We start from the raw sequence: 54,027 nt of genomic DNA, 5'->3' as shown, positions 1-54,027 counted from the left end.
GGGCGATTCCACGCCGGGCGATTCCACCGCACCGGCGGACCGGCCGGGCGCGTCTGAGTGTGGGGTATTGTGGTCAGTCATGGGTAAAAATTGGTTGAGGTTACAGTAAGAAGTTTAAGCCAAGCAAATCCATCATCCAGGGTAAATCGGCTCCCTGCCAGGCCTGGGCGTTCGTGCGTTTGTAGAGGTTCTGATAATACAGCGTCGGGATAGTAATACGGTCGGGGTGCTGGTCGAGGCCGAACTCGGGGAACCAATCGGGGCACCAGCCGGAACCGAACTGATCAAAGCGGTTTTTATACAGCTCGGACATCACTTTGTTATTCATCAACAGGGCGGCCATCTGGCCCAGGTCGAGGGGCTGGTCGTGTTCTTTGAGCCGCAGCCCGCAAATATTGACCTCCGGCCGCCGGTCGCTGACCAGCGTAGACAGCATCGACACCCGGCAGCGGTACCCGGCCAGTTCGAGCCGGTCGATTAAATCGACCGACAGCCCAAACCAGCGCATTACGGCATAATCAGTCGTGTTATGGGGCCTGCCGTCCATAATAATTACGTCGATGAGCCGCACCGGCCGCTCCGCGTTAAAGTGCACCATGCACTCGGGCTCCCCCGTCACGTAGCGGCCCACGTCCACGAACGAACCGGCCACGTCGTAGCCCGGACTATCGTACTGGGCCGGGGGCCGTAGATCGGGCAGCGACGCCCGCAGGGCCAGGTAGCGGTCGAGCGTTACGGGGTCGCCGTAGCGGGCCAGGTCGGCCAGGTGGGGGGCCATTTTGGCAAATTCAATGAAGGCCTCGACGTTCCGGAACAGCCCCCGCTCGATGATTTTTTTCTCGCGCAGGGGCTGCAAAAACATGGCCGCCCTTCGTTCTTTTGGGGTTTGTCGTTTCATGCAGATTTGGGTTTAGCCGGTAGCACCGGCACGTAGAAATACTCCTGCCGCTGATGGTCGTAATGAGCCACGAACAAAGACCCGTGCCGGGTCGGTCGCCAGACGGGAACCAATCGGCCGATGAGTTCGCTCAGCGCGGCCGTTAAGCCCGTGGCGTAGAGCCACACGTCCTCCCCGTGGATAAGGAGGTTTAAGGCCTGGTAGTAGGTTACCAGGTTAACCCGGCCAGTTTTGCGTTCCCAGTCGTAAGACAGGAAAATAGGCCCCGAGTTGGGGGGGAGGTCGTGCCGTTCGGCAAACAGGCAGAACGCCTGACGAACGGGGGGGGTCTGGGTTGCCATGGTAAAACGTGCCCGTCAGCGGTTCGGATAGAAAACCGCTGACGGGGAGGTGGGTAATGGATAAATGAGCGATTGGTCATAAAGGCCGCTGCAAGTCGATCGCCCGCCCGGATGAGTACACATATAGCCGGGCGGGCGTTGAGGGCTGAGCGGTCACGTTTGGGGCCTAAAACGGGGGCTATAGAAGTAGGTGCCCGAGGTTAATGGCCCGTAGGTAATCGGTCGTATTTCGGAAATACTCCCGTTCGTAGGATTTATAAAACCAAATCGACGGAAAATAAAGCCGGTCGGTCTGGGCAATATCGGCACTCCCGGCCGCCCGATCGACGGGGGCGCAACGACACATCGACGGAAAGGCGTACAAAAGGATATTCGTAAAAAAGTGGGCGTTTAGCATGACGGCGGCAAATTGCGCCATGTTTAGCGGCTGGTCCGCCCGCTTGAATGGGATCTGGAGCCGTTGCCGGTAGTGTTCTGCCGGACTGAAAAAGTCGATGGTCAAATTCACCTCGCAACGCGTTCCGGATAGTTCGAGCCGGTCGATAGCATCGAGCATTAAGCCGAAATAGTGAAATACGGTCTGTTCAGAACTGCCCTCCGGATAGCCCAGGGTCGCGTTGATGGTCACGATTTGGGCCGGTTGGTAGTTGATAAAATCAGCCATGCACTCGGGTTCTCCGGTCACGTAGCGGCCCACGTCCACGAACGAACCGGCCACGCTATAACCCAGATCAGGCAGCGGGGGGGCGGTTAGTTGCAGGTGGTTACGGTAGGCCAAAAACCGGGCTAGTGTGTCCGGGTCGCCCTGCCGGGCCAGTTGGGCAAATTTTACCCGTTTAACATCATGGTCAGCCCCGGACCGTAGTATTACGGCCTCCAGATCGTGGGTGCCTAAATCGTTACAGGTCAGCAAATAGGGGTTAGAAACTAGTTTTTTCTTTCGTTTAGCCATGGTAGGAAGGCCCGCTCCGGATCGAGCGGGCCGGTTTAGGGTGGGGGTAATTACCAGGTATAGCGGGCGAACGTTTGCCGTATCCGGGCTGTTATGGCCGCGTCATTTCCTTTGATCAGGAGGCCTTCGCACACCTCGGCGGGGTCCATCCCGGCCGCGATACATTTAGCCCCGTAGATCGACGCTCGGGGGCTGATAATAACCCGTTCCCCGGTTAGTTCGGCCCGTACTTGTTGGACAAATTCAGTCCATTTTGACGCCCCGGTTATGGCCGTCTCCAGGGCTTCATCATACGGCATATTGACGTAGAAAAACCGATCCAGAAACGCCCCGTCTAAGGGGTTCCGGCCGACGTATTGCACATTAGCCCCGGTTCCGTAGGTATTGGCAGCGGCCACACAAATAAAGTCCGGGTGTTGGTCTACCATCCCGTCAGCAAATGAGCAGAACCCGTTCGAGAGGGCCGCGTTGAGCACGGCCAATACGTTGGGGTTCCCAGCGTCCACTTCATCCAGTAGAAACACCCCGCCGTTCTGGTAGGCCTCCCGGAAAATGGTTGTAACGTACCCCCCGGTGGCCGACATATAGCCCAGGAGTTTACTTTCGGGCGTTTGGGCGCAAACCGACTGCGCGTAAAACGGTAGGCCCAGGGCCTTACTCACTTGCTTGCATAAGGTCGATTTGCCCGAACCGGCCGGGCCGACCAAAAAGGCCGGGATACGTTGCGCAGCCAGGCCTAACACTTTCTTAAAAGCCGGGTGCACGGCTCCCTCCAGTTGCACGGCCGGTAGTTCATTGATCTTAATTTCTACCCGGTTTACCGGCCCGCCGGTAGGGGTGCCCTGGGCGGCTGTTAGCCGTTTTTCCACCTCGGCCATTTGGGTTGCTACGGCCTCGGCTATCATGGCCGCGACTTGAACGGGGTCAACGGTGCCAGTTAACCGGCTCAATACCCTGGCCAAATCAGCGGCCACGTCGGCCGTATTGGCCGAAACCCCAACGGGGGCCGGTTGCGGGGTCGGTTGCGCTGGCTCAGCCGGGGCCGGTTGCGGGGTCGGTTGAGCGGGGGCCGGTTTGGGTTGCGGAGCCGGTTGAGCGGGGGCACCGGCCGCGCCCTGTTTTACGGTTGGTTTGAGTTGTACGGCCGGTTTAGGGGCCGGATCAGTGAAGCGGTTCAAATGCCGGATCAGTACCCGGCGGGCGTTCTCGTTAGCTAGTTTAGCCTCGGCAATGCCGATGGCCAGACAGATTTGTTTAAACGTCTTACAATCCCCGATTGGGGCCGCTGGATCGGCCTTTTTTACGGCCGCGACATAATCAAACGCGCTATTGTAGGCCTGTGGATCGGGCCACACGGTCAAGTTCACCTCCCCCGGTTCGGTTTCCACTTGGGTAGGTGGTAGAAGTACTTTAATAGACGGTTTAGGTTGCGGGGCCGGGGTCGGCTCAGCGGGGGCCGGAGTTGGCTCAACGGGGGCCGGGTCGGCGGCTTGATCAGCGGCTTGATCAGCGGCCTTTTTGGCCAGCAACCAAGCCCCGAAGGCCTCCGAAAATTCATCCTCGCCCTCCTCCGTATCCGGAAAATCGACCCGTTTGGGGGCCTTACCAGGACCGGCCGGTTTAACCGGGGCCGGGGCCGATTTGGGGGCCGTCAGCGGCTCGAACGTTTCGCTGGTAACATCCGCGAAATTATGCAACCCGTCCGGGTTTTTGGCGGCCTGTGGCGTGTTGGCCACGAACAAAATGTATTTTGATCCGGCCCGCTGGAAATCGGCCAAATAGACCGTTTTTCCGTTCATTTTGAACGCATCACCGATAGACAGAGAAGAAAGGAAGTCGATTTTGTTTTGCATGGTAGTAAGTATCTAATAGGTTGGTTGATTGAAATAGTAGGCTACCATTTGGATAGCCACGTAGAGGTAATACAGGCCGATCGCGGCCCATACAACCCGCCCGGCCACTTTGGAAGCGGCCAGGCGTTCTGCGATTGTTTCGAGCATTTGGGTAAATGGTTTTTTGGTTATTTGCCCAAATGGTTAAAACGATTCATGGCTGCAATTCCGGCCGGATCAGTGGCCGAAATTTGGCCCCGTTGTACGGCCGTAATGGCTTCGACCCGAACGGCGCAAGCGGCCGTTTGCAACTCATCGAGTAAACCCTCGTCAACAATCAGCGATTTTAACCGGGCCAGACCCGGATTAGTAGGGGGTAAGGTTTCCCCCCGGAGGGTTAGGGCGATGGCTTCGGCCCGTAAATCGGCCATTATCGAGCGTATCTCGGCCTTATCGGCCGCGCTCAATACGTAGCGGTTTAGCCGCCCGGTGATCATGTGTAACTGATTCATGTTTTTACAATTTGGTTTGCCGTTTCGGCCTTTTGGCTTCATCGGGTAGGGCGCACACCCTACTACGGCGCAACAGGTCAACCTAAACCAGTACGGTAGCGGCCCGGACCTGTTGCGGAACGAACCGGGGCGATTAAATCGACTTGACCAAACCAGTACGGTAGCGGTCCCGATTCGCCGGGTTCGTTAGTTTGTTTGTTTTGAGTGCCCCCCGGTTAGTAGTCTACCGTCCAGCACTGGTAAGGCGTCTATTTGAGCCTCGTCAATCAGCGGTCACGAGCCGCCCCTTTTAGGGTTTCGTTGATCAGCGTCCTACGGTTTCCCGCACGTGTACCTCCCCAGTAAACCGGGGCCAGCACACAAGGAGAAGGTTAGTTTTGTCTTCGGTCCGGAACCATTCTACCGTCTGTCCGATGTCGGGCCACCTACAACCCGGTTTGGCATATGTCACCCGCTGAAGGCCTCGCCTTGTTCGCGTTCATTATATGCCGGTATTCGTGTAATTCGTTTGTTCGTGTTATACATTCTATATAGCAACATTAAGACCAACATTAACGGAAATGTTAATAACATACACGAACATTTAAAATTCTTTGTTAAGTACTATTACGAACAATGTTGCTATCAAATAAGTACAAATGTTATTAACATTGTTGTTAATGTTGCTAACATGTTATTATTATACTGTGTATGTAATTCTACACTCGTTCCACACTATTGTGGAAAAGTTGTAGAATATATTCCCCACTTTATACTGCCGTATCTAGTTTGGCACGGTCCTAATTATGGCCTAATGTACCCCGGTTGCATCCGATCTACCTACTTGTCCTGATTGCTGACTGTATCCACTTACCTAGCATGTGCTGTCTATAGGTAGCTGAATAGGTAGATAGGGTAGTGTTGCAGTATGGCGCTATACATAGGCATAGCCGCTTACCAATAGAGTAGGAGCGTACAAGGCTCATATCTGCCCCACAATCGTTTATTTGGATAGTATCAATGCTTACTATCTACCTACCTACATTGTCTACCATACGCTACCCTATACGCTTATAGCTGTATTGCCCTACCTAGTGCTATGTCATACCCCTACCGTACCTACTATTACTACTTATCCCACTCCGCAGACAATCTATAAAAGGCTATTGCTGTCTCCCCAGACCACCCTACCACCCCCACCCCAGACCACCCTACCCCCACATACTACATGCTACTACTGTCTCCCCACTACATACTATACCCCACTACACTAGTACTCTATACATATACTATACTATATATGTGCATACTGTCATACTATACCCTCCCATATACCTTCGGTATATATATACCTCACTCTATACCCCACTACATACACATACTATGCCCTCTGTGCTCATCCCGTCTGCCGACCTCCGCCCGCTCCGCTCATGCCCAGATCAGTTTGCTACGCGTACCAAGACCCCCCTATACACCCCTTTCGCAGACTGTCTGTGCCCGCTCCCTTTACCCTGTGCGTAAAATCCACAAAAAGGGTTTTCTGGGGTATCATTTCCCATTTGGGATAAATCCATAAAAAGGCTGTTTTAGTACTCCCCTCAACGGGTAGAGTATTCCCCCGTATCTCCCTCGATACTACCCTCGTGTCTCCTCATCGCTTCGTTGCTATTCCCTCTAACGCGTTGCTCCCCTGCGGTTTGGTCCTATAGGTTATCGTGTCATGTTTGGCTATTTGTTGCTATCATTGCGTAAATGTTATTAACATTTGACGTATGCAGCACAAACCCAAATTCCGGCCCTTTACGCTGTTCATTCCCGAAGAACTGAATATGCTCCCCCGGATCAACTCGAACGATCTCCAGGACTTACAGGGCGACCTCAAAGATTTGAGTCTGCCCAACTACAAACGCCTGCGCAAGTCGATCAAGCAATTTGGGTTCATGGTCCCCCTCTTCGTGTGGTTTGATCCAGCGGACGGCCAGGCTTATACGTTGGATGGCAACCAGCGCCTGCGCTTTGTCAGGCACGAATACCCCGAAGGGGTTGATCTGCCTTACGTGCCGATCGCGGCCCTCGACGCCTTCGATGCCAAGGCGCGAATCCTGGCCATCAGCTCCCAGTACGGGGAGGTCACCAAGGACGGTTTCGACGAGTTCGTAGCGCAGATGCCACCGGAGTTTCACGATTTCGTCACGGACCTAACCACCTTCGGCAGCTTCCTCGACCAGATTCCCGAAGCCCTGCCGGCCGAAGAGCCAGCCGAGGAGGTCGAACAAGTAAAGGTTGTCGTCACCTGCCGCCACGAGCTCCACCGCGAACAGCTCATAAACTGGCTGCTGAGCGAGGAGGGCTACGTTTTCGCAATCGAGTAACCGTGCTTTCCGCTTTTATCCATGGCTAAGAAAATCAAGAACAAAGTGCTCGAAGCGGACCTGGAGCAGGTTCCCGAGCCGGAAGTCATTCAACCCCCGCCCGAACCCGCCCGGCGGATGGGCCGCCCCCAGGTCGCGTTCGACGAAAAGCTGATCGAGAACATGCTCCGGGGCGGATCGAGCGGGGTAGACATTGCCGAGGCCTACGGCTGCGACCGGGGCACTCTCTACCGCTGGGTCGAACGAACCAAGGGCATCAGCTTCGACACCTGGAGCCGCCAGTGTAAGGCCGCCAGCCGCCACCTCCTGCGGGTCACTCAGCTAAAAGTAGCCATGGGCTACTCCGACGAGAAAACGGAGGTTGAGTTCCAGGTTGACGCCAAAACCGGCAAAAAGACGGAGGTAAAGCGCAAAACGACGGTCCTCCACCACCCGCCCAATGCGGCCATGCTCATTTTCCTGGGCAAGAACAACCTGGGCCAGTCCGATATGCCAGAGCCCGCCGATGGGGCAGGCAAGTTTGGCCAGATACCCGACTACCGGATGGTAGGCGACGAGGAGGAAGGCGAGGAAAAACCGGCCCTGGGTGCGGGCCACGACGACGATTTCGCAAACGACCCGAGCGGCAACTACGCCGATCGCTTTAACGACGATGACGACGAGGAGTACCCAGAAGATGAGTAAGTACCTGCCCACCGATCAACGCCCCGGTATCATTTACCATGGCGATTGCAACCACCTATTAGCCGAGCTGCCTGACGGCTGTATCGACCTGTGCCTGACCGATCCGCCCTACGGCATCAATTTTAAATCCAAAGTAAAACGGGTAGCCAAGTTTAAACGGCCAGGTTTCCGCAAAATCGCCAACGACAAAACCCCGTACACGGTCTGGCTGGCCGATCTGTACCGGGTTATGGCCCCCGGCGGCCGGTTAATCTGTTTCTACCGTTGGGACGTGCAGGAGCAATTTGCCGAGGCCATCCGGGCCGCTGGCTTCAAACTAAAGGATCAACTGATCTGGGACAAAATGGCCCACGGTACGGGTGATCTGAAGGGCGGCTTTGGCTCCCAGCATGAACTCATGTTTTACGCCGTCAAGGGCCGCTACACCTGGAAAGGCAAGCGGCCCAAGACGGTATTCCGGCACATGAAGGTCAACAGCCAGAACCTCACCCACCCCAACGAAAAGCCCCTGGCCCTGCTCGACGATCTGATTGGTTGCTGCTCGACGCCCGGCGAGACGGTAGGCGACCTGTTCGGCGGCTCCTACAAAACCCTGCAGGCGGCCCTGCTCATGGGGCGTAAGTGCGTGACCAGCGAGCTCGGGGATGTCGAGCACCAGAACGGCCTGGCCCGGCTCCAAAAAACCAATCTGCAGACCCGTATCCAACTGATCAGCGCCTAACCCATGGCCACCGCCCCCCGCATCCCGATCATTACCGAACCCGGCCCCAGTGGGGTGCCCCTGGTCGGCCCCACCGTGGACGTGTCCAAGCGGGGGAAGCGGTTTCTGCCGGTCTATCACCAGATCAAGCGGGCCACGACGCCGTATATCGTCAACATGGGGGGCGGGGGTTCGGGCAAATCCTACGGTACCTCCCAGTGGCTCGTTAAGCGCCTGTTCAGCCGCAAAGAGAAGCTGCTCATTATCCGGAAATTCGCCACCTCCCTCAACGACTCGGTAATTGCCCAGTTCCGGGAGGAAGCGCTGCCCTTCTGGGGCATGAAGGAGGGCGTCGATTACAAATACAACAAGACCAATCGAACGCTGCTGACGGCCAACGGCTCGCAGGTCCTGTTCCGGGGGTTGGACAACCCCGAAAAATTCAAGTCGATCTCGGGGGTTACAATGGTCTGGATCGAGGAGGCCACCGAAATCAGCGAGAAGGAATTTATGATCCTTGACGACCGCATACGCGGTACGCCAACGGTCATTCTGACCTATAACCCGATCTCGGAACGCCACTGGCTCAAGGCCCGCTTCCACCATCCCGACGACCCCTACAAGCGGGGGGTTAACGAGGACGTGACGGTAATTTTCTCGACCTACCTGGATAACCCCCTGGTCGGGGAAAAATACGTCAAGTCGATGAACTGGTACCGGGAACACAACCCGGATCACTACCGGGTCTACGGCCTGGGGCAGTTCGGGTTGATCCGGCCGGAAAACCCCTATTTCACGGCCTACAAGCCTACCCTGATGCTGGGGGAGCCGGTGTTCGATACGGCCTACCCGCTGGTTTACATCTCGGCCGACTTCAACATCAAAAACTCGTTTCTGGTCAGCCAGCACTACGAAGGCGAACGGGTCAACTACTACGAAATGCTACACGGCACCTCCGACCTGGAGGGCATGTGTTCGGCCCTGGCCGATCGGTTCAAAAACTACCGGATTTACTTCACCGGCGACGGATCGGGTAACAACGGCTCCGCCCTGACGACGGGCAACGCCAGCGCCTGGTCCCTGATCGAACAGCATTTCCGGGCCGCCGGGGCTTACCACCTGGATTTTGCCTCCGTACCCACCGGCAACCCATCGACGGCCTCCAGCCGCCACACCTGCAACGCCCTGATGGCCCACTTTGGGGGGAATCTGCAGATCAGCCGATCGGGCTGCCCGCTGCTCTGTGACGACCTGGAGCGCATGATGGCCCTCAACGACGGATCACTCGACAAAAAGGACTGCAACAAACACAATTACGGCCACGCGGGCGATACGATGCGCTACGACCTGATGCACTTCGAGCTGAACACGTTTGAACGCCTGGGGCTGATGCGCAAATTCAGCCGCGCCAGCCACCAGGCCGCTTAAACGATACCGATAGTTATAGTTAACCTCTTTTCCCAACTACCCATGACGAGTAACCCCTTCCTTACCGCAGTCGGCCTGTCGGCCACCACCCACCCCAATGCCGCCCTGCAGTGCGACAGCCTGCCGGGCATGTCCGTGGAATTGGTCGAAAACCTGCGATCTGAGAGCGCAACGTCTTTGTTTGACCGATTACAGCCCGCTACGCTGAATAAGCTCGCTACGGGCCTGGAATCGGCCCTAAAATGCAATGCCAGCTTTCAGCACGTCCTGGCCCGCACCACGCGCAGCCTGCCCCGGCCCTTATTCACCCAGCCGCTCGTCACGGCGGTACCGGCCAGTCAAACGGCCGTCCGGCTGATTGCCCAGTTTCCCCAGGCCGAGAGCTGCGTTCTCATCGAGCGGGTAACGGCCAACGTCGGCCTGCAGCCCGATACCGTCCACGCGGCCGAGCTGGTCGTCGTCGATACGGCCTACCAGGTCGAGCACCTGCGCAAGCTGGTCAGTCTGCGCAACGGGGCCAATTCGTTCCGGCTGGGCCTGCGGGTGCCGCTGACGGACGAACATACCGAGCTGGCCGTTTACCTGGAGTCCGCGGAGGGCGAGCTGATCAGCCTGCGGCCGGTCGAGCCGATGGTCAGCGGCCAGCCCGATTACCTGCGGTTTGGGTCGGCCCATTCGGCCGGTACCCTCCTGCACATCGACGCGGCCGTAGAGTGTGATTTTACGGCCGTACTGGCCCGCTACGTCGATCGGCTGGTCTGGCCCTACCTCTACACGCTGGCCGCCCAGGTGCTCGACGAAAAGCTCAGCAGTAACCTCCTCAACGTGTTCACCAACACCAATCGGACCGATACCCTCGATCGCAAAAAAGACTTTGAGATTGAAGCCGCCAAACAGCTCGATCTGGCCGTCAGTTTGATATTTCGGGATTTGCAGGAATCGGGTTCCGCCTTTCTAACCGTCACGCAGGAGGATCAACACGGCCTCCACCTGGGCAGCTATGTATAAACTCCTGACCAACGCCGAACGGGTCCTGATGGAGGAGCTGATGCGCATCCGGAAGATCGAGATCGCCCGGCCGCTGATCCTGGCGGCCGGTGCCCTCGAAACCCGCAACGCCGTGGCCGATCGCATCCAGGACAAAGGCCTCAACTCGGCCGGTCAGCCCATGCGCACCCAGGCCGCCCGGCAGCAGGGGGCGTATTCGGCCCGCCACGGCCACGACCGGCTCCGGCGTAACCTGCAGATCGGCCGGGTCGATTACACCTTTACCGGCCGGATGATGGAGAACTGGTCGGTCATGGTCCGCACCAACGGCAACGTAGCCCTGGGGTTCCGGGATGCCCAGGAGGCCGAGAAAGCCGCCGAGCTGGCCGATTACCACGGCCCGGCCTTTGATCCCACCCCCGCCGAGATTGAATTGAGTACTGATCTGATCGCCAAAAAAACCGCTGAATTAGTCCGATGAACGACGTACTACCCCGCCTGCAGGCCTTCGAAGAAGCCATCCGGCAGAAACTCCTGTTGGCCCTGCCCCACGACGCTCCGCCCCCGCGCTGGCAGCAAATGGGCCTGGTCCGCGCCTATTTCGACCAGGCCACCGGCCGGTTTGCCTTTCAAAGCGTCAACGCCAGCGGCTCCGATCGGGTGAGCCGGGCCGTACCCGATCTGAGCCATGACCTGGTGACCGCCCACCAGCTCGAAGCCGCCCGGCCGGTGCACGGCCGCACCTACGGGAGCCTGGCCAGCAACGGCCGCGAACTGCGCCTGTCGATGCTGGGCCTGGGCCGAATTCCCGACGTTCGGGACGTGATCTGGGAGGTCATTCAGACCCAGCCCCACCTACGCCTGGAGTCGATGGAGCTGAACACCCTGCGGGTTTTATCGGCGGACTGGAACCTCCAGCTCACGGCCGAAAAAAATATCGACCCCTCCGTAGATGCGTGGAAGCTGGTTTATTCCATTTTCGGCTGTGGCTAGGGTTTACACGTTTTACTTTTTTTAGGCCGATTTAGTAAGTTTGTAGATACTACAATCGTTTCTTTTCATGGTTTTACATCAATCCGCTCGTTAATGAACAAATACTTTAAGGAGGCTCTCGAAGCGGGGCACCTTTGCCCGGTCGTGTTGCCGAACGGGCAAAATTTAGAACTTCCTGATACCGAAGGGCGTACTGTGAAGTATTATTTTGCGGGTGAAGATCACGTGTACCTCTACGGCCAGCGGTTTATGGCCATTACCGATCTGGCCCGATTGCACAATGAACTGCGTATAAATCCCGAGTACACCCAGGCCCATAACGCGGCCGTTGAGGATCTGCTGACGGCCGCCCTGATGCTGGTACAGACCGACCCCAAAAAGGCCACCCAGGCCATTGCCGACGTGCGTACCCTGCACGCCCGCTTTACCGAGCGGAGCCGGTTGAGTCTCGATCTCGAACAGTTTTACGATCTGGTAGCGGCTACCCTGTTTACCGAGGACGAAGACCCCCGCACCTGGGAGCTGAGCCAGAACGTGCGCAAAAAACAACACGTCATGCGCTTTCCCGAACTCTACGATTTTTTTTTGCAGCAGCCATTGAGCCGTTTCATACCCTGGCCCGTGCTATTCGATCCAGCTACCAGGAACTTAGCGAAGGATCGCTCGATCCTGGAGGCCTACGACTGGGCACTACTGCAGCACAAGTACTCTGGGAGTGGGCTAGAAGCCGCTACGCTCTCCACTATAGCATCGCGGGGGGCGACCCTCAACGCCTGGACTGGCTTGTTAATCAATCAATCGAACCCTATTGCGAGTACCTGACCAACTGGCTCCGCAACCGCCCCAAGGTCACCCCCGAGATTGCCACACCAACCCCGGCATAATCTCCCCACTTAGTCAACCTATTACGAGTACATGGTAACCACTTTTACCTCTCAATCCCTCCAGGATTATCCCCTGTCACCCTACCAGCACCGGGTAGTTGGTGAGCTGCGCGTCCTTAAACAGTACCTGCGCGAAGTACACCATACCGATCTGCTGGAACTGGCCCAGACTGATTCGATTGAACTGGTCAAGGATTGTTTTCACCAGTTCGTCGTGTTTCTCAGCGGTACGGCCCCCCTGGCCGTATGGTACGACGATTTTAAGACCTATGCCAACGAATTGCTGGCCTGGCTGGCCCGCCCCGCCTGGCACACCGACTGGGCGGTGATGTCGCCGGAATTTCTCGATTACGCCCGCGCCATCAACGCCGACTGACCCCTCTCATTGACCGTCTCCGCGCCCGGATTGCTTAGCAGTTCCGGGCGTTTTTTTTGCGTTATTTGTTGCTATCATTTGCAGAATGATACTAACAAACGGCCCCGCCGTCCAACCTTCCTCCCATGCGTACCGAACAGATTTTCTTAGAATGGCAGGCCTCTTCCAACCTGGGCACGGTCGAGCAGCAGATGGAGCGGCTGATCGAGTTGGCCCGAACCCAGAGCACCGTTGTAGCTCAGGAGGTGGCCAACATCAACCTCCAGTACGACAAGCAGCGGGCGGCCCTGCGCGAAAATGAACGGCTGGCCATCGAGATTGCCAAGCAGACCACGGCCGCCCAGAAAACCGAATTAGCCGAACGGCTGGCTCAGACCAAAGCCGCCGAGGAGCGCATGACGGAGGCCACCAAACAGGCCGAACGGCAGCGCACGGCCGAAAGCGCGGCCCTGGCCCGGCAGGCTACCATTGAGTTCATCGAGCAGCAGCGGCAGACCACGGCCGCCCTGGAAACGGCCAACAAACAGCGGCTCCTCAACGAGAAGGCCACCCTCGACGCGGCCAACCAGGCCGCCCGGCAGGCGGGCAACGAACAGCAGGCCATCCTGCGGGCCGATCTGCGGGAACAGCAGGCCGCCCGCGACGCGGCCAGCCGCGAAGCCCTGATTTCGCTCAAAGCCGACGAGGACCGGGCCACGGCCGCCCGGAAGGCCGAACTGACGGAGCAAACCCTGGCCATCAAAGCCGCCCTCCAGCAGCAGACCGACGCCTACAAAGCCGAGCAGCGGGAGCAGCTCCTGGCCATGCGCCAAACCAAAACCGGCGTCGATGAAATCGTGTCGGGCCTGCGCGATATGCGTACCATCGTCGGGGCGTCCTTCTCGCTCTACGAGGTAATCCAGTTCAGCAAACAGATCATCGACGCCAAAACGGAGGTCGATAGATTCAAAATGGGGCTAACCCAGATGATCGGCTCGAAACGGGAGATGAACGACCTCTACGTGCAGACCATTCAACTGGCCAACGAAACCCCCTTCGAGGTCGAGAAACTATTCGATACGGTGTTTACCCTCAAAGGGATGGGCGTAGCGACCCAGGAGCTGATTCCGACCCTGGAAGCGCTGGGGAACATGGCCGCCGTGGCCGGGCAGGAAAAGCTACCCCTGATTGCCAAAGCGTTCACCGATACGATGAACAAGGGCAAACTGATGAAACAGGAAATCAATCAGTTTGCCGAGAACGGGATTCCGCTCTACGACCTGCTGGCGGCTTCGATGGATAAACCCCGCGAGGCCATTATCAAACTGGCCGAAAACCACGAGATCTCCTTTGCCCAGGTCAAAAAGGCCATTATGGATGCCTCCCAGGAGGGCGGTCGCTATTATCAGATGATGGCCATTCAGGCCGAAACCCTGGGCGGCCAGGTGTCCAACCTGAAAGACCGCTTTTTCGTGGCCAAGGCCATTGTCGGGGATTATTTCGAGGAAGGCCTGGGCAAGTCCGTTACCGGCCTGAAAAGCCTGGTCGTCAACCTGGCCGGGTCCGATTCGGCCATCAAACGCACCGTCACCTACACCGAGGCCCTGCTGATCCTGTGGGGGTCGTGGACGCTGGCCAACTCGCGCCTAATAGCGTCGCTGACGGCCCAGCGCACGGCCATGGTAGCGGCATCGGTGGCGACGACGGCCTACAACGCCATTGTGGGCACCTTCTACCTGGTTATGATTACGGCGACGGGCTTTACCGATCTGTTCACGGCCGCCCAGGTCCGCTCCGCCGTGGCGGCCCGCGCCATGTGGGCCAGCCTGGCGGCTAACCCGATCGGGTTGGTTATCGGTCTGGTCGGCACCGCCGTAGCGGCCTATACCGCCTGGTCGGCCGCTACCGAGAAGGTGACTACCGTAGTAACCGATCAGCACGTAGCCCTGGAGCGCGAACGCAAAGCCATGGAGACGGCCATCGAGAACACCATGCAGCTTGAAATAGGCACCAAAGGCCGCATTGCGGCCGTGCAGATGCTCATCAACAAGTACCCCGATTACTTCGCCGGGATGCAGGCCGAGGCCGTCACCAACGAGCAGCTGCGCACCACCCTGGAACGGGTGAACGGGTCCTACCGTACCCGCATCGAACTGGCCGCCGAGGCCTACCGGGCCGAGCTCAACGAAGAAAAGTTCAAGGGGCTGGTCAAGCGCACCCAGGAGATTATGGACCTGGCCAAAGAACGGCTGCCCAAGGAGCTAATGATTCTCATTGACGGCGATCCCAAAAAACTTCTCGACGCCATCGACGGCATCCCCAAGTACGCCGACATGCTCAACGGCAAAAACGCCGGGTACTGGAAAACGATCGGCAACCAGTGGAGTGATATGTGGCAGGGCCACAGTCATAGCGTTCTGAAATCCCTCCAGGAAGCCCAGAAGGGCATGAACGCCTACGAGGAGGAGCTGAAAGCCGGGGAGAATCGTAAGGCCAAAATCCGGGCCGACGCCCTGGCGGAAGATCTGGCCACCGAGCGGGACCGGCACACCAAAGTACTGGCTCAGCTCAAAGCCGCCAACGATCATTCCGTCAAGGACGAGGCCGAATACCGCGCCAAGCGGGCCAGTGAGGAAAAACTCTTTGCCGACAACATGCTCCGTATCCAGGGGAAAACCCACCAGGATAAACAAACCAACGAGGAAGGGCACGGGGGCAAGATGAAAGCCATTACCCTCAACTCCCAGGCCGCCATTCGACTGGCGCAGCTGCAGTTCGACGCCGACAGTTTGTTTAACCAGATCGAGCGGATCAAAGCCCAGGAGAAAGTCGAAACCGAAGCCGTCAATAAGCAATACGTCAACAGCAAAGCCAGCCAGGCCGAGCTGGCGGGCATCCGGGCGGAAGCCCTGGGGCAGATTCAGCAAATCCACGCCAAGGCCGTAGCCGACGAAAACGCCCTGCGTCGGCAGGCCGCCCTCGACCTGCTCAAATCGGCTCAGCAAAACGTGGACATCGAACGCGACGCGGCCGAGGCCATCGTGGCCGCCAACCAGAAAAGCAAAGCCGAGATCAACCGGGAGAACAAAGCCGCCAAGGCCGAGCAGATTAAGGACGCCCGCGAAATCGCCAAGGAAATCAGCGATTCGCAGGCCGAGATCCAGCGACTCCATACCGAAACGGCCCAACTGCAACGCCGAGCCCACCGGGACCAGATCGGGCTGATCTTCGACATGGTGGGTCAGCTCGACGGCATGAACGGGAGCATGTTGCAGGGGATCAAAGCCTTCTACAGTCAGTGGGACGTGCTCAGCGGAGCCAGCCGATCGGCGGCTCAGCAACGCTACGACGAGGCCGATAAGGAGCAGGCCCGCTACCTGAATATGTTCCTGGCCGGGGATAAGGAAGCCGAAGCCATGGCCGCCAAAATGGGGGTCGCCAAAGCCAAGGCCCAACAGGATATTGCGCAGATTGACGCGGCCACCCAGACGGCCGCCCTGGGGCTGGTGTCGATGATCCTGCAACTGGCTAAGCAGTTGTTCGAGACAATGAACCAGATGCACACCGACACCTACCAGGCGATTTCTACCGCCATGGAGCAGTCGATCGAGCTGAACCAGCAGTACTTCGGGACGCTGATGGACATCGAGAAAAGCAACCTCGACGCCCTGCTGCTGGTCTACCAGGACAACTACGCGCAGCGCAGCCAGCTCATCAGCGAGTTTTACGATCGGCAGCGCGAACTCGTCAACGCCCGCGACGTGATGGACGATCTGCTGGCCACCAACAAGGCTTACGCGGACGCCCTGCTGGCGGCCGGTCGGGATACGGTGTGGAATCACCGCAAGTACAAGGCCGAGATGGCCGAGGCCGAAATCACCATCGAGCGGGATAAATACATGCGTCAGCAGCAGATGCTGATCAATCAGGCCGAAATCGACAAGGCGCAGGCCGAGCAGGAATTGCAGGAAAAAATCGCCCGCATTGATGCGTTCGTAGCCTACCAGAAAAAAGCCATCGAGGAGGAGATTCAACTCCTCAAAGATGGCCACGCCATCAAGTCGGCCGATCTGAAAGCCGCCCTCGACGCCGATCTGCTGGCCCTAAAAAACCGCTACGACAGCGAAACGGCGCTTAATAAGGCCGCCGTCGAGGAAGTCAATACGGCTTATAAAACCAACACGACCAACCTTAAATCCGCCCTCGATGCCGACCTGGCCGAGCTTAAAGTCAACTACGACGCCCGCAAACGGCAGTACGAGGACGACGTGGCCAATGTCAAGTCGGCCTCCGAGGAGCGTATGGCCGCCGTGCGGGCCGAACAGGAAGCCGAGAAGGCCGCCCTGCAGGAAACCTACGCCCTCAAGCAGCAACTCAACGAGCAGGAGAAAGCCGATGAGGTGGAAACCGTTGGTATTCTCGATCGCGTCCGGAGTGAAGCCCTGGAGCGGTACCGGGCCGACGAGGTAGCCCGGATCACGGCCACCCGCGACCGGATTCTTTCGACGCTCACCGACGAGGGCGAACGCGCCCAGGTCACGGCCGAATACGACCGCCAACTGGCCGCCCTCCACGAAACCGTCGAGCAGGGCAAGCTCGACAAAACCAAAGGGGTATCGCTGGCCTCGACCCAAATCCGCAACGAGGAGAAAGCCGAAGCCGAACGGCTCAAAACCGAGGAGAAGGCCGCCCTGGAAGCCCTGGAGGATAAATTTCAGGCCAAATTCAAAGCCCTTACCGAGGAACGCGACCGGACCCTGCAAACCCTCAAAGATGCCCAGGATGCCCGCGACCTGGCCTACCAGGCCGCCCGCGATAAACGGGAGGATGAATACCAGGCCCGGTTCGACAAACTCACGGCCGATCGGGACACGACCCTGCAGAAGTTTAAGGATGATCAGGAAGCCCGCGACCTGCAGTACAAGCAGGATAAAGAACGGCTCGAAACCGATCTGAAGAACAAGCTGGCCACCCTGGAAACGGAACTGGCCGGGAAGATCAAGGTGCTCCAGGATCAGATCAAAGCCAACGAGATCAAAGCCGCCTGGGACAAGTCCAAGGCCAATGAAACGTATGCCTCCGACGTGCTGGCCGCCAACCAAGCCATTTTTGCCGCTACCAAGGCCATGAAGATTGCCGAGCTGCAGGCCGAAATCGCCATCCTCAAAGCCAAACGCAACTGGTTCAACGCCGGGAAAATCAATGCCGCCATCGACGACATTAACGCGGCCATCGGGGAAATAGCGGGCATCAATTTCAACGGGGGCGGCCCGCCGGTGGTGAGCACCCCGGCCCAGGGCGGTTCCGGATCGGTGCAGACCCGTTCGGAGGGCGAGCTGCGCTACATGGTCGATATGAACGCGGCCGGTGCCCGCGACAAAGTAACCGGCGGGCCGGGTCGGCCCATCCGGGAGGATAATTTGCAACTGCTCGACGAGGGCGCACCGACCAACCTCTACAAGGATGGGAAGGCCGTCGTGCTCTACTACAACGTGGACGGCAAACGCCACAAACTCAACGATTCGGCGGGTAACATCGTCTGGGTCGCCTTCGCCAACGGCTACATTCCGGAAACCGGCGAGTACTTCGCCAAAGGAACCGAGTTCGTCGATCGCGCCGGTCGCCATCCGGCCGGGATCGACACGGTACCGGCCATGCTGACCAGGGGCGAGCGCGTCCTGACCCAGGCCCAGAACGCGGCCCTGGCCGGGATCTCCAACAACGAACTCGTTCGCCGGGCACTGCTCATGGATCAGATTCAGCAGGCGGCCCCCATGCTGCTCAATAACCCGGTCGCTATGGGCCAGCTCACGGCCGAGGTTATGCCCTGGGATATGGGGTCCGTGCTCGATAAGCTGTCCTCCCTCCACGACGCCCTGGCCGATCAGCCCCGCCTGCATATCAACATGGACGAAACGGGCTTTACCCGATCGCTCTACACCGGCCAGGCCATTACGGACTACCACCAAAACCTGCTTATTCGATGATTCGTTGTTTTCTGGATAACCAGGAGGTAGCCTCGCCCCAGGGCCTGGACTACCTCCAGTTTAAAAAGGTGCGCCACCGGACATTCTGGGGCTTTACCTACCGCCAACTGGGGTTCGTCGATGGCCTCAACAGCCTCGACTTTGCCGAACCCCGAACGGTCGATTACCTGCGGGCCGTCTACGCCCGCCACGGCGTTCTGGGGCAAACCCGGTTCCGGATCGAGTCGGACAGTGAGGGCACCCTCTACGACGGCTGGATCAACTACAGCCAGTCCCAGCGCAACCCTGGCCGCTTCGCCGTGGCCCTGCGCGACGACCAGGCCACGGCCCAGCTTGAAAGCCAGTCGGTGCTGCAGTACGCGCTGGCCGTCCGGGAAACGATCGCCCTGGCGGGGCGACCCCTCGACGGCCCGGCCAACCTGACCCTCGACGCGCTGCGGGCCGTCGTGAGCACGTCGCTGGCTCAACCCAGGGCGTTGGCCCATTCGTTGCCCGTTATGCCCGTCAGCGACAAAGAGCAGCCCGTAGCGGGCCGGTTGGTGACGGGCAGCGATCCGTTGGCCCGGACGCCCTGCTATATCAACGAAACCCCCGGCCCCCTGACGGTGAGCCTGCGGGGCAGTTTCTCGGTCAACCCCCAGGCCAGTGCGGGGGGGCTGGTCACCTACCGGCTGCGGGTCGGGGGGGTGACCCAGCCCCTCGCCCAGCTCAGCCTGGCCGACCTGGCCGGGAGCGGATCGGTGAAAACCGTCGCCATCGACCGCACCCTGACCGTACCCCCCGGTGAAAGCCTGTACCTGGAGGCCGTCACGGACGCGGAGCTGAGCCGCTACGTCTTTACCTATTCGGCGGTTCGGCTGGCCCTCGAACGCGTCGAGGCCAGCCCGCCCAGTGTCGCCCTGGGCCTGTCGGTCCGGGCCGCCCTGATCGACTTGATCGGCCAACTGACCGACCACCGGCTGCGGGTGCAGGTGGAGGGGCTGGACGATTTGTTTCTCACCAACGGGGCCTGTCTGCGGGGCGTACCCCGGCCGCTGCTGGTCAGCCTGCGGAGTTTATTCGAAGGCCTGAACGGGTTGTTTAATCTGCAGCTCGATTGCCAGGGTGGAACCGTATTCATTCGGCCCAAAGCGCACCTGTGGACGAAAGGCCAGCGGAGCGCGGTAAACCGGGTAACCGGCTTCATCGAGCGGCCCAACCTCGAACTGATCCCGTCCGAAATTCGGCTTGGTTTCCAGCAGGGGGCTGCGGCCAACCTGATTTCGGGCCTGGAAGTGCATACCGCCCGCGTCTACGGGGGGGAGGTGACCACCGAGCGGAATCCGCTGGACATCACCTCGGCGCTCATCGGTTCCTCGTCCCGGATCGAGCAGCAACGGCGGAAGCAGTTCGAGGCCAGCGGGGGCGGCTCGACCCGCAACGATGCCGACGACGAAGCCCTGTTTGTGATCTGCACGGCAGGCCTCGATCCGGCCGGTCACTACCGGCCCGCCGGATTAACCGGCATTGATCACCTGGCGGGGCTGATCGACGCCCCAACGACCTATAACCTGCGCATTACCCCCCGCCGGTGTCTGGAGCGCTGGCGGTGGCTGCTGACCGGATCGGGCCGCCTGCGGCTGGTCAGCAGTGAGCTGCGGGCCGAGGTCAGCAGCCGCTACGCGACGGAGGCCGCCCTCCTCTCGGAAAACCAAGCCGTTATCGACCAGGCCCGCACGATCCCGGACGCCTGGCTGGTGAAAGCCGCCCAGACCATGGCCGAATTTCACAGTCTGCGGGACTGGGTAGGGCTGGCCGATGGCCGCGTTGGCCTGCTGATGGAGGCTACCTGGCGCTACAGCGACAGCGGCCCCACCACCGATCTGCTGCTCTGGGACGTGCCGCCCCCGCCCGGTGTGGCCCCGCTGACTCATTCTCTGCTTTAACCATTCCCCGTAAACCATCCCTGTATGACCCCATTTACCCATTTTGTGCGGCTCGTACCCTACGCGCCCACGCCCAACGTGTACCAGGCCTGGCAGGAGCCGGATCTGCTCCGGGCGGCCGAAGCCCAGCCCGACATGCCCGTGATCGCCGGGGATACCCTGCGGTTTTTAGTGCCGTATTCCGCCCTGGGCAAACGCCCCGAACAGGACGTAAACCGGCTGGCGTTCTACTGGGTCAGGCACCGGACCGATCCGCTGGCCCCCGAACAGTTCGACCCCGCGCCCTGCGGGCGGCTGCGGTTGCAGGACGGGGCCAATTACGCCGAAATCCGCCTGCAGGTATCGGCGGCCCCCGCCCCCGGCGAATACCGTCAGTTTGCCCTCTGCTACGAACAGGGCGGCCAGCAGCGGCCCATACTGGGCACGTTCCGCTACCAGACCCCGCCCGAAGGCGTGAGCCTGACGGCCTACATTGACGCCATCCGGGCGCATTACGTCGGCTATCCCTATACGCCCGTTACGGTGGACGTGCGGGGCAATGAGCTATTAATCCGGGCGTTCCATTCGAGCCGCTTCCGGCTGGGACACGTGCCGCTGCAGATCGGCCTGGGCCAGGTGCTCACGGCCAACCCCAACCAGCCTAGTTTGCACTGGCAGCCGGTGGGCCAGGTCGATCTGCCGGCCGAAGATCGCTACCAGGTCACCGTCTCGGAGGACATCGAGGCCGGGAACACCTTTCAGTTGGCGGGGCGTAGTTACCAGGCCGCCGGTACCGAAGCCCCGGCCGACGTGCTGGCCGCCCTGGGCGTTCCGGACGGGCTGCTCACGCTGCCCGCCGGTACCGACCCCCGCGCCGGGATGCTACCGGGCACCTACAGCCAGCCCAACACCAACCGGCCCAGTCTGCAGCTGTTCTACGAGAACACGGTCGGCGGTACCGACTACTACCGCGTCGAGGTCGGCCCCAGCGTGGCACCGGGCAACCTCTACCAAGTGAGCATCGACGGCCAGCCCACCCAGGCCCGCCTGGCCGGGACGGCCGACACGGCGGCCAGCGTCGCGGCCGTATTTGCCCATTCCGGCGGCAAACTACCCTGCCCGGCGGGTAAGGTACCCCAGGCCGTCGTTGTGGCCGGAAATCGCTTGTTTGCCAACACCAACGCGGCCGCGTTAAGCTGTCGGCTCCTGGAAAGCCTGCCCGCCCGGACCCGAAGCCGCTACGTGTCGGTTATTTCCAGCTCGATCCGGCGGGGAAACCGCTTCGTACTGGGCGATCGGCAGGTAACGGTTCCCACCGATCAGACCAGCCCGGCCGACGTGGCCCGGCTGCTGGACCAGGCCGACTATCCGTTTACGGTCGATCTGGCCGCTGGCCAGACGCCCCCGACTGCCTACGCCGAACCCGGCCCCCGCTACCAGGCCCCCGAGCACCTGGCCGCCGTCGAGCTGATCGCCGGGTCGATCTGGCGGCCCCACGGCCCCCTGGTGGCCGAGGTCCGCGTACCGCGCAGTACCCAGCCCGGCCGCTACCATCTGCACCTGGCTGCGGGCGTCGATGGGCAACGGCTGAACAGCCGGTACGTGAGCACCTTTTTTCAAGTGCTCGACAGCCCCCTCGAAACCGTCCTGCTGCAGTACGGGCCGGGCGAGGGGCCGGGCCTGTGCATGGGCTACGAATACAACGAGCCGGGCCTTATGCAGCAGGTCCGGGTACCCGTCGCGCTGAGCACCGGCAAACAGCGGCAAAAAGAAGCCTGGTCGTCTACCCTCGACCGGATTCCGTTTCGGACCATGGCCAGTGCTGAGCGCGTCCGGACGCTGACGACCGACGCCCAGCCGGAAACCTTTCACCGCGCCCTGCTGGCGGCTCTCAAACACCGCCAGGTGTGGCTCCTGCCACCGGGCGAGGTGCGGCCTATCGAGTACCGTCAGGAGGGCGAATACAAACAAACCGACCTGGGCGGTCGGAGAAACCTGCAACAGGGCCAGGCCGAGCTGGTGGAGGTCCATTCGCTCGTCGATGATCAGCCCTTGGGTCAGGCCGGGGGCCTGCGCGTGGGCGCCGACGCCGACGCCCTGGCCATGGGCCTGGTCCGCGTCGAGCGGGTGGAGGTGCCGGGCGGCATTGCCGTGTACCTCGAAAGTACCACCTCGGGCATGATCCGGCAGATTCGGCCGGGTTCCCTGGTACCGCCCGGCGGCTACCGGCTCCGCGTCCGCTGCGGCCGGGATGCCTTATTGTTGACCGCATTTGTTAATAATATAGCTAATTTGCGAACAACATTAACGGCCGCCAAACTCAACCGGACCGATGAACTGCTGACCCTCAACAGCGAAGCGGTTCTGTCCATTACGAGTGTGTCGCTGGCCAACCTCTACGCCACCCAGCCGCCGACCGAATACCCGCGTGTGCCCATCAACACAACGGTTACCGGCTCGACCAAACCCGCTTCCTCGCCCTTCTCGACCGAGTGGGGGGCGCAGTTCACCTAGTTTATCCAACTCTTTTTTAACTATGACACTTGCCGAACAGTACGCCAACATTGACCGAAACTTCCCGGATGGCCCGGCGGGGAGTATCGGTTCCGCCCAACTCCGGACCCAGCTCAAACTCATGGCCCAGCAGCTGCGCCAGGATGCGACCACCATTACCGGGTGGTCGCCGGTGCTGCGCTTCGCCCAGAACGGAACGCGGGTCGTGGCCCAGGTCGTAGACTGGACCAACGGCCAGGGCGCAAAACCAGCCACCGGCGCGTATTTGGGCCAGGATGGGTTCACCAATGACCTGAACGCGGCCACCGATCTGCGCGGCCCGCAGGGTATCCAGGGCCTGCCCGGCAGCGGGTTTCTGAGCTATGTCAGTGCTCCCAACGACGGCGGGGCCGCCGTTCGGTATCTGCCCGTAGCGATCCTGCCCGCCAGTACCGGAGCCAGCTACGACGTAGCCCGGTTCACGTTCATCATCGGAGCCTTTGCCAGTACCCGGCAGACCATCGAGCTGCAGTGCGGTAACCGGGACGGCTTTGTTTACCGCTGGGCCTCGACGGGACCGGACACGGCCCTGGAAGGAACGAGCGTCGAGGCCTACCGCGACGGGGGCGGAGCGGTCACAGTGTACGTGAAGCTGACCAACCAGTTTAAAACGATCCTAACGCACGTCACCCAGCACCTGGGGCTAACGACCGTATTTAGTGCACTGACCCCCATTGCGGGCAGCCCCGCAGGCACTAAGGTTTTTGACTCGGCCCTGCATAACACCTACCCGCCCATGTTCTTTCTGGATTCGGGCCGTTTCGGGATCAACGGCTTTCCACAGGAAATGGCCCTGGACGTAGCCGACCGCCAGAACAAAGGCGTCGTTGCCGAATTTCGCAACAACACCAACGCCGGGAACGGAGCCCGAGTCCGTTTCCACCAGGGCGGGGTAGCCATCTGGCGGATCGGCGTACCGGGCGGGCAGCGCAACGAGTTCGTGATCGACGGCTGGGGCGGAGGCTCCCATCCCGAACACGTCCGCATCAGCGACAACGGCCAGGTCAACCTGGCGGGCCGCCTGGCGGTTCGGGGTCTTATCGCCATGGGCAACACGCCCACCCTGACGGCCGGGCCGGGCCTGGGGCCGGGGCCGACTATCAGCCTGTGGACCGAATCGAAGGATACAAGCGGGGTGATTACCCTGCGCTGCAACGGCTCCCCCCAGGCCAATGCCGTGCTGGCCACGTTGACGTTTGCCTATTCCAACGAACGCGCCCCCGTCGTCACCCTCACCCCGGCCAGCCCCTACGCGGCTGCGAACCTAAACCGTGTCTGGGTGGAAAGCTCTACGGTCAATTTCAATATCCGTTCCGGAATTACCGGCGTCGATACGGGCGTCGATCTTGTCTTTCATTACCACGCAACCCTCTAAAACCAATGACCACGCAACTCCTTTCTTCCCTGGGCCTGGTAGCCGATCCAAACACCGGCCAGATTACCGGCATTGACCTGGCTATTTCCCCCGGCCCGCTGCTATCGGCCGGGTACGGTCGCCGGGTGCGGCTCCTGCAGCTCACCCTGAGCAGTACCCTCGAAATGACGGCCATTTTCGAGCGGTACATCGTCGATGCCGACGGCAACGACGCCCACCGGCAGGTACAGAACGATGCCAGCCTGCACCCCACCGCCCAGCGCGAACGGCTGACGGTGCTCCAGCCCCTGCAGATTCCGAAAACAACGGCCGGGGCGTACCGATCCAAAACGACCGGGCAGGTGTGCGCCCCCGTCGATGCCGATGGCGAACCCAACCCGGACGCGGTGCCGGAGCTGGCGTTTTTTCAGACCCTGGCCCTGGCTCAGCTCCAGGAGCAGGGCTTACCGCTGACGGGTGCCGAGGGCTACCTGGTGGTGCTGTACCTGATGCTGGCCAACATCATCCGGGAAAAAGACGAACTAGGGGAATTCTGATGGCGGGCGAACTGACCGTGACCAGGGCCTGCCGACACTGGCGGGCCTTGGTCTGGCTCGATTCGGAGACGCCTAAACCCGATCAGATGATTATTGCCCAGGCCCTGCGCGTGGAGCTGTTCGACGGCCGCTGGAGTACCATCCCGGCCCAGATGCTCACCGATTGTCATAGTGGGTACTGGGTGACCGACTGGCTCTGCCCCCGCTACCACAGTCGAACCAACCTGGCGGCCATTACCCACGATTACCTCTACATGCACTGGGAGGCTTTCGTGCGGGAAAATCCCGAGCTGGATACGCTGAGCTGGTCGGCCGCGCAGGCCTACGCCGACCGGGCCTATCTGGACCTAATGACCCGTTTCCCGGCCCGCCAACTGCCCCTCCGGCGGTATCTGTATTACGGCTTTGTCCGCGCCCTGGGCCGCATCAATTTCCGCCATTACCGGCGCATGAACGCACTAACCAACTAAATAACCATGGATAAGAAAGTAAGTCTGTTGGTACCGGATCGAGTGGATCAACTACCAACCCCGAGCGTGAATATTCACGACGGCATCATTATGTACTCGGCCGATCTGCCCGATGGCAGCAGCCTGCGGCTGCTGGTTAACGGCCGCATCCGGACGGCTCAGTTCAGCTACGGCCAGGCCTGGTTCCGGCTGGGTGCGCCCCTGGGCAGTCACTACGTTATTCGGCCCCTGCGGCTGATCGTCGCGGAGGTGGCCAATGCCTAACCTGGCCTACATTCTACCGGGGGGAGCCAAAGCCGGATCGGCCCTGGTGCGGGCCGCCCTCGATGGGGGGGCCGATGGGACGCCCATTCTGATCCACTGGGGCAACGTCCGGCTGGGGCTGGGCTACCTGGCGGGCGGGCGGGTCGAGGTGGTGCTGTCGCGGCCCCTGGCGGCCGACGACATCATTCAGGCCAGCGTCAGCGAACAGGGCACCCAGGCCGGGCCGCCGGTCCGGGTGCTGGGCACCGGCGCGGTGCTGGGGCCGTGGGTGACGCCCACCGAGATTCAGGTTACCGAGGACAACGGGCAGGTGCTCAATTACCCGGCCGTGGCCTTCCAGTCGCAGTACGGATACCTACCGGCCAGCGTCGAGAACACCGAGGGCCTGAGCACGCTCACCTATCCCGAGTTCGTTCCCCTGCCGGTAAACCCGGTCATGTTCGATCTGAACGCTGAGCGGCAGGGTGGCCAGACCACCGTAACGGTGGCCAACGTGCGCAACCAGCGGGGGGGCATCCTGACCCGGTGGAGCGGAGAAACCAACTGGGGCAACGTGCTCAGCAAAGCCTTTACGGTGGCGGGTACCTACACCGTCGAGGTCAAAGGGAGCCAGAACACCGACGCCGAAGCCGTCAACCGGCAACTGGCGGTCACCATCCAGACGCCCCCACCGGCCGCCCCCGCCCCGGACGCCCGGATCGCGTTTTATAGCTGGCGCAATTTCGGGAGCCAGGTCTACCTCTTCGTCAATACGACGGTGGAGATTCAGGCCCAGTGCCCCCAGTCGAGCGATCCGTCCTGGCGCGAGGGCGTCGTCTACGACAATGCCTATCAGCGCGAGGTCCTGTTTGAAAACGTGCCCAACGGAGCCGTGAGCGTCACGATCCGGGTCCGGGGCGAAACCAACCCGGCTAAGTACGTGACGATGAACTTTACCAAGTTCTTTTAACCGGCCTCCGATCGGGGCCTTGTTATGGCTAAAATGTTCGTAATATTGTTGCCAGTATTACGAACATTTTTTTACCTTCCTCTTTATCCAACTTATTTTTTATGGGACTTAAAGACGTTTTGAGCGACATCTCGACCAACGCAGGCGTGTCGTTTCATCAGCCGCAGTCGGGGGTACGGACCCCCGGCTCAAACTACGTGGCCCTGGGCCTGGTGCAGCGCAACGCCATCCCGGATTTTGGCCAGCAGTACACCCCGCCCGGCGGGGGCGCTCCGGTGGCCGTAACGGGGGCCAACATTGTGGGCTTTATCAAGCAACTGGCGTTTCTGGACCGGGCGGTATTCTTCGGGAACGGGATGCTCAGCGGCAAGAAAGGCCTGCCCGAGGGCTACAAGGAATCGGCCAAATACGGCACCCGGACGATGGAGCGGGAAACGGGCGACGTGAAGGAAAACGCGGAGTTTGACTTCAAACACTTCTACCTCAACATCGGCTTTTTCAACGGCCTGCGGTCGCGGCTGCGGCAGTGGGACGTGTACGTATTTACCCAGAGCACGGTATTCTGCCTGCGGTGGGATTCGGACGAGGTGGTATTCCACTCGATCGGTCACCTCATCGACGCCGACATCACCAAGGAGATTGCCGGTAAATTCTCGATTAGCTGGACCTCCGAAGGCGAAAAACAGCCCGTTACGGGCGTGGCCGAGGCCAGCCTGGCCGAGGACACCATGCGCTACAGCTTCGGTGCCGAAGTCGTAACCGGCCTGGTGGCGGTGCCGGGCCAGCCCGACCGCTACACCCTGACGGGAGCCGTGGCGGGCAGCCTGACCCGTACCGTGACCGAAGGGGGTACGGTAACCTACGTAATCTTCCGGGATGCCAAAACGCCCATCACCACCGAGCAGGTGACCATCAACAGCCTGACGGGTAAAGTCGATTTCGCGGCTACCCTGGCTGCGGGCCGCTACACCTTTACGGTCGTAGGCTACAACACCTCGGGCGTATTCGGGAGCTACACCATTACGGTCGATAAGCTCTAGCCGTCGGTCGATCACGAACCCGCAGGGGATGGGAGCAACCCCATCCCCTGTTTTGTTTTAACCCCCTTCTGATCCCATGCTCGATTTACAACGCGACGTATTGCCCTACCTGCGCCGGGATGGTGCCCCGGCCGGTAAAACGCCCAGCCCGCCGGGAACGGCCCTGATTCACGAATACTACGCCCGGTCGGTGGCCCACAAAAAAGAACTCCGATCGGTCTTTGGCGACGCCTACCCGGAGTACCTCGACATCAACCGGCCCAAGGAGCGGCCCACCCACAAAAAGTACCGGAAGGAGGTTTACCGGAACCCGTTCCGGAGCTACCCCGGCCGGGTCAAAAACGCGCTCGATTACATTAAACAGGCCGACGATTTCGAGATTCAGTTTCCAACCGTAGCCGATGGCACCCTCGACCGCTTCGAGCAGTACGTCGGTCGGACCTTCAGCCCCTCCGGATCGGCCGTCAACTGGTTTTTTACCGAGGCCGTGCAGGCCTACCTCGACGACCCCAACGCGGTCATGCTCACGCTGCCCGAACAGGGGCCGCTCTCCGATCGGGAGTACCCCGAGCCGCGCTTTCACCTGATCCCGTCGGAAAACGTCTGGATGCACCGCAAAGGGCGGTTTGCGGTCCTCTGCTCGCCCCGGCGTAACCGGGTGATTATGCCCGATGGCCAGGCCAAAAATGACGGGCTGGTGGTGTTCTTCGTCGATCACGACTCGTACACCGTGGCCCGCCAGGTGGCCCGCATCGAGAGCACCACCGGCCGGGGGCACCTGCAGTACGAATGGCAGATTCTGGGCCTCAGTAAGTGGGCCTTTGATCCCCTGCACCCCGAGCTGGGCGTTTTCCCCTGGGAGGGACCAGCCCCGGCGGGCTGGCAAACCTGGGAGGAGTTCGATCCACCCCGGCACTACTGCCAGGCCATGCCCGCCCACAAACTCGGTAAAAAGCGCCTGGACCACAACGCCGATGGTGAGGAGCTGTACGAGTCCCTGCTGGCCGATGCCATCCCCCACGTGAAGGATGGCCAGCAGGCCAAATCGGACATGCAGATCGAGTTTAACTTCCACGTCAGTTCCCAGGAGTGGCGCAGAACGGTCAAGAGGTGCACCAACGCCAAATGTTCGGGCGGCCAGGTCATGGTCATTAAGGAGCCGGGCCAGCCCGCCACCAGCGAAACCTGCCCGGTCTGTAAGGGTACCAGCGTGGACATTTCCGGCTCGGGGCTGGATATTCTGTGGGTGTCGGACGGTGATAGTTCGTCGATGAGCGTGGGCAACGCGGGCCTGCGGATGCCCCCCGGTGCGCCGGGCGGCTTTATTCCCCGGCCGATCGAAGCCCTCCAGGAGCTGATCAAGGAACTCAACCGCTGTATGCACGAGGCCTTTACGACCATCAACATGCAGTTTATCCGGGAAACCCCCCAGGAGGTTTCCGGCGCGTCGAAGGCCAAGGATCGGGAGGAAATGTACCGGGAACTCAACAACCAGGGCGACCACCTGCTGACGCTGTTTCAGCTCGGCCTGGAGTACCTCGATGCGATCCGCTACGGCCGCGCCGGTCGGGCCGGGCTGCAGGTGCCCGTCGTGATGGTGCCGGTACGCTACAACCTGGAAAACGCCGAACTGATCCGCCAGGAGCTGAACGAGGCCAAGCTCAACAAGTACGACAGCACGATCATCGAAGCCCTCGAGAAGAAAATGCTCGAGTACACCACCGGCAAACGAAGCGAACAGTTCCGACGCTACGAGCTGCGGACCCGGCTCGATCCGTTCCGGGATATGATCGACGAGATCAAATTCTACACGCTGGGGATTCAGTACATGCTCTACCAGGAAGGCCCCGAACAAATCGAAGCCATCGAACGCATGTGGCTCAGCATCAACTTTGACGGCCTGGTGAGCGATTGCGTCCTGGACGTGCCCGACTTCTGGGAGCGGAACCTGGTCGAGCAGCGGGAGCTGCTGCGGGAACGCAACCGGAACCTGATCGGTAAGCTCACCGAGAAGGGCGTCAACGGCGATATGTTCCCCAAGCTGGAACCCATGACGTTCAACCCGCCGGTCGATCTGCAGCAGACCGCCCAGACACCAGATTCTTTTGTCAATCCGAAGTAAATGTTGTTAACTTTAGACCGATTTGTTCGTAATAGTTATTAACAAATAACCTCTTTTTTCCCCATGGACCCAGCTACTACCCCCGCCGATCAAGCGGGAAACCAACCGGCCGCCCCGGCGGCCCCTGCGCCAGCCCCTGCCCCTGCGCCAGCCCCACGCGCCAACCCGGCCCCCAAACCAGCCCCGGCCCCCAAACCAGCTCCGGAGACGACCAAACCGGCCACGGCTCCGGAGCAATCCGAGCTGACCCCGGCGGCCGCGCCTGTTGCCCCCGTTGCCGCCGTCCGGACCGTGCGCCGTTCGGCCCGCAAAACCGAAGTGGTGGCGTTTCAGACGCCCACCCTCGACCCCAGCGAGGAGCTGCTGGCGCTCGATGAGCTGAGCGAGGTCGTCCTGACGATTGGCCCCAAGCTAAAGCTGGATGGCAACGAGGTAAAAACGCTCGAGGAAGCCCATACCGGCATCTACACGATCGACTTCTACCAAAGCCTGTTCCGCGACAACAAGGACAAAGTAGTTCAGTTCCCCACCAAACTCGTGGGCTACCCGATCTACGACGACAAAAACCAATGGGTCGCTACCGGCCCCGTGCAGGCCTAGGCCCCACCCCCCGGCTCCTGGTGGAGTCGGGGGCCTGTTTAACCTTCAACCGGGCCAATGGCCCAGCAGTACCATGAAACGGAGAGTCTTTCTGGAATCCATACTGACAAAGGGCGGTTTGACAGCCGCCGAAATTACCGACACCCTGGGCGATCTGGAGGGTGATCTGGCCGACGATCGGGCCGAAGCCGCCCAGGCCGCCCTGCTGACGGAGGACGAAGCTGCGGCCTCTGAAAAAATCTCGTCCAAGATCAAGACCTCGGCCCGCGCCGAAGTCCTGACGAGCATCGACGCGATCGTCAAAACCTACGAGAACAAGCTGACGGCCGCCCAAAAAACCGAGCTGGCCAAGCTGGGTACCGACGCCCACAAGCGCAGTCAGTTCGTGCTCAAATGCCTCGACGAAAAAGGAACCCAATCTGGCGACGAGGCCCGCAACGCCCTGCAGAGCGAACTCGACGAGCTGAAAGAAGATCTGGCCAACAAGTACGTGCCCAAATCGGACTACGAGCAGATCACCGGCCAGGTATCGACCGCGCACCGGCGGGCCACCGAGGCCGAGATCGTGGCGGCCGCCCGGACCAACCCCCACCTGCGCGACGTGTCGAAGGATCGGCATTTCCGCACCAACCTGATTCAAGATGCCAATACCCTGTTGACGGAAACGGGCCTGCGCATTTCGGAGCGGGCCACGGTAAAGGGGCGCATCGACTACGCGACGGGCAAAATTCTCAAAGCCGACGATACCAACACGCCGGTACAGATCAACGGCCGGGACGCGACCATTCACGATCTGGTCGAGCAGACCATTAAAACGGAGTCCTTCGACTGGGCCAAAAAATCGGACGGTTCGCCCAACGGCTCGACGATTATACCGGCCGACCAGAAAAATACGCAGCTCAGCAAAGCCCAGGCGGCTAACCTGGCTGACGACTAGTACCCCGCCCGAAGATCGGCGCGGGTTTTTACCTTCCTCTTTATCCAACTTGAACCGCCACCATGGCAAACGACGTAAACCTTTCCCCGGCCCGAATCCTGCGCGTGGCCATTGCCCACACCCTGGGCAACGGGATTAAATTTGAGCAGGTCGGTACGCTGCAGGCCCTGCGCTCGCCCCAGCTCAAGGGCATCACCGATGAGCTGCAACCCACCAAAGCCAAGGAGGAGGGTCGCCTGTCCTTCCGGCAGGGCAGCAACGGTCCGGACGACATCATTCCTACCGTCAAGTTCAACTACAAGCAGCAGTACATGCCGACCAGCAAAGGCACGGCGCGGCAGGTTGACGCGGACGGGGATGCGGTACGCCCGGCTCAGGAACTCGACGTAGACTTTAACCTCTACCGGCAGTACAACCACAAGTTCAACACCATCGACTTTCACAAGCTGGAGCCCCTGGCCGCCCAGTACCTGAAAGAAACGAAGGCGGGCGTCACGGTCACCCTCTCGAAGGATGATCTGAACGAACTAGTGTTGGTGGGTACCGAAATCCTGGATACCGTCGAGGGCGGTCTGCTCACGGACATGAACGGCGACATGCTGAACATGCTCATTGCCAACCGGGGCGGGAACCTGGTCGTTGGCCAGGCCTCGCCCGCCAACAAGGTTGAACCCGTCGTGCCCCTCTACAACGCCGAGGGGATGCCGAGCCGTGATCTGTTGGAAGCCATCAACGAGCTAAAGCGCAAGCACCAGATCACGGGCACGGTGATCATTATCGGGGGCGCTAAACTGGCTAAATGGTGGGATTTAAAGGGCTTCGTTGGCATGAGTGACATTGGCCTCGATCTGAAGGAGGTCTACAACAAACTGCCGGCCGAATTTTACTATGATCCAACGATCGACATTCGGTACGGAGCCGACAAAATTCTGATCCTCGATCCCGGCTCGGCCTGCGGTCAGACCATCCTGGAGCATAAGTACATCGTCAAACAGAAGGAAGTCGCCCAGACCTCCTTCGGGCAGATGAGCCTGGCCATCAACCAGTACGACTCGCCTACGTTCCTGATGGATTTCGATTTGCGGGTGCGGGCCTACGATACGGGCAAGTATCCCCACTGGATTGTCACGCCATCGGCCAAATACGGCGGTTTCGTGCGTCCGGCGGGCTTCTTCAAGACCTACGGCGGTTTCACCACCGTAACCGGCGTGTACGGCTACCAGCTCGTCGATCGGGCACCGGCCGAGTAAGTGTTTACCCCTGCTTTTATCCAACTATAGACGAGGACGGCCGCCGGAAGAATCCGGCGGCCTACTCATAACCCCCCTTTCTGTATGCGTTTTGGCTTCACCGAAACCGACCGACCGACGCCCCGGAGGGTGCACTGGCTGGTCAATGCGCTGTTTTTTGCCCTGCTGCCGACGCTGGTTTTCGTCGAGCAAATCCAGACAGCCCTGAGCCAGGCCGGTGCCCCCGAGGTCGTCACCCGGCACATTGTTTTGCTACACGCCTGCCTGGCCGCCGTCGCCAAGGTAGCGGCCATTTTCACCGGCGGCATCACCAACTATAAACCCCAGGATCGCTAATGATTACCTATTTTATCGGGGGCTTGCTGCTCCTCGTCTGTGCCCTGCTTTGGATGCGATTGGATAAAGTAAGCGCGGATTTGCGCCGGGCGAAAGAATGGCCCCAGGGCCACCCCGAGGACCGCCACCGGCAGGACCGGACCGGCCAGGCCCCGCCGGTGCCCTACCCAACGGCCGAGGACCGGACCGGCCAGGACCGGCCCCAGGTTCACGACTTCGTACCCAGTTACGGCCGCCCGGCCCCGGCTCATCCGCTCGACTGGCTGCCCGGCGCTGGTGTCGAGGCCGGTTCGGTGAAGCCGTTGGCTGAGCCTACCCCCGAGCCAGTGGCCCAGCCACCGGCGGCCGAAACCCCCCCGGCCCCCCTGCCCCTGTTCCGGCGGCTACCCCACCTGCTGCCGGTGTTGTTCGCCCTGTCGATGATCGCGGCCTGGTACGGCTGCGCGGCCTGGTACAATAACCTCTCGCGCTATATCGTGCCCGCTGCCGACACGCTGGGGGATTTCCGGATACTATACCTAAAAAAAGCCGTGGGGGCCTTGTTGCCCTGTTTATCGAGCCTGGTGGCCAGTATGGGCCTGCTGGTGGTGCTCAACTTCAAATTCTATTTCTATATCAACGGATGGACTGCCAAAGATTTCGATTTCTCGACCGATTTACGCCAGCTCGACCGCACAGACGCTTTGCGCCGGGTACTGGTCTTTGTCGGCTTGTTTGCGCTGTTTTTCTTGGCGTTCCTCTACTTCTTCACGCTCAGCCCCCAGGAGCTGACCCTGTAGACCCGGTAGCGGTGCTCAAGGCCGAAAACCGGGTCCACCACGTCCGGGAAAAAACCAACCGCAACGATCACCCCCGGATCACGCTCTACAACGCCCGCAAGTGGCTGCGGCCTAACAGCCCCTACTGCGGTACCAGCGTCGCCTGGGCCATCAAGCAGGCCGGTTGGCTGCTCGACGTGGATTACCCGCCGATCGCCCGCAACTGGGTTCTGAAGAAAAAGCACATCGTCTGGAGCCGGGAGGCCGGGCCGATCGGCGGCCAGCCCCGGCGCAACGACGTGGTGGTGTTTCGCTCCTACGTCAACGGTACGACCTACTGGCACGTGGGCCTGCTGGAGGACTGGCAGGAAGGTTCTATTTACTGTAAAACCGTCGAGGGCAATACGAGCGATCGGGGCGTCCTGGGCATTAAAAAGCCGACCGGGAAGGAAGGCGTCTACGATGAGAAAATTAGAAACAAGAAAGATGTTTATTGCGTGGTCCGGCCGTATGCTGGCTAGGACCGATCAAGGGGTATCCAACGCCTTCGAACTGCTGTTTTGGGCGTTCTGTCTGGGGCTGCTGGCCCTGGTTCGGGTACTCGGCCCGCTGCTGCTGCTGGGCCTGCTGGTGTGGGCCTTGTGCTCCTGCGTGGAGGTCGTCGAGAACGAGCGGGACGTGACCTGGGCCGATTCGGGCCAGGTCGCCCGGCTCTCGATCGACAGTTTGGCGATTTACCGCTGCGACAACTGCCCCTTCGCCAAACGCTACCAGCGGGCCACCCGCTCCCTGGTGAAGTCCTGTAAAAGTTGCCCCTGGCAGGCCGTGCCCCCCAAAACCCACGACCGGGGCCGGGTGCCCCACCTGGAAAACCCGGCCGTCGAGGCCATTGCGGAAAAGCACCCCCTGCCGGTCGAACGCTTCGAGCAACAGGCCCGCCGTCAGTACGTCCAGGATTCGACGCACCTGGCCCACCGTCAACCCCAAACCACCGCCTTTCCATGATCAACGCCCTACTCACCTGGATCAGCGGCCGGGGCCTGGCGCTGCTGAGCCAGGGCCTGACCGGGCTGGGCCAGGCCCTGGGCCGGGCACTGGCCGCCGGGGGCCGGGCGTTCGTCTACCCGGTTCGCTGCTGGCTGGGGCTGATCCTGATCAGCCTGGGCCTGCTGGCCTGGGGCCTCTACGATCGCCACCAGCGGCTGCTGGCCGTCCAGGCCTACGTGCTCGACCAACACGCCCGCACCGAGCGGGAACTCTTGCTGCTGCGGGGCGATACGATCCTGCTGCATGAACAAATTCGCCAACTGTTTAAAAACCTGAACCGCCGTGAACAAGCCGAGGTATTGTATTCTGCTAATCTGCTTACGCTTAGCACTGATGAGTTGCAGCGCGAACTCGACCGGCTCTACGGCCCGGATTCCAGTTTGCGCACCAGCGGGGCCGGATTCGTTGCCCACGATCTCAGCCCTGCCCGTGAGTCGGCCCCGGTCGCTGACCATCACCGAGGAGGGGGCCAGAAAAGCCCTGCTCAACCAGGCCCGCGTCGAGCGGCTGACGGCCGACCTGACCGACCTGCAGGCGGTGATCAACCGGCAGGCGGCCATTATCGACCGGCTCAACCAAACGGTCACCAGCCAGGCCCGGCCCCCGGCCCCACCCCCGGCCCCGCTGCCCGCCCCGAAGGGGGCCGCGCCCGCCGGTCCCGATCCAACCCGGTACCGGACGGCCCGCCTTGAGAACTGGGTCTGGCGGGGCCTGGCGGCCGGGTTGGTGTACCTGGCCCTGCGCCCGCTGATTTCCCCCTAAAATGCAAAACGGCCCCCGCCGACCCAATGGGCAGGCGGGGGCCGTCGCGTTGGACGATACCGAGGGGCGTTGTATATGTGTTTTTATGTTAAGGGAAAAAACCAAGCCGGGTTAGTAAATTGCTAAAGCACCCCCTGGGGAGCGCGTCGAGCAAATGTGCAAAAAATAAGGCCTGGGTCAATAACCCAGGCCTTGATTCTATCCACACCATAATTGCATGAAAAACCGGAGTCGGCTCATACAGTCTTTCGGGACTTACTCGCCCGGCAAGCGGTCGATGCCCAAACTGGCGGCTAGGAAGGGACTCGAACCCCTGTCCTCTGGCATCCCACCTCTCACAGCCAGCACCAGAGTGTTCTGCCCGTTGAACTACCCGACCATGGCCCCCATGATTAAGGCCGTTCATCTCCCGACGACGGGGGGCCTGCCTGGGTACCAGTCTTTCGACGGTAACGTTTCGCAGGGGCAAATGTATAGGTATATTATGAACATTCAGCCCCCGCCCCGGTTTAATTTCCGGAATTTTTGGCGGCCCGCTCCTGGGCCAGAATGGCGGCCACGTTGGCGTTGTGTACCCGCAGGTCCTCCCGCTGGGGACTGATGGCGTCCAGCACTACCCGGCTATCGCCCCGGATCAGGCCTTTGGTCCAGTACTGGAACCCGGCCGCCGGGCGGTCCGCGTCGAGGTGCACGTAACTGTTGACGCCTGGCTCAATGAGCACCGTTCGCAGGTCGGTACCGTCGAGCAGGGGCATGATATAGCCCCGCTCGTCGATCAACTGAATCCGGAGCAGCGTCTTGTGGGGTGCCCCGACCTGCCAGGAGAAAAAATGCCGGTGGTGCTCCTCGTAGAGGTGCTTAGTAATGGTGGAGGTCAGCAGCACGGTCGGGACCGGCCGGTTCGGTTCTTTCTTCATCCCTGTTTGTATTTAGCCAGTAAATCGGTCACGGCTTCGGTGAGCAGATCCTGCACCGACAAACCCGTTTCTACTTTCAGCAACCGGAGTTTTTTGCCGGTGGTTTTGTCGGTGTAGAGGTTGAAGTGGTCGAGTTCCTTCAAGGGCGTTTTGGCGGGCTTGGCCGGTTCGACCGGCACAACCTGCGTCAGGATGGGCTTGGCCGGTTCGCTGAATTTTTTGAGAAACGCATCTTTGCCCGCGTCCAGGGGCGTTTGGTCTTTCTTGCTCATAAGTGAAAATGAATTTCCATGCCCAGTTGGGCGATTTCTTCCTGCGCTTTGGTGTCCTCGGTACCGAATACCCCCGCCCCCGTCAGGATCGAGCGGGTATAGGCGACCCGCTGGCCGATCCGGGTAATGAGCAGCGGAATCGAAAAGCTCGTCAGCACGTCCAGAATGTCCCTGGTAACGGCGTTCCGGTGCTGAACCATGTTGAGCACGATCCCGGCCGACCGAACCCCGGAGCTGGCCACAATGGCCGCCGTGTCCCGGATGGCCAGCGCGTCGAGGTAGCCCGGCCGGATCGGTAAGAGGGCGTAATCCGCCCTGGCCAGCAAACTCGACAGGGCCGCGTCGTTGCGGGGGCTGGTGTCGATGATCAGCACGTCGGCCCCTACCCAACCGGCCAGCACGTCGGCCACGCTGATCAGCCCAACGCTGCCGAGCTGGTCGGCCGCTGCCGTCAGGCTGCCCTGGCTGTCGGCGTCGCACAGGGCGACGCTGGCCCCCTTCTGGCGGTAAAACATGGCTAAGTTCAGGGCAATCGTGGTTTTGCCGACTCCCCCCTTCTGTTGCACTACGGTAATAATCTTCATACAATCTGGTTAGATAGTCTAACGGGTAAACAGGTATTTGGTTAGTAAACTACTCGGGTAAATCACCAAAAAACCATTTAACCAAATGCCTAACTCGGTAATTGGGTAACTGGTTCCCTGGTTCTTTGGTGATTTAGTTATTGGTGGGTGAACCCGATCCAGCGGTCCGCTTTGACCTGAATATAGATCGTGGCCAGGCTGGGTGCGCCGAAACGGTAGTCGATCCAGAGCGGGCCAAAGGCGGTGTTCACCTCGACGCCTTTAGGCTGCCGGTACACCCGCAGCCGGGAATCGTCGGCCTTCGCGTGGTGCATCAGGCCGACGAGCAGGCTAACGAAGGCCTCGCCCCGGATGGCCGTCAGCAGCCGAAACAGCCGGGCATTGGACCGCTCCCGCTCGGCCGTGCGCCGGGCCACGAATTGCGCCCATCCGGCCGTAACGGCCTTCTCCATGGCTTCCTCAAGGGGGTATTTTTTCATAGCTGGTTGATTGACCAAACGGGCATTTGTCCGGTTGGGCATCTGCCCGTTTGGTTGTTTGGTTTTATGGTTAATTACCTACTTGGTTAACTGGTCGCGTTGCCGCCCCGGACAGTCAGCAGGTAGTGCAGGGCGATTTCGCGCAAACCTGGGGCAATGCAGCGGGGGGCGTCGGTGGCGTTTTTGACGGCCATATCCGGCCCGACCAAATTAACCAGGGCGAGGAACCGCTGGGCAAATTCCGGATGATCCTCGACCATGTGGGCGTAGGCGGCCTCGGCCCGCTTCTCGGCCCCCACCTTTACCTCCGTGACGACGACCTCGGCGCCCATCTCCCGGACTTTCTGAACGAGTTCCTGGATCGGCTTGGGGAGCCGCTCGATCTGCTCGGCGGTCATATCCGCCGGGGTAGGGGAGGGGGTTCCTTTGCCCCACATGCGGTCAATGTGCATAATCGCACCCAGCAGCAGGCCCTTGGCGTGGGTGGGAATGGTCAGGCTGCCGATCAGGTCGATAGTGCCCTGTACCCCTTTCCGCTGGACCGACTCGCGCAGCATCTGGATCAGCTCCGGATCGTCGCTCAGCAGCCGCTCGAAGTGCTCCAGGTGGACCGCCTGGCGGTGCTGGGCGGCCAGCTCGTCGGTGGGTAGTTCGGGCTTCGACGTGGCCAGGTAGTCCATGGCTGACTCAAGGATGCGGGTAAATTGTAACCCGCTCTCGGGCTTAGCGAACTGTTGCGCCAGGCGGGAAAATTTGGCTTTGGCCTCGGTCAAACCGAGCCGTTCTATATCAGCCTGCAGTTCGGGCAACAGCATGGGGTAGGTGTCGGCTACGACGGTGTAGCATTGGAGCGGGTCGAGGGTAAGGTAAGCCTCGCGGAGTTCGTCGTTGAGTTGCTGGGGAGTTTTCATGGAATTTGGTTGGTTAGTCACTTTGCGTAAAAAAATTTGGAACAGGATCTGCGATATCTAGTCTGGGGCCGAATAAACGTTGGTCCAGGGGGGCAGAGCGAGGTAATCGTCGAGTACCAGCAGGGCCAGGTCGGCCGTGTAGGCCACGCTACAGTAGTAGCCCTGGCTGCCAAACCGGGTGATCATGTCGAGCTGCTCGGCCGAGGGCCGGTTGGGTTTTACTTTCAGCTCCAGAAATAGCCCATGGTAGCCCTGGCGCGGTACGGCCAGCATCAGATCAAGCACCCCGGCCGTTAGCCCCTCCGCGACCAGTCGGATGCGTTCGGGGCTGTAGGGCTCGCCCTCGGCCGTGTAGCGCATGGTCAGCTTGGCCCCGTTGGGGATGGCGAACAGGAGCCGTTCGTAGGCCGGGTATTTTTTCCGGAACTCGCGCACGACCTCGACCTGCATCAGGTGTTCGAGCTGGCGGGCCGGGGTGCTCTGCTTGACGAGGGCCAGGTAGTCCGACGCCGGTACCGCCCCACCGGCCGGGGCCAGCGGGGCCGGGCGGCTTTTTCGCGCCCCCCCCGGCTTGCCCGGTTGCAGGGTCCGCAGGTAAGCCTGGTACTCCTCGGCGCTCATGCTATCGCTCATAGAGAGGGGGGCGAACGACCGAGGCCCCCGGCCAGGACACCTGGGCGACATTGATCTCGGGGATATAGGTAAACTTGCCCGGTGAGTCGGGGCGCTGCAGGACCACGTAGGCCTTATCGGTCGTCAGGTGGTCGATCCGCAGCTTACCGACCGATACCAGGCGGCCCCGGTGGACGGCACTGGGCAGGCCGGGTTTGCGGGTGGTCACTACGAGGTCTACCCCCGCCTTGGGGTAGGTGATCTGGCGGAGTACTTCGGGGTTGGCGGTCATAAAAACTTGGGTTTGTCGGGGTGAAGAAAACAGGGTTTGTAGCGGCCTACGGGAATGTCCCAGGCCCCCAGGCCGGTTTCGGCGTTGTGGGCGGCAAAGGTTTTACCCGACTTACTGATTCGGGTTACGGTTACTACGACATAATCCTCGCCGGTATAGTACCAGGCGGTCTGTCCTAGTTCGGGCTTCGGCCGTTCGTTACCGAAGAGGACGTTTTCGTAGGCTTGCCGGGCCTGGTCGGGTGTTAACCGGGGAGCTGGCAGGGGAAACAATGCGTTCACGGGCTTTCTGGTGTAAGTGGGCAAAATCAACGTATAGGGCTTGCCGGTGGGCTTCGCGCTGGGCTTCCCGCTGGCGCAGGTGCTGGTCGAGCTGGTCGAGCGGGCCAAACCAGCCCGGCTCGGCTTCCGGGTAGTAACTACCCCGCCGGTCGGGCTGGGGGATCGTGCTGCGCTGGGTCAGGATTCCCTCCTCGGCGCAGCCCCGTTCGTAGCTCAGCAGAAACCGATCCCGTACCTCCGTCGTCGTGAAGGTGAAATACAGCCGGTTCTTGATCCTGACTTCGAAGGCCTCGTAGTGGCGTCGGTAATAGGCTTCCATCGTCTGGAGTTCCGGCTCCGGGGTCGTTTCCGGCAGTTCGTAAAAGCAGCTCCGGGTTGGGTCGAGCTGGCGGGGTTTGCGGTGGCTCATGGGTCAGTTGGAGCCGGGCCGCCATCAGCATCAGATGGGCGGCCCGCTCAAATTGGGTGTCGTACATTACTCAAATGCCCGCTCGGGGTGCTCGGGGTCGATTACGTCGGGCGTATCCGTGTCGGGTGTATCCACGTCGGCCGTATCCACGTCGGCCGTATCGGCCGCGTCCTGGGCCGCCCGCGCCTGCAGGGTGCGGTGGTAATTTTCGACGGCCAGCAGTTCGGGTTCGGTCAGGGATTCCCCGGCGGCCTGCCGTTCCAGCAGCTTGATAAAATCAGCCTCCGCCATAAAGGGGAAATCGGCCATTACGGCCACCGGCGGCTGGGTCTGGCCCGATACGACCATGAGCCAGATTCTGCCGGTCTGGTTGATGGTGGCCAGCTCCTCGGGGCTGGGTTCCCAGCAGGAAATACACACGTCGCCATCGGTAAAAACGGGTAGGGGTTGCACCTCCGGGCTGGAGGGCGGGGCGCTCAACACGCGGTTGGCTTCGTTAAATTGAACAATTCTCATACGATTGGTTAGCTACTATTATGAACAAATTAAACAAACTCATCAGGCTAATTTCTCGAACTGGTCGAGCTGGTTGAGCATCGACAGGTAGGCCTCGCGGGCGGTGAACTGTTCGCGGGCGTCGAGGGGTTCGTCGATCTCGACAAACATGCGCTCGGCCACGTGGCTGCGCATCATCCGGAGGGCGGTTTTGAAGCCTTTCTCCTCGGCTTTGTAGAGCAGGTTACGGAGCCGGGTAAACTTGGAAATTACCTTTTTTACGCGGGTTTTCATGGGGATTCTCGGGTTAGGTAAACAGGTTAAATTGGGTGCCGGGCGGTATGACCACCGGGCGGGTCCGGATCTGCTCGGCCCAGCTCACGCAGTCGGCGCAGATACCGACCCAGTTATCCAGCTCGTAGCCGGGTACGTCGTAGTGCAGTCGATCGGGTCGCTTGGTGCACTTCTGGCACATATCGCCGGGGGCCTTGACGGGCACCGGCGGCTGCGCGAGAAAGGCGGCCAGGGCGGTATCGGACAGTACCCAGTTGGCGAAGCACAGGTAAAAATGCCGTCCGTGCAGGTTCTGGTGCGTCCAGGGGCAATAAAACACGGGTTCGATCACCGGGGCCGTTCGCGTGGTTTTGGTCGCGTCGAGGCCATAATCGCCGTACTTCATGGCCGCGTCAGTACGGTTACAAGCCGGTCCGGATCGCCCTCGCTGTCGCGGTGCCAGACCTCGACCCGATCGGGGTACCGAACCAGCCGGTACCAGGCGTCGAAGTGGCCGCTGTTGCCTACGGAGGTGGTGCGCATCCACTCGTTGAGGTTGCGCTCGAAAACCTCCAGGCCCGTCGTTTCGCGGAGCTGCTCGACCTGGGCCATTAACCGGCTCTCGGCTGCGCGGGTGTACCGGCGGTTCCGATCGGTGCGGACCAGGTACACCATGCCGCCCGTCAGCAGGTCCAGTAGGGTGCTGTGCCTGGGCCGGTTCGGCGCGTCGTCGAAGAGGTGTAGCTGGCGGCTCATGGTTTCCACTCGTTCAGCATGGCCAACACCTGCAAACTGATCGCACCGGCCTCTTCCAGGCTAAAGGCCTGCCCCCAGGCCTCGGCCGCTGCCAGCCCAGGGGGCGATACCGCGCTGCGCATTTCGCCCTGATCATCGAGCCAGGTCAGGCGAATACGGCCCTCGGCGGTTCGCTCAAACAGGCGGTACCGATCGGCCAGGGCGGCCGAATCCCAGCCCAGGCAGGCCAGCGCCCAGTGGGTTTCCTCGCTCACGCCCAGGCTGCGGTATTCGACCGGCCGACCGGCGGCCTGGGCGGCCTGAATCCCCAGCTTCATGCCGGGGCTGATGCCGAAATCGGTGTAGACGACGCTGGCCTCGGCCATTGCGCCCCAGAGCAGCCCGGCCTCGATGCCCTGCGCCCGCTGGCCGGGTTGGGCGTCGTCGAGTACCCCCGGCTGCGTGTACAGCAGGTGGGACGCAAAGGGGGCCTCCCCTCGGGCGAAACAATCGGCCAGGCAGGCGCGGCCGTAGGTCATGTTTAGGGCCGTGTTACCGGCGTAGGGGGATTCAACAAGCACTCGTTTCATGCGTTGGTTGTGGTTGTTTGGGTTGCGGGTTCTCCCGGCGGGGGGGAACCGAAATCGGGGGGTCGGGGTCGAGGTCTGCCGGCCAGGGTTCGGGATGCTGCCAGATGGTATAGACTAACCACTGGTGATCCTCCAGGCGGCCCTCGATCCGCTCAAATGCCAGCCGCTCGACGATCGGGCGGCCGTCGTAGCGGCTGAGCTGGTGAATCTCGATCGGCTGCCGCTCGATGGTCACCTGGTCGCCGTCGATGGCGATCCGGTGCAGCACCCCCGTTACGGGGTGCCGCCCGGTGACGATGCCCCAGCGGGGCGGCCGAGGTACCCGGTCCTCGGTGGCTCCGCTGGGGCGCTTTCGCTTAGCAGCCTTTCGCTTAGCCATTAGCGGGGGTAGGTTGCCGATCCGGTCGCGGGGGCCGCGAAGGGCATCATCTCGGACGGATCAAAGTTGATCACGACCGGACCAACCTGCACCCGGTAGGCGTCGCCCTGGTGACGGACGATCTGCTCGGCCGCCGGGTCGGCCTGGATCAGCAGCGTAGCGACGGGCACCGTATTGACCAGCAGCCGAAACCCGTCCTCGGTGGCTTTGACGTGGCAACGCTCCAAATCGAGGGCGATACCGGGCTGCTCGATGTGCACCGCGCAAAAGGTTCCGGTCTGGGCTGCAGCGGCCAGAATGGCCTGAATTACCTTGTCCATGGGTGTATGGGTTAACCGTTGAAAATGAATAAGCAGGTAGAAACACTGGTACCGGATTCGGCAAACGACCCGGCCGGAATGTCCACGATCTGAACCGAGCGGCCCAGGCCATCGACCAGGGAACGGAACGAGCGGGACGGCGAATCCCCCGCAAACCGCCAGTGCGTCGAAAGAATGGAAATGAGCTGGCCGCCGGGGGCCACAAAGCGGAGCATGTGGCGCAGGTGCCGCACGTCCTGGTTTTTGGCGAAGGGCGGGTTGGCCAGGATCAGCGCGTACTGGCCGAACTCGTCGGGGGTAGCCGCCAGGAAGTCCTCGCCCAGTACGTTGACGATGGCCCCCTCGTCCGATCGCAACTGCCGCAGCTTCTCCCGGTTGAGATCCCAGGCCTCGAAGGTGTCCACGTTATGCTCGGGAAAGTCTTTCCAGAACGCCCGGATCAGAGCACCATCCCCGCCGTGGGGTTCCAGAATGGGTGCCCGCAAACTCGTCAGGTCGTTTACGTAGGTCATTACCCACTCGGCCAAGCCGGGCGGGGTGGCGAAAAACTGGTATTTCTTTTTGGGACTCAGCTCGCCCGTGTCGAGCATGGCCTGAATGGCCTCGGTGGGGTTGTGGGGAAACTGAATGGCTTCCTTTTTGGAGTTCCACTTCCCGCCGATCTGTTCGAGGGTGGTTTTGACCTTGAGGTAGAGGTCCCGGCCGAGCTGGCCGGGCAGGTACAGCAGATTGTCCTGAATGGTGGAGCGTTCGAGCACGTCGAGGACGGCTTCGTTGAATTGGTTGGCTTGCATCGTGGCGAAACGTTAGCGTGAAAAATGAAAAACAGGAATTAAGACTGGGTAATGGGTACGGCCTCGGTAATGGGCTGGTTGAGCAGAAACTCCAGGGTTTTCCGCTGGGGATCGGGCAGGGCGGCCTGCAGGGCTTCCAGGATGCCCCATTGCGCATCGGTCAATCCGACGATCAGGTAATTCAAGGCCTCCAGTCGGCGCTTGGCCGAGTAAAGCGTATTGATGTAGTGGTCGGCGTCGGCCTGGCTTAACCGGCCCTGGGTAACGAATTTGGGGTAGGCTCCGTGGCGCAGGCCTAGCTCACGGCCGACTTCGGTAATTTCTTCGGCCAGCGATACCTGGGCGGGTTTGGGCTTGGTTGGCTTCTCCATGTGAACAAAAGTAACATTGTTGATAATTTGTTAAAACTATTACGAACAAATTGGCCAAAAAAGGGGCGTTTTTTAGGAAACGCCCCCATCGGGTAAGGGTTCGGCCCCGGCCGGGGGCGGCTGATCGAGCACCTCGGCGGGCTTTACCCCGGCGTCGATCCATTCGGCCAGTAAGAGAATAAACGCCAGTTGTTTGGCGTACCGGCGGGCCTCTTCCAGGGGTTCGCCGGTCAGGGGCGGGCCATCGGCCAACTGGGTTTTTTTGAACACGTCGGCCAACCGGCGGGCTTCGGCCCGGCCGGTCGGGTTGTGGCGGGTGGTGGCCGCTGACCAGGCATGATGTTGTTGGAGGGCGGTCAGGGCCTGCTTGAAAATGGCTTGTTTGCGCTCGGGGGTAAAGGGGATTAGTCCCTTGGCGTCGAGCCATTCGTAGATAGCATTGCCGTGATCGGTTACGGTTTCTTTCGCCCGCAGCCGCTGGTAGGCATCCTCCAGGCTTTGGCGCATGATGGCCTCGATCTGGTCGGGGGTCGGCTCGGGTCGCTCGGCCGAGGGCAGCAGCTTCTGCCCCTCGATCAGCGGGTGCAGGATTTTCCCCCGGTGTTTCCAGTAGGCCCGCATGATCTGGTTGAGGCTGATGGCGTCGAAAATCCGGATCGGCTCCAGGCCCAGCTCCCCCTCGACATAGAGCTGATAGGCCCGGCGAATTTCGGCCGTGGGCGTCTGGTGGTACCGCTTGCGGAGGTAGGCCGTCATGTGCAGGAGCTGCTTGGCGGTGGCGTCCGCGTCGGCCGACCGCAGGCCCAGCAGAAACACGATTTCCTTGACCAGCCCGTCGAGTTCGTTCTGGTCAGCTTCGGCCAGCCTCGGCCCGTTCATGGCCTTAATCATCCTCCTCTGCTCGGAGGAAGCCTGGGAGGGTATCGCCAGCTTCGGCGGCCCGCTCGAGGGTTTGATTGAGATCGAAGTGGACGGGTTGTTTGGGGGTTGGGGTAGCGTTTCCATAGGGACTGCGCCGGTTCCGGCGTTCAAGTTTTGGCTGGTAGATTTCCCGATTCGAGCGATCCAGCCGGACGGCCAGATTAAACTGGCCTGCCCGGTCTACGGTCATGGTGTCGGAGCCGTCGGTCGATTCGGTCCAGTAGGTGATAAAGTCGGTGTACATCTCCTCGTCGTACAATCCGGCGTTTTGGGCCTGAAACGTTCGCACCAAGGCGATAAAGTGCGCTTTGCGGGCCTCCTTACCCAAGCCGGGTGGAAAAAGCCGTGCAGCGGATTTACGGGCCTTGATCCAGCCCCGGACCTGGTTGCGCAGCTCGGCCGAGCTGGGATAGCTGGCTTCGGGGTGCTGTTCGACGAAACCCACCACGTCGGCCCTGGCGTAGCCCCGCAGCTTGACGTGATCGTAAAGGGCATCGGCCGTCAGGCTGAGCCCCTCGGCGGGTAGGTGCACCCGGACCCGGCCCAGCAAATCGGGCAGCGGTTGGTAGGCTACCGGGGCCGCCGGGTCGGTGGGGGGTCGGGCGGGTGCGCTACGTGCGTCGCGGGCGGGCGGGTGCGCAGAGAGAGAATTTCTAACACTCTCTGGTAATATAACTATATCTAACTCTCTCTCTCGGGCGGGGGTCTGCGCGCCTGACGCGGGTACGTCCGCGCTACGCGTAGACACGTTCGTAACTGCCTGACTCTCAAAAAAAACAGGGGCACCGGGCGGCAATTTTTGCGCCGTAAAACCGTCAATTTTTGACCCTTTTAGGCGGCCCGATGTTAAGGTTTGTTTGATAAAATGGTCAAATTTTGACCCTTTTACCGGGCTAAAACCGTCAAAATTTGACCCTTTTACGGGGGGCACCGGGCTAAAACTGTCAATAATTGACCATTTTACGCGGCTCAATGTTAAGGTATTTGTTAATACATTTTTGCTAAAACCGTCAAATTTTGACCCTTTTTCACCCGTAAAATGGTCAGAATTTGACCCTTTTACGGGGGGGTCTGTTAAGGTAATTGGTAAGGTTGCCGGGTTGGGTTTCACCACGTCAAACAGGGTATAGGTCGTTTTATTGCCGCGCCCCCGGCGGGTTTCAAAGTGAAACAGGCCCGCCTCGGCCAGCCGCGCCCGTACCCCTTTGAGCGTGTTTTTGCTCATCCCGATCAGGGTTTCTATATCCTCGTCGCTCTGGGCAAACGGGTTCTCCCATTTGCCCAGTTGGCACAAATGCACCAGGCAAAAGAAAAACTGAGTTTCCGACGGGCTAAAGTGGCTGATGCTATGTTGCCGCCAGAACCGGGCACTCTGTTCGTTGAGGTTCATTGCAGCTCAAATAAGGCCCCGGCGATCGGCCGGGGCGGTACTAAATATGGAAGGGCGGCAGACCGCTTACGTGTTCAACTTCCCCCTGGGGGGTCATTGAAAAGTGAACCTCGAAGGGTTCTTCCATATGGAGCCGGGCAATGATCCACATTTTAAAGTACTGGTAGTTTTGCAGGGCTAGGGCGGTCGGCAGCAGGTCGATCAGCACGGCCAGCGCCAACTGGGCCGGGCCGGAACCGCCGTACCCCCAGGCGAAGCCGTCCGGGGAGTGGTTCTTAAACTGCTGGCTCCGTTCGGGGCTGAGCCGTGCCCCGTTGAGGGTAATAACGGCCTCGCGCCAGCTTTGGCGGGCGGGGTCGAAATCGGCTTTTAAGACGTGTTTTTTCATTTTACAATTTGGTTGGACCGTCCAGGCGCAGCCGGTCACCCTCGCCGGTGGGCAGGGTGCTCAGCTCGTCGGCCGAATAGGTGGCCAGCCGGGCGGGGTTAAACGTGGGATTATCCTGCACGTACTGACTGATGCGCAGGCCGGTTTCGATCGACAGTTGCGGGATCAGATCGACGACGGGGTACTGGCGACTGTCACCGGGTTTATTGGACCGGACTTTTTTCACCGTGAGCATGAACGGCAGGAATCGGATCATGCCCAGGTCGCGCAAACACGCGTCGAAGCGATCGCGCAGGTTGGGGATACTGGTAGCGACGCCGTGGGTCGAAAACTGCCAGTAGCCCAGTACGGGTACGTCCTTGACGGCAAAGCGCAGCGTCAGGGTCGGCACCCACTGGGTCCCCAGGTGGCTGGCCGTTCGCTGGAGAATATCCGGATGGTCGGCCTGGCTATAGGGCTGGTAGCGTTTGGCGGTCGCGTTCCAGATCAGAAACGTTTCGCCGTCACCCGAGCCGAACAGGCGGCCCGCCTGGTCGCGGATTTCGAGCCGTTCGGGGCAGACCTCGCTCAGCTCATCGGAATAAAACAGAACGGGCAACTCACTGGGTTTCTCGCCGTAGCGGTCACTAATCAGCCGGGCGTAGGTGGACCGGATCACGAAGTAATCGGTAGATCGTGGGTAAGATTTTCCCCGTTCCGGGGTAACGGTTTCCCCAATGCTGATCCGGCCCACTTCGGGCAGGGTCTTGTGGGGTGGGGGGGTATCGGCTAATTTGACGGGGGCCGACGACCCCAGGGCGGTGTACTTAATCCGGGACATTTTGCGAAAACGTTAGCGGTTAGGACTGGTACGCTTTGAGCACCACCTCGGACAGGCCCAGGACCTGGTGATAGTCGGCCGGTGGCTGGCCCGGCTTGATCAAGCCGTCGAACTCGTGATATTGTTTGTTCATATCCGTACTGTAAAGAGCCTGATACACCGTCAGCAGGGCATCTAATACAGCCGGGGTAAATCGGGTTTTGCCCTGGTCTTTGAGCGTGTAGGTGGGTTCCTTCTGGAAGTCCTTGGGTGCCCAGGAATACATGCGCTCGATTTCCAGGTGCGGAAAATTCTCTTCAAATATCAACTTGTTAATAACAAGTTGCAATTCTGCGGACGAATAAATGCCGCCCGACTTAAAATCCACCTGCGCCAGCACCCGCCCAAACTTGGGAATGGTGAGGTAAGCTACCAGGTCTACCGTGCCGCCGATCCCCAATTCATCGGAGGCTAACATGCCCTCGATCAGGACCGGCTCGACCTGGTACTCATAGCAGAACTGGGCGTAGCTGGCCACGCACTTATTAAGCCGGGTAGTCCACTCTCCGATCAGCCGGGGCGAGTGACCCAGCCCCAGCAGGTAGCCCTCGACCCGTTGGCGGGTGTTGCGGAAGTCGAAGCCTTTCTGGTGAAAGTCGGCAAAGCTGATGTGCATCAGCGTCCCGAAGTCGGCCGCCAGGTCGCGGACCGCATCGGCGTTCTCGCCCTGCTTTTTCATCCACTCGATCAGAAACGAGCTGGTGGGCAGGACTTTCTTGCAAAAGCTGGTCGTACTGATAAAGAACCGGGCGGCCAGGTTTTCCAGCATATCGCTCCCCTCGACGGTGTAGTAATACCGATCGCTGGCCCGGTCGAACCGGCGCAGTAAACGCGGCTGACCCAGCAGCACGGTTTGGTTGGCGTAGATAAACAGCAGATCATCGACCGAACTGCTCGGGGCGGACATCGGGGTAGCTACCATGCTTTGACGAGGTGGTACATCAGTAAGAAGAACAGAATGACGACGACCCAGGCCATGAAGCTGTTGAACAGCTCACCGGCGCGGGTGATGGGGTTGGTTGATCGGCGTTTGGCCATGGTCTGCAGGTAGTTTGTCAGGGGTTGATAATAACAAGATAACAATAGGGTAATACCCAGCAAAACCAGCGGGCCGACCGGGAAGGGGGCACCGTGGGGGTTGTGGGTGGGGGCACCGGGTACCAGGTAGGGCCGACCCAGGGCCAGGGCCAGGATCAGCGCGGCCAGGGTTTTGGGGCTGCCTGGTGGCCCCATCCGGCGGAGCCGGTCGCTGGCCGCCCAGATGGCCTCCCAGATGTCGCGCTCGGCGTCGTTGCGCTCGATGCGCCAGAGCTGACCGATCAGCTCCCGGACCAGCTCGGCGGCCCCTCGCTGGTACAGGTGGAGACAAACCGTTTCGGTTTCGCCGTAGACGTTTTCGACGGTGGCCAGCACGTGCCGCCCCTGCACCGGCAGCAGCCGGGCCGTGGCGGGCCAGTCACCGCTCAGCCGGGCCTGGAGCACCAGACCGTTGACGGTCCGGTACAGGCTCAGCTCCTCGGGGGTCATGGTCGGAGTTGGCATAAATTTTGACCGTTTGTTCAATAATATTACGAACATGGTGACGAAGGAACTAGTCTTGCCGTCCCGAGTTCAACCTTCGGCCAGGGCCGGGGTTTGGGTAATAACCGCCGTCAGGGTGCTCAGCTCGGTAGCCATCTCGCTCAGCACAATTTCAATCACGCGGGCCGTTGAATTGCGCGAGAGGTCGCCTTTTTGCCATTTGGTGACCGATTGGCGGCATACGCCCGCCCGGCGGGCTACGGTGGCAACACCCACCTGCGCAGCGAGTTGCTGGAGGGCTTGTTGCCGGGAAATTTGGTTTTCTGTTAGCATATTCAGTACATTAGTGGTAATGTTGGCAGTAAACTTTAACAAAGGTTAATTGTTAATAACATTTGTGCAAAGTATTACGAACAAATTTGGAGAGAAAATGACAGCAGCACTGGACGCACCTAAGGCAGTCATGAGTTTAGAGGAAAAGCTCGAAATGTTGCACCGGGCTTCGGGAGCCAAATCGTTCGCCGGGTTTGCCGAATTGGTAGACGTAAACGTACAGACCCTGCGCCGGATCGGCCACAAAGGGGAGTGCAGCGATCGGATCATCAACCGCATTGCGGGCCGTTTCCAGGGCCTCACCCCCGAGGTGTTGGCCGATCCCACGCAGCCGCTACCCAGCAACCTGCGGGTGATTCCGCGCCCGCCCAAAAGCGACGACGTGGCCATACCGGCCGAGGGCGAACAGCTCCGGCGGTACCTGGTCGCTAAGCGCATCCGTCCGGCCCACCTGGCCGAAACGATGGGCGTAACCCGGACGCAGGTGCACTATTACCTCAAAACCCACAAGTTCGAGGAATCCAACAAGGCCGCGATTCTGGCGGCTCTGAAGGTGCCAGCCTCGGCCGTGTTTATTGATCAGTCGATTTTGCTACGTCACGCGGGCCAGCGACCGGCGACTAATTTGCTGTCGGTGCTGATGATCCGGCCCGAAGATCGGGTAACGGACGCGCCCAGTTTGACCGACGAAATGCTCAATTTTACGCCCCTGCTGGCTCCGCCGGGTCGCTCGTTTTACGTCAGCCCGGCCCTGCTCGAAGCGGCACCGGCCGATCTGGCCCGGTGCGTAGCGATTCAGATCACGGCGGCCGACAAACTGGGGCCGACCTTTCAGCCGGGGGCGATCGTCCTGGGCCGGTTGGTCGAACGCCAGGACTGGCGTAGTATTTCGACGACGACGGCAGCCCTGATCATGGGCGGCCGGTTGAGCGTTCGGCGCTTACTGCGCAACGACCTGGGCGCTAACCAGCAAATTGAAGTGGGGTCATTTTCGCCCCAGGATGGGCCTTCGCAGCTCATTCACGAAAACGACATCGAGGCCATGTTTGCCATCACGCACATACTCCTCTCGCCCGCTTAACGGGTGGGGGTTCCGTATTTTTTACAATTTGGTTAGACACCCGGCCCCCCTTGGAGGCCGGGTGTTTTGTTGGTACCGCCTTAGTTGGCCTCGACAATGACCGCCCAGGTGTGGGTCATGCTTACTACGTCGCGTTTGCGGTATAGCTCGTTTTTGGCCTGGGCCAGGTCGGCCTCGGTGTGAACGCCCCGGATCGGGTACAAACAGAAGCCCGCTCCGCCGGGTCCGCAGAGCCAGTCGTCGAAAGCAATGTGGTTCTCGGTGGCGAATTTGCGATTGTACTGTAGTTGGGTGATCTCAATATGGTGCATGGTCTGTAGTTGGTTATTTGGTTGTTTGGTTATCTAACCACTGCCAAACGTGGCGGCAGGCCCGGCTATCGGCCAGGGCGGTGTGGGGCGGGCCGAAGTCGGCCCAGTTGCCGCCGGTCTGCTCGACGGCTTCGCTCAGTTTCCAGGGCCTAAAGCCGGTCCGGTGATAGGGTTTGGTGGCGGGCTGGCCGACGTGCCGGGCGTAGCGGCTCATGCAGCAGTCGAAGGCCGACCAGTTGGGGCCGTGCCGGAACAGGGGCAGCAGAAACCCGCTGTCGAAGTCGGCGTTGTAGGCCACGATTTTCTCCCGGAAAAACAACGCGCTCAGCGTAGGTTTAAGGTCGAACAGACTGGGCAACGGCTGGCTGAAAATAAAGTCTGGGCTGATGCCGTGCTGCTCCTGGGCGCGGGGCCAGGACCGGACCAGCACCGGCCGGAAAAACTGATTGATCAGGGTGCCGCCCTGCTCATCGACGATGGCCAGGGACAATACTTCATCGACGCCCGGCTTTACGCCGGTCGTTTCGACATCGAGAAACAACATAGCGGAGGGGGTTAAAGTAAACGTAACTGTTCGCCCTGGGGGGCGGGGGGCCGGGGCGTCTGCACCGGCCCGGCGGGGGCCGCCAGCGGCTCGGCCAGCCGGTAGAGGGTAAAGGTGGCCAGCTCCCCCACGTGCACCGTTTCGCGGTGCTCGGCCCGGCCGTAGGGGTGTTGGCTGGGGTGGTACGAAACGGCGATCGGCTGACAGCGGGGATTGGCCCGGTTGAGCCGATCGACCACGGCCCGCAGGTGATCGGCCAGGTGCTCGGGTCGCTCGACCAGCCGCCGGTCGTAGTCGGGCAGCGTATCGGCCAGGGCCTTCTGGAGTCGGTTGTTGGCCGCGTAGACGTGATTGAGCTTAATGAAATACTTCATGATCCCGGAGTAGTTTAAGGGCGTAGGCCTGGGTTAATCGCTGGCCGTCGTTCCAGTACTGCACGTCCACATACGGCCGCAGCGGGCGCAGGTACCGCTGGCCCAGCCGGGGCCGTAACACGGTGTAGCCGCGCACCTGAACGGCCACGAAAAACGGTACCCGTTCGTCGGACTGGGTGGGATCGGCAAACAGGACGTGCTCGGGCAGATCCTGGGGGTTTACCGTCCTCGGGTCGAGCCGTCGCATATACTTGCTGACGGCCAGGTAGGGGCACACCTGGAGGGCGTAGTGGAGGCAGTCGTAGTGCGTCGGCGCGTCGATATACATGCCCTGGGGATGGAAGGCCGACAGTGGCCCGCCGACGAGCCATTGATCATCGGCGGGCATCGACTGGCCGCAGATGGTACAAAGCCCCCCGGCGATACAGGCCTCGACGACCGTATCATTATTGATCTGGAAGCGGGGAACGCCCTGGGCGTCCCGCAGGACAATGTGGGGAACGGGGAAGCCCCGCCGGTCGCGGGGCAGGGCTTTCATGCGTTCCGGAATCGCTACGTTACGCCAGTCCTTCATGGATGGGAGGGGGGCTATAGGTGGACAAATTCGGGTTTTTGATGGCGGTCTGCCACATGCTCAGCGGGTCGAGCTGGTGAATGATTTGCGCGGCCCGCTGGTCGAGCTGGTCGGCCTCGTCGGCGTAGTGGTCGCGGTGGAGGCCCAGGGTGTATTTCAGGTGAGCCGCCATGGGCACCGGCAGCGGGACCACTCGCAGCAGGAGCAGCTCATTGGTCTGGGCGTCTACGAGCATGATCATGGCCTCGGGGGTGGGGGTGTTGCGAAAGGCCTCCCAGCCCTCGGGGGTGATCCGGGCGCCGTTGAAAAAGAAATCCATAAACAGCCCTTCGGTTGGCACGGCCAGCAGCACGAAGGGCAGCACGTCGGTTTCAAAAACGGAAAGCGTCAGCTCCTGGGTGGCCAGGGCCTGCTGGTCGGCCTCGGGTACGTCGGTGAACAGAACCAGGTTGATAAACCCGGCGGCCGATATGAGTAGACTCCCCGGCTGGCCGGGCTGGGGGTTGGCAAAGGGAAACGGCTGGCCTACCTGGTAGGTGGCCTGGTCGAGGTAACGCTGGTAATCGCTCATAGTATAGATTGAAGTAAGAGGTGAAAAAAATCGTCGTTGTCGAACCGGCACTGGCCCTCCCTGGCCGCAATCGTGCCTTTGTAGAGCCGTTCGGGGTCAATGCTCACCGAGCGGGTCGAGCTGAATGGTTTGGCATACCGGATGATCTCGACCGACAGGCGGGGGGCGGTAGGGAGGACCTGAACCGCCCTGATCTCGATCCGGACATCATGGTGGATATTGAGTTGCATAAATTCGGCCGTCGGGTTGAGGTGCGATAATTCGCCCTTCGATGTGCGTAGGGTCCACAGGTCCCAATCCTCCCAGGCGTCGGTCGCATCGAAAAAATTGTTGTCCTCGGAGACGTAGCTCATGCTATGGACGAAGCGGGAGAGGGCCGCCCGGTTTTGTAGGATCTGCTCGATCTCGGGCAGCTCGCCCCAGGTGGGTGGGGGCACGACGGGGCCGACACTAAGGGCTTCGACGGTCTGGCCCTGGTACTCGACCTGCGTTGGTTGGGGCGATTCCACGCCGGGCGATTCCACGCCGGGCGATTCCACCGCACCGGCGGACCGGCCGGGCGCGTCTGAGTGTGGGGTATTGTGGTCAGTCATGGGTAAAAATTGGTTGAGGTTACAGTAAGAAGTTTAAGCCAAGCAA

Annotated in this window: 65 protein-coding genes and 1 tRNA gene; 28 read left to right on the top strand and 38 right to left on the bottom strand. The window is 60.6% G+C overall.

The features are described 5' to 3' along the window. Window positions 1–100 precede the first annotated feature (100 nt). From EQG79_RS30325 to EQG79_RS30305, 6 genes are all read right to left on the bottom strand, one after another. Window positions 101–898 (bottom strand): DUF7192 family protein, encoded by a 798-nt coding sequence (locus EQG79_RS30325; protein WP_129606944.1) that lies wholly within the window; start codon window positions 896–898, stop codon window positions 101–103. Beyond that, a complete protein-coding gene (locus EQG79_RS30320) occupies window positions 895–1,239 on the bottom strand; it encodes a hypothetical protein (RefSeq protein ID WP_129606942.1) in 345 nt (114 codons plus the stop codon). Before EQG79_RS30320 ends, EQG79_RS30325 begins: the two co-directional genes overlap by 4 nt. 178 nt (window positions 1,240–1,417) lie before the next feature. After that, on the bottom strand, window positions 1,418–2,191 hold the full coding sequence (locus tag EQG79_RS30315) for a DUF7192 family protein (RefSeq protein WP_129606939.1): 774 nt from the start codon (window positions 2,189–2,191) through the stop codon (window positions 1,418–1,420). A 50-nt stretch (window positions 2,192–2,241) separates the two neighbouring features. Next, window positions 2,242–4,044: an AAA family ATPase gene (locus EQG79_RS30310; RefSeq protein WP_129606937.1), complete on the bottom strand. Its 1,803-nt coding sequence runs from the start codon at window positions 4,042–4,044 to the stop codon at window positions 2,242–2,244. 12 nt (window positions 4,045–4,056) lie between these two features. Continuing rightward, a complete protein-coding gene (locus EQG79_RS31525; protein WP_262708648.1) occupies window positions 4,057–4,191 on the bottom strand; it encodes a hypothetical protein in 135 nt (44 codons plus the stop codon). Between the two features lie 20 nt (window positions 4,192–4,211). Beyond that, window positions 4,212–4,535 (bottom strand): hypothetical protein, encoded by a 324-nt coding sequence (locus EQG79_RS30305; RefSeq protein WP_129606935.1) that lies wholly within the window; start codon window positions 4,533–4,535, stop codon window positions 4,212–4,214. Between the two features lie 1,751 nt (window positions 4,536–6,286). On the opposite strand from EQG79_RS30305, the gene EQG79_RS30300 reads away from it, so the two are divergent. The 26 genes from EQG79_RS30300 to EQG79_RS30170 all read left to right on the top strand — a co-directional run bounded on the left by EQG79_RS30300 (window position 6,287) and on the right by EQG79_RS30170 (window position 35,003). Continuing rightward, window positions 6,287–6,886, top strand: a complete 600-nt coding sequence (locus EQG79_RS30300) for a ParB N-terminal domain-containing protein (protein ID WP_129606933.1) — start codon at window positions 6,287–6,289, stop codon at window positions 6,884–6,886. Window positions 6,887–6,907: 21 nt separating this feature from the next. Next, window positions 6,908–7,570, top strand: coding sequence for a hypothetical protein (locus tag EQG79_RS30295; protein WP_129606931.1), 663 nt, complete (start codon window positions 6,908–6,910; stop codon window positions 7,568–7,570). Beyond that, window positions 7,539–8,291 carry a DNA-methyltransferase gene (locus tag EQG79_RS30290; RefSeq protein ID WP_129606929.1) on the top strand — a complete coding sequence of 251 codons (753 nt, stop codon included), beginning with the start codon at window positions 7,539–7,541 and terminating at the stop codon, window positions 8,289–8,291. The genes EQG79_RS30295 and EQG79_RS30290 overlap by 32 nt, the downstream gene beginning before the upstream one ends. A gap of 3 nt (window positions 8,292–8,294) precedes the next feature. Then, window positions 8,295–9,698 carry a PBSX family phage terminase large subunit gene (locus EQG79_RS30285; RefSeq protein WP_129606927.1) on the top strand — a complete coding sequence of 468 codons (1,404 nt, stop codon included), beginning with the start codon at window positions 8,295–8,297 and terminating at the stop codon, window positions 9,696–9,698. Window positions 9,699–9,740: 42 nt separating this feature from the next. Beyond that, a complete protein-coding gene (locus EQG79_RS30280) occupies window positions 9,741–10,706 on the top strand; it encodes a hypothetical protein (RefSeq protein ID WP_129606925.1) in 966 nt (321 codons plus the stop codon). Continuing rightward, window positions 10,699–11,166, top strand: coding sequence for a hypothetical protein (locus tag EQG79_RS30275; protein ID WP_129606923.1), 468 nt, complete (start codon window positions 10,699–10,701; stop codon window positions 11,164–11,166). Before EQG79_RS30280 ends, EQG79_RS30275 begins: the two co-directional genes overlap by 8 nt. Further along, window positions 11,163–11,678 carry a hypothetical protein gene (locus EQG79_RS30270; protein ID WP_129606921.1) on the top strand — a complete coding sequence of 172 codons (516 nt, stop codon included), beginning with the start codon at window positions 11,163–11,165 and terminating at the stop codon, window positions 11,676–11,678. The genes EQG79_RS30275 and EQG79_RS30270 overlap by 4 nt, the downstream gene beginning before the upstream one ends. A gap of 93 nt (window positions 11,679–11,771) precedes the next feature. Next, complete coding sequence (locus EQG79_RS30265) at window positions 11,772–12,500, top strand: hypothetical protein (protein ID WP_129606919.1); 729 nt, start codon at window positions 11,772–11,774, stop codon at window positions 12,498–12,500. A 93-nt stretch (window positions 12,501–12,593) separates the two neighbouring features. Next, window positions 12,594–12,938, top strand: coding sequence for a hypothetical protein (locus EQG79_RS30260; protein ID WP_129606917.1), 345 nt, complete (start codon window positions 12,594–12,596; stop codon window positions 12,936–12,938). A 125-nt stretch (window positions 12,939–13,063) separates the two neighbouring features. Then, a complete protein-coding gene (locus tag EQG79_RS30255; protein ID WP_129606915.1) occupies window positions 13,064–18,904 on the top strand; it encodes a tape measure protein in 5,841 nt (1,946 codons plus the stop codon). Further along, window positions 18,901–20,829 carry a hypothetical protein gene (locus EQG79_RS30250; RefSeq protein ID WP_129606913.1) on the top strand — a complete coding sequence of 643 codons (1,929 nt, stop codon included), beginning with the start codon at window positions 18,901–18,903 and terminating at the stop codon, window positions 20,827–20,829. Before EQG79_RS30255 ends, EQG79_RS30250 begins: the two co-directional genes overlap by 4 nt. Window positions 20,830–20,853: 24 nt before the next feature. Continuing rightward, on the top strand, window positions 20,854–23,322 hold the full coding sequence (locus tag EQG79_RS30245) for a hypothetical protein (protein WP_129606911.1): 2,469 nt from the start codon (window positions 20,854–20,856) through the stop codon (window positions 23,320–23,322). Between the two features lie 22 nt (window positions 23,323–23,344). After that, entirely contained in the window at window positions 23,345–24,736 is a 1,392-nt protein-coding gene (locus tag EQG79_RS30240) for a hypothetical protein (protein WP_129606909.1), read from the top strand. A 5-nt stretch (window positions 24,737–24,741) separates the two neighbouring features. Continuing rightward, window positions 24,742–25,272 carry a hypothetical protein gene (locus tag EQG79_RS30235; protein WP_129606907.1) on the top strand — a complete coding sequence of 177 codons (531 nt, stop codon included), beginning with the start codon at window positions 24,742–24,744 and terminating at the stop codon, window positions 25,270–25,272. Then, on the top strand, window positions 25,272–25,742 hold the full coding sequence (locus tag EQG79_RS30230; protein ID WP_129606905.1) for a DUF1353 domain-containing protein: 471 nt from the start codon (window positions 25,272–25,274) through the stop codon (window positions 25,740–25,742). Before EQG79_RS30235 ends, EQG79_RS30230 begins: the two co-directional genes overlap by 1 nt. A 6-nt stretch (window positions 25,743–25,748) precedes the next feature. Next, a complete protein-coding gene (locus EQG79_RS30225; protein WP_129606903.1) occupies window positions 25,749–26,006 on the top strand; it encodes a hypothetical protein in 258 nt (85 codons plus the stop codon). Next, on the top strand, window positions 25,999–26,955 hold the full coding sequence (locus EQG79_RS30220) for a hypothetical protein (RefSeq protein ID WP_129606901.1): 957 nt from the start codon (window positions 25,999–26,001) through the stop codon (window positions 26,953–26,955). The genes EQG79_RS30225 and EQG79_RS30220 overlap by 8 nt, the downstream gene beginning before the upstream one ends. 101 nt (window positions 26,956–27,056) lie before the next feature. After that, complete coding sequence (locus tag EQG79_RS30215) at window positions 27,057–27,995, top strand: hypothetical protein (protein WP_129606899.1); 939 nt, start codon at window positions 27,057–27,059, stop codon at window positions 27,993–27,995. Between the two features lie 76 nt (window positions 27,996–28,071). Continuing rightward, complete coding sequence (locus EQG79_RS30210) at window positions 28,072–30,117, top strand: hypothetical protein (protein ID WP_129606897.1); 2,046 nt, start codon at window positions 28,072–28,074, stop codon at window positions 30,115–30,117. Between the two features lie 63 nt (window positions 30,118–30,180). Beyond that, window positions 30,181–30,717: a hypothetical protein gene (locus EQG79_RS31190; RefSeq protein ID WP_170315675.1), complete on the top strand. Its 537-nt coding sequence runs from the start codon at window positions 30,181–30,183 to the stop codon at window positions 30,715–30,717. Between the two features lie 73 nt (window positions 30,718–30,790). Then, on the top strand, window positions 30,791–31,654 hold the full coding sequence (locus tag EQG79_RS30200; RefSeq protein ID WP_129606895.1) for a hypothetical protein: 864 nt from the start codon (window positions 30,791–30,793) through the stop codon (window positions 31,652–31,654). Window positions 31,655–31,716: 62 nt separating this feature from the next. Further along, window positions 31,717–32,904 (top strand): hypothetical protein, encoded by a 1,188-nt coding sequence (locus tag EQG79_RS30195; protein WP_129606893.1) that lies wholly within the window; start codon window positions 31,717–31,719, stop codon window positions 32,902–32,904. An 84-nt stretch (window positions 32,905–32,988) separates the two neighbouring features. Then, the gene (locus EQG79_RS30190) at window positions 32,989–33,240 is read left to right on the top strand and encodes a hypothetical protein (RefSeq protein WP_129606891.1); all 252 of its coding nucleotides are present in this window, start codon (window positions 32,989–32,991) and stop codon (window positions 33,238–33,240) included. Beyond that, complete coding sequence (locus EQG79_RS31155) at window positions 33,240–34,019, top strand: hypothetical protein (RefSeq protein ID WP_165358989.1); 780 nt, start codon at window positions 33,240–33,242, stop codon at window positions 34,017–34,019. The genes EQG79_RS30190 and EQG79_RS31155 overlap by 1 nt, the downstream gene beginning before the upstream one ends. 11 nt (window positions 34,020–34,030) lie before the next feature. After that, complete coding sequence (locus tag EQG79_RS30175) at window positions 34,031–34,519, top strand: CHAP domain-containing protein (RefSeq protein WP_129606885.1); 489 nt, start codon at window positions 34,031–34,033, stop codon at window positions 34,517–34,519. Continuing rightward, on the top strand, window positions 34,509–35,003 hold the full coding sequence (locus EQG79_RS30170) for a hypothetical protein (protein WP_129606883.1): 495 nt from the start codon (window positions 34,509–34,511) through the stop codon (window positions 35,001–35,003). Before EQG79_RS30175 ends, EQG79_RS30170 begins: the two co-directional genes overlap by 11 nt. Before the next feature lie 8 nt (window positions 35,004–35,011). On the opposite strand, the gene EQG79_RS31150 is transcribed toward EQG79_RS30170, so the two are convergent. Beyond that, on the bottom strand, window positions 35,012–35,290 hold the full coding sequence (locus EQG79_RS31150; RefSeq protein WP_165358992.1) for a hypothetical protein: 279 nt from the start codon (window positions 35,288–35,290) through the stop codon (window positions 35,012–35,014). 88 nt (window positions 35,291–35,378) lie between these two features. Between EQG79_RS31150 and EQG79_RS31145 the strand changes: the two genes are divergently transcribed. Then, on the top strand, window positions 35,379–35,807 hold the full coding sequence (locus EQG79_RS31145; protein WP_165358991.1) for a hypothetical protein: 429 nt from the start codon (window positions 35,379–35,381) through the stop codon (window positions 35,805–35,807). A gap of 287 nt (window positions 35,808–36,094) precedes the next feature. Here EQG79_RS31145 and EQG79_RS30155 read toward each other — a convergent pair. From EQG79_RS30155 to EQG79_RS30030, 25 genes are all read right to left on the bottom strand, one after another. After that, window positions 36,095–36,180, bottom strand: a tRNA-OTHER gene (locus tag EQG79_RS30155). A 136-nt stretch (window positions 36,181–36,316) separates the two neighbouring features. Next, the gene (locus EQG79_RS30150; RefSeq protein WP_129606877.1) at window positions 36,317–36,724 is read right to left on the bottom strand and encodes a hypothetical protein; all 408 of its coding nucleotides are present in this window, start codon (window positions 36,722–36,724) and stop codon (window positions 36,317–36,319) included. Further along, window positions 36,721–36,996, bottom strand: coding sequence for a ribbon-helix-helix domain-containing protein (locus tag EQG79_RS30145; RefSeq protein WP_129606875.1), 276 nt, complete (start codon window positions 36,994–36,996; stop codon window positions 36,721–36,723). The genes EQG79_RS30150 and EQG79_RS30145 overlap by 4 nt, the downstream gene beginning before the upstream one ends. Next, on the bottom strand, window positions 36,993–37,580 hold the full coding sequence (locus tag EQG79_RS30140; RefSeq protein ID WP_129606873.1) for a ParA family protein: 588 nt from the start codon (window positions 37,578–37,580) through the stop codon (window positions 36,993–36,995). Before EQG79_RS30140 ends, EQG79_RS30145 begins: the two co-directional genes overlap by 4 nt. Window positions 37,581–37,717: 137 nt before the next feature. Further along, the gene (locus tag EQG79_RS30135; RefSeq protein WP_129606871.1) at window positions 37,718–38,059 is read right to left on the bottom strand and encodes a hypothetical protein; all 342 of its coding nucleotides are present in this window, start codon (window positions 38,057–38,059) and stop codon (window positions 37,718–37,720) included. A gap of 86 nt (window positions 38,060–38,145) precedes the next feature. Beyond that, a complete protein-coding gene (locus tag EQG79_RS30130; protein ID WP_129606869.1) occupies window positions 38,146–38,970 on the bottom strand; it encodes a hypothetical protein in 825 nt (274 codons plus the stop codon). Between the two features lie 57 nt (window positions 38,971–39,027). Beyond that, window positions 39,028–39,603, bottom strand: a complete 576-nt coding sequence (locus EQG79_RS30125) for a VRR-NUC domain-containing protein (RefSeq protein WP_129606867.1) — start codon at window positions 39,601–39,603, stop codon at window positions 39,028–39,030. Further along, on the bottom strand, window positions 39,593–39,874 hold the full coding sequence (locus tag EQG79_RS30120; RefSeq protein ID WP_129606865.1) for a hypothetical protein: 282 nt from the start codon (window positions 39,872–39,874) through the stop codon (window positions 39,593–39,595). Before EQG79_RS30120 ends, EQG79_RS30125 begins: the two co-directional genes overlap by 11 nt. Before the next feature lie 198 nt (window positions 39,875–40,072). Continuing rightward, window positions 40,073–40,564, bottom strand: coding sequence for a hypothetical protein (locus EQG79_RS30110; protein WP_129606861.1), 492 nt, complete (start codon window positions 40,562–40,564; stop codon window positions 40,073–40,075). 66 nt (window positions 40,565–40,630) lie between these two features. Further along, a complete protein-coding gene (locus EQG79_RS30105; protein ID WP_129606859.1) occupies window positions 40,631–41,080 on the bottom strand; it encodes a hypothetical protein in 450 nt (149 codons plus the stop codon). Window positions 41,081–41,122: 42 nt separating this feature from the next. Then, window positions 41,123–41,353, bottom strand: coding sequence for a hypothetical protein (locus EQG79_RS30100; RefSeq protein ID WP_129606857.1), 231 nt, complete (start codon window positions 41,351–41,353; stop codon window positions 41,123–41,125). A 13-nt stretch (window positions 41,354–41,366) separates the two neighbouring features. Beyond that, window positions 41,367–41,738 carry a hypothetical protein gene (locus tag EQG79_RS30095; protein WP_129606855.1) on the bottom strand — a complete coding sequence of 124 codons (372 nt, stop codon included), beginning with the start codon at window positions 41,736–41,738 and terminating at the stop codon, window positions 41,367–41,369. Next, window positions 41,735–42,088 (bottom strand): hypothetical protein, encoded by a 354-nt coding sequence (locus EQG79_RS30090; RefSeq protein ID WP_129606853.1) that lies wholly within the window; start codon window positions 42,086–42,088, stop codon window positions 41,735–41,737. The genes EQG79_RS30095 and EQG79_RS30090 overlap by 4 nt, the downstream gene beginning before the upstream one ends. After that, window positions 42,085–42,657 carry a DUF7768 domain-containing protein gene (locus EQG79_RS31250; RefSeq protein ID WP_206445622.1) on the bottom strand — a complete coding sequence of 191 codons (573 nt, stop codon included), beginning with the start codon at window positions 42,655–42,657 and terminating at the stop codon, window positions 42,085–42,087. The genes EQG79_RS30090 and EQG79_RS31250 overlap by 4 nt, the downstream gene beginning before the upstream one ends. Beyond that, a complete protein-coding gene (locus EQG79_RS30080) occupies window positions 42,638–43,036 on the bottom strand; it encodes a hypothetical protein (RefSeq protein ID WP_129606851.1) in 399 nt (132 codons plus the stop codon). The genes EQG79_RS31250 and EQG79_RS30080 overlap by 20 nt, the downstream gene beginning before the upstream one ends. Beyond that, window positions 43,036–43,356 (bottom strand): hypothetical protein, encoded by a 321-nt coding sequence (locus tag EQG79_RS30075; protein ID WP_129606849.1) that lies wholly within the window; start codon window positions 43,354–43,356, stop codon window positions 43,036–43,038. Before EQG79_RS30075 ends, EQG79_RS30080 begins: the two co-directional genes overlap by 1 nt. 11 nt (window positions 43,357–43,367) lie before the next feature. Continuing rightward, complete coding sequence (locus EQG79_RS30070; RefSeq protein ID WP_129606847.1) at window positions 43,368–44,150, bottom strand: DNA methyltransferase family protein; 783 nt, start codon at window positions 44,148–44,150, stop codon at window positions 43,368–43,370. A gap of 38 nt (window positions 44,151–44,188) precedes the next feature. Continuing rightward, window positions 44,189–44,521: a hypothetical protein gene (locus EQG79_RS30065; RefSeq protein WP_129606845.1), complete on the bottom strand. Its 333-nt coding sequence runs from the start codon at window positions 44,519–44,521 to the stop codon at window positions 44,189–44,191. A gap of 72 nt (window positions 44,522–44,593) precedes the next feature. Beyond that, window positions 44,594–45,400, bottom strand: coding sequence for a PASTA domain-containing protein (locus tag EQG79_RS30060; RefSeq protein ID WP_129606843.1), 807 nt, complete (start codon window positions 45,398–45,400; stop codon window positions 44,594–44,596). Window positions 45,401–45,404: 4 nt separating this feature from the next. Further along, entirely contained in the window at window positions 45,405–46,190 is a 786-nt protein-coding gene (locus tag EQG79_RS30055) for a hypothetical protein (protein ID WP_129606841.1), read from the bottom strand. Window positions 46,191–46,872: 682 nt separating this feature from the next. Continuing rightward, window positions 46,873–47,220: a DUF6166 domain-containing protein gene (locus tag EQG79_RS30050; RefSeq protein WP_129606839.1), complete on the bottom strand. Its 348-nt coding sequence runs from the start codon at window positions 47,218–47,220 to the stop codon at window positions 46,873–46,875. 1 nt (window position 47,221) lies between these two features. Then, on the bottom strand, window positions 47,222–48,040 hold the full coding sequence (locus EQG79_RS30045) for a recombination directionality factor (RefSeq protein WP_129606837.1): 819 nt from the start codon (window positions 48,038–48,040) through the stop codon (window positions 47,222–47,224). 19 nt (window positions 48,041–48,059) lie between these two features. Next, a complete protein-coding gene (locus EQG79_RS30040; RefSeq protein ID WP_165358990.1) occupies window positions 48,060–48,986 on the bottom strand; it encodes a hypothetical protein in 927 nt (308 codons plus the stop codon). An 8-nt stretch (window positions 48,987–48,994) separates the two neighbouring features. Then, complete coding sequence (locus EQG79_RS30035; RefSeq protein WP_129606832.1) at window positions 48,995–49,621, bottom strand: hypothetical protein; 627 nt, start codon at window positions 49,619–49,621, stop codon at window positions 48,995–48,997. A gap of 69 nt (window positions 49,622–49,690) precedes the next feature. Further along, on the bottom strand, window positions 49,691–49,933 hold the full coding sequence (locus EQG79_RS30030) for a hypothetical protein (RefSeq protein ID WP_129606830.1): 243 nt from the start codon (window positions 49,931–49,933) through the stop codon (window positions 49,691–49,693). Between the two features lie 130 nt (window positions 49,934–50,063). On the opposite strand from EQG79_RS30030, the gene EQG79_RS30025 reads away from it, so the two are divergent. Beyond that, entirely contained in the window at window positions 50,064–51,014 is a 951-nt protein-coding gene (locus EQG79_RS30025) for a hypothetical protein (RefSeq protein ID WP_129606829.1), read from the top strand. Between the two features lie 80 nt (window positions 51,015–51,094). On the opposite strand, the gene EQG79_RS30020 is transcribed toward EQG79_RS30025, so the two are convergent. The 6 genes from EQG79_RS30020 to EQG79_RS29995 are packed head-to-tail and all read right to left on the bottom strand — an operon-like array spanning window position 51,095 to window position 53,981. Then, window positions 51,095–51,325 carry a hypothetical protein gene (locus tag EQG79_RS30020; protein ID WP_129606827.1) on the bottom strand — a complete coding sequence of 77 codons (231 nt, stop codon included), beginning with the start codon at window positions 51,323–51,325 and terminating at the stop codon, window positions 51,095–51,097. Window positions 51,326–51,338: 13 nt separating this feature from the next. After that, a complete protein-coding gene (locus tag EQG79_RS30015) occupies window positions 51,339–51,869 on the bottom strand; it encodes a 3'-5' exonuclease (RefSeq protein WP_129606825.1) in 531 nt (176 codons plus the stop codon). 11 nt (window positions 51,870–51,880) lie between these two features. After that, window positions 51,881–52,243 carry a hypothetical protein gene (locus EQG79_RS30010; RefSeq protein WP_129606823.1) on the bottom strand — a complete coding sequence of 121 codons (363 nt, stop codon included), beginning with the start codon at window positions 52,241–52,243 and terminating at the stop codon, window positions 51,881–51,883. Further along, window positions 52,227–52,817 (bottom strand): hypothetical protein, encoded by a 591-nt coding sequence (locus EQG79_RS30005; RefSeq protein WP_129606821.1) that lies wholly within the window; start codon window positions 52,815–52,817, stop codon window positions 52,227–52,229. Before EQG79_RS30005 ends, EQG79_RS30010 begins: the two co-directional genes overlap by 17 nt. Beyond that, window positions 52,801–53,388, bottom strand: coding sequence for a hypothetical protein (locus EQG79_RS30000; protein WP_129606819.1), 588 nt, complete (start codon window positions 53,386–53,388; stop codon window positions 52,801–52,803). Before EQG79_RS30000 ends, EQG79_RS30005 begins: the two co-directional genes overlap by 17 nt. Continuing rightward, window positions 53,385–53,981, bottom strand: a complete 597-nt coding sequence (locus tag EQG79_RS29995; protein ID WP_129606817.1) for a hypothetical protein — start codon at window positions 53,979–53,981, stop codon at window positions 53,385–53,387. The genes EQG79_RS30000 and EQG79_RS29995 overlap by 4 nt, the downstream gene beginning before the upstream one ends. Between the last annotated feature and the right edge of the window lie 46 nt (window positions 53,982–54,027).

The sequence above is a fragment of the Spirosoma sordidisoli genome (assembly GCF_004138325.1).
Classification (GTDB): domain Bacteria; phylum Bacteroidota; class Bacteroidia; order Cytophagales; family Spirosomataceae; genus Spirosoma; species Spirosoma sordidisoli.
The sequence above is the reverse complement of the archived record's forward strand: the minus strand, read 5'-3'. Positions and strand labels throughout refer to the sequence as shown.

Excerpts from the sequence above, each read along its gene's own strand:
- EQG79_RS30325 (WP_129606944.1), bottom strand. The coding sequence starts at position 898 with ATGAAACGACAAACCCCAAAAGAACGAAGGGCGGCCATGTTTTTGCAG.
- EQG79_RS30320 (WP_129606942.1), bottom strand. The coding sequence starts at position 1,239 with ATGGCAACCCAGACCCCCCCCGTTCGTCAGGCGTTCTGCCTGTTTGCC.
- EQG79_RS30315 (WP_129606939.1), bottom strand. The coding sequence starts at position 2,191 with ATGGCTAAACGAAAGAAAAAACTAGTTTCTAACCCCTATTTGCTGACC.
- EQG79_RS30310 (WP_129606937.1), bottom strand. The coding sequence starts at position 4,044 with ATGCAAAACAAAATCGACTTCCTTTCTTCTCTGTCTATCGGTGATGCG.
- EQG79_RS31525 (WP_262708648.1), bottom strand. The coding sequence starts at position 4,191 with ATGCTCGAAACAATCGCAGAACGCCTGGCCGCTTCCAAAGTGGCCGGG.
- EQG79_RS30305 (WP_129606935.1), bottom strand. The coding sequence starts at position 4,535 with ATGAATCAGTTACACATGATCACCGGGCGGCTAAACCGCTACGTATTG.
- EQG79_RS30300 (WP_129606933.1), top strand. The coding sequence starts at position 6,287 with ATGCAGCACAAACCCAAATTCCGGCCCTTTACGCTGTTCATTCCCGAA.
- EQG79_RS30295 (WP_129606931.1), top strand. The coding sequence starts at position 6,908 with ATGGCTAAGAAAATCAAGAACAAAGTGCTCGAAGCGGACCTGGAGCAG.
- EQG79_RS30290 (WP_129606929.1), top strand. The coding sequence starts at position 7,539 with ATGACGACGAGGAGTACCCAGAAGATGAGTAAGTACCTGCCCACCGAT.
- EQG79_RS30285 (WP_129606927.1), top strand. The coding sequence starts at position 8,295 with ATGGCCACCGCCCCCCGCATCCCGATCATTACCGAACCCGGCCCCAGT.
- EQG79_RS30280 (WP_129606925.1), top strand. The coding sequence starts at position 9,741 with ATGACGAGTAACCCCTTCCTTACCGCAGTCGGCCTGTCGGCCACCACC.
- EQG79_RS30275 (WP_129606923.1), top strand. The coding sequence starts at position 10,699 with ATGTATAAACTCCTGACCAACGCCGAACGGGTCCTGATGGAGGAGCTG.
- EQG79_RS30270 (WP_129606921.1), top strand. The coding sequence starts at position 11,163 with ATGAACGACGTACTACCCCGCCTGCAGGCCTTCGAAGAAGCCATCCGG.
- EQG79_RS30265 (WP_129606919.1), top strand. The coding sequence starts at position 11,772 with ATGAACAAATACTTTAAGGAGGCTCTCGAAGCGGGGCACCTTTGCCCG.
- EQG79_RS30260 (WP_129606917.1), top strand. The coding sequence starts at position 12,594 with ATGGTAACCACTTTTACCTCTCAATCCCTCCAGGATTATCCCCTGTCA.
- EQG79_RS30255 (WP_129606915.1), top strand. The coding sequence starts at position 13,064 with ATGCGTACCGAACAGATTTTCTTAGAATGGCAGGCCTCTTCCAACCTG.
- EQG79_RS30250 (WP_129606913.1), top strand. The coding sequence starts at position 18,901 with ATGATTCGTTGTTTTCTGGATAACCAGGAGGTAGCCTCGCCCCAGGGC.
- EQG79_RS30245 (WP_129606911.1), top strand. The coding sequence starts at position 20,854 with ATGACCCCATTTACCCATTTTGTGCGGCTCGTACCCTACGCGCCCACG.
- EQG79_RS30240 (WP_129606909.1), top strand. The coding sequence starts at position 23,345 with ATGACACTTGCCGAACAGTACGCCAACATTGACCGAAACTTCCCGGAT.
- EQG79_RS30235 (WP_129606907.1), top strand. The coding sequence starts at position 24,742 with ATGACCACGCAACTCCTTTCTTCCCTGGGCCTGGTAGCCGATCCAAAC.
- EQG79_RS30230 (WP_129606905.1), top strand. The coding sequence starts at position 25,272 with ATGGCGGGCGAACTGACCGTGACCAGGGCCTGCCGACACTGGCGGGCC.
- EQG79_RS30225 (WP_129606903.1), top strand. The coding sequence starts at position 25,749 with ATGGATAAGAAAGTAAGTCTGTTGGTACCGGATCGAGTGGATCAACTA.
- EQG79_RS30220 (WP_129606901.1), top strand. The coding sequence starts at position 25,999 with ATGCCTAACCTGGCCTACATTCTACCGGGGGGAGCCAAAGCCGGATCG.
- EQG79_RS30215 (WP_129606899.1), top strand. The coding sequence starts at position 27,057 with ATGGGACTTAAAGACGTTTTGAGCGACATCTCGACCAACGCAGGCGTG.
- EQG79_RS30210 (WP_129606897.1), top strand. The coding sequence starts at position 28,072 with ATGCTCGATTTACAACGCGACGTATTGCCCTACCTGCGCCGGGATGGT.
- EQG79_RS31190 (WP_170315675.1), top strand. The coding sequence starts at position 30,181 with ATGGACCCAGCTACTACCCCCGCCGATCAAGCGGGAAACCAACCGGCC.
- EQG79_RS30200 (WP_129606895.1), top strand. The coding sequence starts at position 30,791 with ATGAAACGGAGAGTCTTTCTGGAATCCATACTGACAAAGGGCGGTTTG.
- EQG79_RS30195 (WP_129606893.1), top strand. The coding sequence starts at position 31,717 with ATGGCAAACGACGTAAACCTTTCCCCGGCCCGAATCCTGCGCGTGGCC.
- EQG79_RS30190 (WP_129606891.1), top strand. The coding sequence starts at position 32,989 with ATGCGTTTTGGCTTCACCGAAACCGACCGACCGACGCCCCGGAGGGTG.
- EQG79_RS31155 (WP_165358989.1), top strand. The coding sequence starts at position 33,240 with ATGATTACCTATTTTATCGGGGGCTTGCTGCTCCTCGTCTGTGCCCTG.
- EQG79_RS30170 (WP_129606883.1), top strand. The coding sequence starts at position 34,509 with ATGCTGGCTAGGACCGATCAAGGGGTATCCAACGCCTTCGAACTGCTG.
- EQG79_RS31150 (WP_165358992.1), bottom strand. The coding sequence starts at position 35,290 with ATGCAGCAGGATCGTATCGCCCCGCAGCAGCAAGAGTTCCCGCTCGGT.
- EQG79_RS31145 (WP_165358991.1), top strand. The coding sequence starts at position 35,379 with ATGAGTTGCAGCGCGAACTCGACCGGCTCTACGGCCCGGATTCCAGTT.
- EQG79_RS30150 (WP_129606877.1), bottom strand. The coding sequence starts at position 36,724 with ATGAAGAAAGAACCGAACCGGCCGGTCCCGACCGTGCTGCTGACCTCC.
- EQG79_RS30145 (WP_129606875.1), bottom strand. The coding sequence starts at position 36,996 with ATGAGCAAGAAAGACCAAACGCCCCTGGACGCGGGCAAAGATGCGTTT.
- EQG79_RS30140 (WP_129606873.1), bottom strand. The coding sequence starts at position 37,580 with ATGAAGATTATTACCGTAGTGCAACAGAAGGGGGGAGTCGGCAAAACC.
- EQG79_RS30135 (WP_129606871.1), bottom strand. The coding sequence starts at position 38,059 with ATGAAAAAATACCCCCTTGAGGAAGCCATGGAGAAGGCCGTTACGGCC.
- EQG79_RS30130 (WP_129606869.1), bottom strand. The coding sequence starts at position 38,970 with ATGAAAACTCCCCAGCAACTCAACGACGAACTCCGCGAGGCTTACCTT.
- EQG79_RS30125 (WP_129606867.1), bottom strand. The coding sequence starts at position 39,603 with ATGAGCGATAGCATGAGCGCCGAGGAGTACCAGGCTTACCTGCGGACC.
- EQG79_RS30120 (WP_129606865.1), bottom strand. The coding sequence starts at position 39,874 with ATGACCGCCAACCCCGAAGTACTCCGCCAGATCACCTACCCCAAGGCG.
- EQG79_RS30110 (WP_129606861.1), bottom strand. The coding sequence starts at position 40,564 with ATGAGCCACCGCAAACCCCGCCAGCTCGACCCAACCCGGAGCTGCTTT.
- EQG79_RS30105 (WP_129606859.1), bottom strand. The coding sequence starts at position 41,080 with ATGAGAATTGTTCAATTTAACGAAGCCAACCGCGTGTTGAGCGCCCCG.
- EQG79_RS30100 (WP_129606857.1), bottom strand. The coding sequence starts at position 41,353 with ATGAAAACCCGCGTAAAAAAGGTAATTTCCAAGTTTACCCGGCTCCGT.
- EQG79_RS30095 (WP_129606855.1), bottom strand. The coding sequence starts at position 41,738 with ATGAAGTACGGCGATTATGGCCTCGACGCGACCAAAACCACGCGAACG.
- EQG79_RS30090 (WP_129606853.1), bottom strand. The coding sequence starts at position 42,088 with ATGAGCCGCCAGCTACACCTCTTCGACGACGCGCCGAACCGGCCCAGG.
- EQG79_RS31250 (WP_206445622.1), bottom strand. The coding sequence starts at position 42,657 with ATGAAACGAGTGCTTGTTGAATCCCCCTACGCCGGTAACACGGCCCTA.
- EQG79_RS30080 (WP_129606851.1), bottom strand. The coding sequence starts at position 43,036 with ATGGCTAAGCGAAAGGCTGCTAAGCGAAAGCGCCCCAGCGGAGCCACC.
- EQG79_RS30075 (WP_129606849.1), bottom strand. The coding sequence starts at position 43,356 with ATGGACAAGGTAATTCAGGCCATTCTGGCCGCTGCAGCCCAGACCGGA.
- EQG79_RS30070 (WP_129606847.1), bottom strand. The coding sequence starts at position 44,150 with ATGCAAGCCAACCAATTCAACGAAGCCGTCCTCGACGTGCTCGAACGC.
- EQG79_RS30065 (WP_129606845.1), bottom strand. The coding sequence starts at position 44,521 with ATGGAGAAGCCAACCAAGCCCAAACCCGCCCAGGTATCGCTGGCCGAA.
- EQG79_RS30060 (WP_129606843.1), bottom strand. The coding sequence starts at position 45,400 with ATGAACGGGCCGAGGCTGGCCGAAGCTGACCAGAACGAACTCGACGGG.
- EQG79_RS30050 (WP_129606839.1), bottom strand. The coding sequence starts at position 47,220 with ATGAAAAAACACGTCTTAAAAGCCGATTTCGACCCCGCCCGCCAAAGC.
- EQG79_RS30045 (WP_129606837.1), bottom strand. The coding sequence starts at position 48,040 with ATGTCCCGGATTAAGTACACCGCCCTGGGGTCGTCGGCCCCCGTCAAA.
- EQG79_RS30040 (WP_165358990.1), bottom strand. The coding sequence starts at position 48,986 with ATGTCCGCCCCGAGCAGTTCGGTCGATGATCTGCTGTTTATCTACGCC.
- EQG79_RS30035 (WP_129606832.1), bottom strand. The coding sequence starts at position 49,621 with ATGCCAACTCCGACCATGACCCCCGAGGAGCTGAGCCTGTACCGGACC.
- EQG79_RS30030 (WP_129606830.1), bottom strand. The coding sequence starts at position 49,933 with ATGCTAACAGAAAACCAAATTTCCCGGCAACAAGCCCTCCAGCAACTC.
- EQG79_RS30025 (WP_129606829.1), top strand. The coding sequence starts at position 50,064 with ATGAGTTTAGAGGAAAAGCTCGAAATGTTGCACCGGGCTTCGGGAGCC.
- EQG79_RS30020 (WP_129606827.1), bottom strand. The coding sequence starts at position 51,325 with ATGCACCATATTGAGATCACCCAACTACAGTACAATCGCAAATTCGCC.
- EQG79_RS30015 (WP_129606825.1), bottom strand. The coding sequence starts at position 51,869 with ATGTTGTTTCTCGATGTCGAAACGACCGGCGTAAAGCCGGGCGTCGAT.
- EQG79_RS30010 (WP_129606823.1), bottom strand. The coding sequence starts at position 52,243 with ATGAAGTATTTCATTAAGCTCAATCACGTCTACGCGGCCAACAACCGA.
- EQG79_RS30005 (WP_129606821.1), bottom strand. The coding sequence starts at position 52,817 with ATGAAGGACTGGCGTAACGTAGCGATTCCGGAACGCATGAAAGCCCTG.
- EQG79_RS30000 (WP_129606819.1), bottom strand. The coding sequence starts at position 53,388 with ATGAGCGATTACCAGCGTTACCTCGACCAGGCCACCTACCAGGTAGGC.
- EQG79_RS29995 (WP_129606817.1), bottom strand. The coding sequence starts at position 53,981 with ATGACTGACCACAATACCCCACACTCAGACGCGCCCGGCCGGTCCGCC.